Raw genomic sequence first — 56,254 nt, forward strand, 5'->3', positions numbered from 1 at the left:
CGCACGATGCCGATAATCTGCGCGTCGATACCGAAGGATTGCAGCGTGTCCAGCAGGCATTCGGAGTTCTCCTGCAGCTCCCGCTCGGCTCCGGCGGTCGAAACGCGTTTGCCCGCCGCGAGCAGGTCCATCGGCGGATAGTCGTACACCGGCACGGGGGCCTTTTGGTTTTCGTCTATCGCCGCGCTCAGCGCGGCCTGCTCGTCCTCGGATATCTTTTCGGGTTTTTTGGGCTTATCCGCGGCAAAGGGCGGTTCGTCCTCGTCGGCCGGAGGCTGCACCAAATCCATGATGCTGGTCTGCTCGCCGGTCAGTTCGCCCCCCTCCATCGCGCGCAGGTATTCGTCCGGCGCAATGGGCTTTTTCTTCATGAGCGTCTCGCGCGGCGCATCCTCCGCTTCGGAAAGCTTGTCCGGCGGCGGCGGGCCCTCGTCGAGCGGGATATCGATGCTGGCCTGCCGCTTCTGCGCGCGCTTTTCCGCGCGCTGGGCCACGGCCACATGTACGTTGGGCAGCTTTACCGGGGCTTCGTAGCGCTCGCGCTCCTCCTCGTCCTCGTAATCGTATTCGGGCGGGCGGAGCATTTCCATTAGCGCCTGCGGCGTCACGCGGAAGGCGAGCAGCACGGCGGCCAGCGTCAGCAGCACCAGAATCAGCAGCGCGCCGACCGAGGAAAGCCCCCATTCCAAAACAATGTACAGCCCGCCCGAAAGCAGGCCGCCGGACGAACCTTTCATGCCTGTCTCGATCAAGTCGGACAGCGTTTCCATGGAAAAGGTATATTCATTTGCGTGGGTGAACGAATGCGCGATGCCGCCCACCAGCACGGGCAGCGCGCCAATGGCGGCGCCCCGCAGGCGCACCGGGCCCTTTTGCCGCACAAACAGCAGCACCGCAAGGCCCAGCAGGGCAAACGGCAGCACATATACGCCCCCGCCGATCAGCGCCCCCACGCCCTGATGCAGCGCGTGCAGGATGAAACCGTCGATCGGCAAAAGGCTAAGCAGCCCTAGCAGGCCCAAAAGCCCCCAAACCGCGCCCCACGCCGTACGGGACAGCATGCCCTGCGGCGCGGCGGGTTCGGGCTTTCTGCGCGGCGCGGCGCCTGTGCGCTTTGCCGCCGGTTTTTTCGTGGTGGTCTTTCTTGCAGCCAAGTGATCTTATCCTCTTTTCTCAGAGCGTTTTAACAAGGGTCACGACGATGGTGATCACACCGATCAGCGCGCAGTACACGGCGAACGGCCGGAAGTGCCCGCTCTTCGATACCATGCGCACCATTTTGATCGCGGCCAGACCGGCGATCATCGCGACCAAAATACCGACAATGTAGATATACAGCGGCACCGCGCCCGCGGCTGCCGGCGCTTTGATCGCGTCCGCCAGCTCCAATATGTTTGCGCCCAGCACGACGGGCAGCGACATGATGAACGCGAAGCGCACGGCGAAATCGCGCGAAAAGCCACGGAACAGGCCCGCGCAGATCGTGGTGCCCGAGCGGGACAGGCCGGGCAGCACCGCGAAGCACTGCGCCACGCCGACGAGCAGCGCGTCCAGCCAAGTGGCGTTTTCCTCGGTCTTGTTCTTATGCGGCGCTTTTTCAGAAAGCAGCAAAATGCCGGCGGTTACCAGCAGCAGCAGGCCGACGACCAGCGGCGAGGAAAACGCGGCTTCCAGTTTGGATTTAATGGGCAGGACCGCGAACATCGGCACGATGGTGAGCAGCACCATGATGACGAAGCGGCGGTACGGGTGGCCGTTGATTTTAAAGCCGTCCTTCACCCAGCCGAAGAACTCGACGAACAGCTCCTTGATATCCTTCCAGAACGCGACAACGACGGAAAGCAGCGTGCCGAAGTGCAGCAAAACGTTGAACAGCATGTAATCCGCCTCGACGTCGCCGCCGAACAGCGTTTGCGCCAGCACCAGATGGCCGGACGAGGAAACGGGCAGAAACTCCGTCAGCCCCTGTACCAGTCCCAGCAGGATCGCGAACCATAAACTCATTGATGTTTCTCCTCTCGATCGGATCAGTATCCATACGATTTCATTATAACACAGCATTTCTGCCTTTACCACCGAAATTTGCCGCAATAGGGGCGGCGCGGCGCCCGCCGCGGGGATGATGCGGCGCCCGCCGCAGGGGCAAAGGGGAGAGGAACACCTTGCGGTTTTCCTCTCCCCCTTGACCTCCACGCTTTTCCCTTGTGCATGACCGAGGCGGCGCGTGCCGTCCATTTGTTTTGCAAATTTTTTCCCACATTATGGTACCGGGTGCCCAGAGATTCAGTGGACGGATGCCTCCGCTCGGCCGGACCGGCCTGTTTCGCGCACCCACATGGTCAGATGCTTCGGATTCGGGCGAAACAGCAGATCTGGACTGCTACGCCAATTTTGAATACGGCTTCCGCCTTGGGGCTTTGCTCATGGCCGCGGTGTTCATGGAAAGCGGCACGGCCAACGCGGCACCGCAAAGCATCTAAAAAAAGTCCGCGCCCGGCGTAACGATACGCCGGGCGCGGGTGTTTTATCTGTTCTTTTTCAGCAACGCACTTAATACGCCGAACACCTTTTGCAGATCAATGGGCTTGGCGATAAATTCGTCCATACCGGCTTGCAGCGCCGCTTTCCGGTCCTCTTCAAAGGCGTTCGCCGTCATGGCGACGATGGGCACCGTCTTTGCGTCCGGCCGGTCGAGCGCGCGAATCGCACGGGTGGCCGCCATGCCGTCCATCACCGGCATTTGTATGTCCATCAGGATCAGGTCGTAGGTGCCGGGCTTTGCGGCGGCAAAGCGTTCGAGCGCCTCGCGCCCATTCTCCGCCGGGTCTATCTCCGCGCCGCTGCCGCTGAGCAGCTCTGCCGCGATCTCGCGGTTTAATTCGTTATCCTCCACCAGCAGAATGCGGGCAAACGAATAGTCTGCCGCGGGTATCGCATCCAACTGCCTGAATCGGCGCGGTTCCTCCTTGAGCGCGTATTTGCGCAGCATGTATATCAGGTTGGAGGTCAGCAGCGGCTTTGTGATAAACCCGTCGATGCCGGCGGCGTGCGCCTCCGCTTCGCATTCCGACCAATCGTAAGCCGAGATCAGGATGATGGGCATATCCGGCCCCACGCTGGCGCGGATGCGCCGGGCGGTCTCTATGCCGTTCATGCCGGGCATACGCAGGTCGAGGATGGCCGCGAAATAATCCCGCTCCGCCTCATGGGCGGCGGTGACTTCGGCCACCGCTTCCGCGCCGCAGCCCACACAGCGACAGGTCATGCCGAGCTCGCCCAGCCGCATCGAAACGCACTCGCAGGTGATGGGGTCGTCGTCCGCAACCAATATGGGCAGCGCCGTCAGCTCGCGCACATCGGGCATATCCTGCTCGCGCAGTCTCAGCTGTATGGTCACGGTGAACCGGCTGCCCCGGCCAAACTCGCTTTCGGCTTTGATCGTTCCGTTCATCATACGCACGATGTTATCGCAGATCGCCATGCCAAGGCCGGTGCCCTGTATGGTGCGGATGTTCGGGTCCTCCGCGCGTTCAAAGGGCGCGAATACCTTGCTCAAAAACTCCGGCTTGATACCCACGCCGTTATCCTGAAAAACAAATTCATAAAGCCCGTAGCCGCTCGCCGGAGATACCTTCTCCGCGATATCCAGCACGATGTGCCCGTGTTCCGGCGTATACTTGACCGCGTTGGACAGGATATTTAAAAACACCTGCTGGATGCGCTGCATATCGCCGATCACCAATTCGTGCCGCAATTCATGCACATGCACGTCAAAGCGGTGGCCCTTGGCCGCGATCGCGGGACGGATGATGGTGCCCACGTTTTGCAGCAGGTCGCCTAGGCTGATCTCCTCCTCGGCCAACGTGATGCGGCCGCTTTCGATCTTCGCCATATCGAGCGTTTCATTGATCAGACTGAGCAGCAGCTTGGACGAGGCGCTAATCTTCTCCAAACAATCGAGCACACGCTCACGGGAATCGATATGCGCGCCGGCGATCGCGGTCATGCCGATGATGGCGTTCATCGGCGTGCGGATATCGTGGCTCATTCTGGATAAAAAGTCCGACTTCGCGCGATTCGCCACGTTGGCGGCGTGCAGCGCGTCCTCCAGCAGCTCGCGCTGCCGCTTGACCTCGCGCACCTCGCTCACATCCGTGCGGGTGAGCAGCAGCATGTTTCTCTCCCTATTATAATAGCTAAAGCGCATCTTTTTATCGCGCAGCTTGCCGTTTTCGGCCACCTTGCAATAAACGATATATTCGTCGTTCTCTTCCAGAATCGGCAGCACATTGGCCAGCATCAGGCTTTGGTTAAGCTCTTCGCGCTCGTCCGCCGGAACAAAGGCTTCGTGAAACGCGACCACTTCGCGCTCATAATCGTTACTGGCCAGCGGCGGCGTGGGCGTGCCGTTTTCTTGGTTGGCGCTATACATCACATAGCTGTTCCGGTCCGCGTCGATATAGACCACATAGTCGTATTCCGCGCTGACGGCGGCCTCCACGATATGCGCCCGTTTCTGGCTGTCGATATATTGGCTGGTCAGCAAAACGCGGCCCGCTCCGCTCTCGCCGTCGTCCAGCAGGTCAAGGAAGGCCTCGTGCCATTCAAATCCAAACGGCTGCCCGTTGAACCGCATTTCAAACGAAATATTCTTTCCCCCGCTTTTGGCAAAGGCGCGAAGCGCCGCAAGGGACAAGGTGCTATCCCATTTCTCCAAATCCGGCGGATACACGCTCGCCCGATACGACTGCTCGATCGTTTCGTAATCGATCTCGCTCCCGTTCAGTTGCTGCCGCGCGGAATCGTGCCATATCTTCACCTTCCCGGAAGCAAGGTCGATCTCCCAGATCGTTTGGACAAAATGACGCGCGCCGGCGACCATTTCGTGTATGCTCAAGCTCATCATGTCTTCCTCATTCTCTGTCCGTCTGTCTGCTGTGTCAGTGCGTTTCGCTGTCCAGTATCTCTTCTATCGCCTTAGCCACGCCGTCCATGGCGTTGGTCGCGGTGGTGCGGCGGCAGGCGGCCTTGACCGCGTCGGTCGCGTTGCCCATGGCGACCGGCAGCGCGACCGCGTGCAGCATTTCCATATCGTTTTCGCTGTCTCCAATGGCGGCGGCCCGGCTCAGGTTGGTGCCGAGCGTGCGGCACAGCATGCCAAGCGCCATGCCCTTATCCGCGATCGGCGAAATGATTTCGATGTTGTCCGACGCGGAGCTCATCACCCGCACGCCGGGGATGCTTTCAAGCTGGGCGCGCGCATAGCGCAGGTTTGCGTCGTCGCTCGAACGGACGAAGATCTTATCCACCGATAGGCGCTCGTTCGCGATATACTCGGCCACAGACGCTTCGACCTGCTTGGCGGCGAGATAGCCCTCGTTCGATTTATAACGGCCAAACTCGATCTCGTCATAAGGCGTGATGAGCAGGCGCTCGCCCGCGTAGACCATAGCGGTCATGCCGATGCGCTCCACCACGGCGGCTGCGCGCACCGCGGGTTCCCACGGCATCGAGATACGCACCGAGCACGTGCCGTATTCGACCGAGGACAGCGTCGCCCCGCCCGATGTGACCATGGTGTCGTCCGCGCCGATCTCGCGCGCGAACTCGCGCGCCTCCGCGCAGATGCGCCCGGTGGCAATCACCACGTGCACCCCCGCCTGCTTTGCCCGGCGCACCGCCTCCTTCGTTCGTTCGGATACCGTGTTGTCCGGCATGAGCGCCGTCCCATCCAGATCAAGCGCGATCAGATCAATTTCCCGCATAAAGCCGCTCCTTTTCATTTCCACTGAACTTTATTATATCATAATATACTCTTCTGCGCACAAAAAAGAGGGCCGCGAAAAGCGGTCCTCTTTTGTAGGTTCTTATAAATTGGTGGGCGTGATCGCCTCGTAATCCTCGAGCGTACCGCCGTTCATGAAGCAGTCGATGATCTGCTTGCCGAGGGGGTGAAGCTCAGGCGTATCGAACTTGGCGACTTCTTTCTTGAAGAAATCGGTCAAGATCTTGGCGCCCGCGTCATAGCCGTCCTCGCCGACGCGGTCCTGCGTGTCAACGCGCAGGTACTTGGAACGGATGCGCTGGCCGTCGATGGTCAGATCCTTCATCGCGTAGCCGAGCAGCGGGCAGCGCGCGGGCTGCAAGTGCTCGCGGCGGATCTTCGCGCCGCCGTGGCGGGCCAGATACTCGCGGCTGATCCATTCCGCCATGAAGCCGACCTTGTACACGCCGATGTGCTGGTTCGGGATGAGCACGTAGCGGGTGTTCGGGCAAGCGGTGATCTGGTCGAGCAGCAGGTTGGCCTGCTTGACGCGCTTGCCGGTCGCAAAGGGCCAATAGGAACCGACGCCCTCGCTCTTGAGCTCGTTGCCGGAAACGATGGACGGGTTGTTAAAGCCGCGCGGCGCGACGAGACGCCACAGCCAAGCGAGCGCGGGCGGAATGATATGCATCATGCCCATGATGCCGTAGTTCGGGTTCTCGCGCGTTGTGGGGGGCATACGGACGCCGAACGAGCGCACGTCGACCTCGACAGGCTCCTTGACGATATGCGGCACATCCCAGCGCGGCACGATGGCGCGCGGATTGGGGCAGCGCTTGCCGTTGGAATCGAGCGTGTGCTCCCAGATCAGCAGCGTCGAACCGGGGTGTCCTTCCATATTAAAGAAGATCAGCGGCTCGGCGGGCTCGGTGCAGATTCGCTCATAAACCGGGTCGGAGCCGTAGTGCGTGACGCCGTCCATGCGGAGGAACCAGCCGTCCTCGCCGTCGACGAGGCACAGCTTGCCGGATCGGTTCTGGATGGAGGGATAGCAGGTGGCCATATCATCGCACACCGGCTCGATCGAGCAGGTCGGGCCCATGTTGAGGAAGGTCTCCTCACCGGTCACCGTGTTGGTCGAAAGCAGCACGCGGTTATCCGGCTGGCGGGAGATATCCTGCAGCATTTCGCTCTTGCCGCCGCCCGAAGCGCCCTCGTGCATGATGACCATCTCGTTCTCGTACGGGGTGACGAGGCGGCCGCAAGAGGTGTGCGCGGTGACCCAGTTTTCCTGCTCGCCGATATCGAGCAGCACGGAGTAAACGCCCTTCTTCGCGGACGGGCCGGGATAAAGGTTGTAGGAGAATACCTCGTGGCAGTCGTCCAAACGGTTGTGCACGACGACCTGCTTGCCGTCAAAATGGGTGTGGCGGAACGGGGGCGCGACGTAAACGATCGCGCGCGGCTTATAGCCCTCCGATTCCTCGGCGTTTACAAAGCCCTGCAAATGAGCCAGCGCAAACGCAAAAAACGCGGCCTGCTTGGGGCAGACCAGCATAGAGCCGTAGCCGTAGATGTTGCCGCCGGAATTGAAGGGCATCAGGATCAGTTCCTGTTCCTTAAACCATTCCATGGTCTCGCGGCGCAGGTCGGCAAAGGGATAGCCGTAAACATCGGCAAACCGCTTTTTGTCCGTGGGCTTGTCGTCCGCGATGCGCATGCAGTCGGGATCGCGGCGGCGCATGTAGTCCTCCACGTAGTTGACCGAAGCGCCGTTCTTGCAGCGGGTTACGTCGCCTTCCTTGACGGGGCCGCGTCCCTTTACGTCGAAAACAACGTCGTACACGTCCGCCTTGTCCGGCCCGAACACCATTTCGTACAGCTCGGCCTTGCTTGTAGGAACTGAAACGCCCTTGCAGTTTTCGATAACGTCCGTCAGTTCATCCGTAAAAGTGAATTTGGTGAGCAGTGGGTTCATGATATCGTTTCCTCCTTTGGCATCGCGCGAACGGGGCAGCGTTACGCGGGCGATGCTGGCAATGGATCTTCGCCGACAATGTAGGGTGCCCGCGCAAGGTCCGATTTAGTTCATTTATAGCATACATCAAAACCCACCCCGCCGTCAACCGATTTTGCTATTTTTGCAAGTTATGCGACAAGTTCTTGCAGAATGTACAAAATCGAGCGGAAAATTATAGTCGTTCTCACCAGATGGACAAGTGTTTACCGCTAATTTATCCCAGTAAAGCGCACGTTCAGGCGAACGACCTCGCTTTTCGTGCCCACACGCATGTTCGGCCCCCATACGCCGACGCCCGAGGTGACGACCGAATGCATATCGCCCACCTTAATATGGCCGCAAGCGTTTTCCCACATCAGCTTTATCGTCAGGTTGCCGGGGAACATCTGCCCGTCGTGCGTGTGGCCGGACAGATCGAGATCGGCCCCGCTCGCGGCCAGCTCCGCGAGCTCCTTCGGTTGGTGGTCAATGACAAAAACCGGCTTTTCCTTGTCCGCGCCGGCCAGCAGTTCTTCGGGCGTTAGCCGTGACTGACCCACCTTTTTCGTCCGCGAGGGGTCTTTCCGTCCCGCGATGGTCACACCGTTTGCAAGTGTGACGCTTTCATCGTTCAGCAGCGTGATCCCGGCGTCCTCCAAAAATTTTTCCATGCGGGGGTCATTTTTTTCAGAATCCTTGGTATCCCATGTAAAGCCCGCCAAAATCGGCTCGCGCAGGTCGTGGTTGCCCCAGCAGGCGTACGCCCCGTACCGGCTTTGCATGGAGGCGAGCGCGGCGCCGATCCGCTCGGGTTCGGGCACGGCCTCGTACTCGTTATCGAAGATATCGCCCGCGTAAACGATCAGATCGGGCCGCATTTCATTAACCGCCGCCGCGACCTCCTCGATATAGGCGGGGTCCGTCGAGTACCCCATGTGTAGGTCGGCCAGCAGCGCCACGGTCATGTCCGCCCCCGCCTTGTCGATCGCGATATCATATTCTGTCACATACAGGCGCTCCGCATGCGCCACGCCGTAAAAGGTGAGCGCGCACACCAGCGCCAGCGCGATACCGCCCTGCACCTGCCGCACGCGCTGCACGCCCTCGAAATCCTTCTTTCGCCATTTGCGCGCGATAAAAAGAATCAGCTCGGTCAACAACACCGCCAAGATCAAATACAGCAGGCAGCCCAGCCAAAAATTATTCATTTGCTTGAGCAGCCGGTGCAGCCATACCGGCGACTTGATCACGAACGAACTGAGCGGCGTCACCGCAAGAAATGCATAAACCGCGCCAAACAGCACACGAAAGGTTTTCGTGCCGAAAACGCGGTGATAAGCCCCTGTCCAGCGCAGCACCCAGCGGGCCAAATAAAGGTTGACGAATATGTAAAATGGTGCGAAAATAAAAGCGAGCATATGCAAAAAACTCCATTCGATAGGATTTAGGGGGACACATCATGTGGGAAAGAAGAGAGCTTAAAGCGCGGGGCAAGCGGAGCTTCATGCGCAACTTTTGGGCGGCCGTGGCCGTCTGTTTTATCCTTGCGTTCACCGGCGCGGAATTTGGGGATTCCGTGTCCTTCATCCGCGATTTTGACGCGTCGCGCGCCCAGACCGAGGTAGAGGTCATACACGAGCAAACCACCGTTTCCAACTGGGACACCATTTTAAAATGGCTGGATATCGACCCCACGGACGGCACGCATCCGATGTGGGCCACCGCCACGCAAAGCGTAAAACCCTTTTTTGATACGCTGACCGGTCCGGCCTCGGCCCTATTCGCTTTTCTCGACCGGTCGGGCTCGTCCGGCTGGGGCGGCGTTACGCTCGCCGTTCTCGGCATGGCGGGCGGCGTGTGGTTCTCCATTTTCGTCGTAAGCGTGCTGGTGGTCGGCGCGCGGCGCTTCTTTTTAGAGGCCCGCGTGGAGGATCATATCAGCATCGCGGCCCTGTTCACGCCGTTTCATAAAGGCAACTGGCTGAACACCGCGCGGGCCATGCTGCTGCAATCGTTCTACCTCATCCTGTGGATGTTCACCATGGTCGGCGGCTTCATCAAAATGTACGCCTACCGCATGGTGCCTTACATACTCGCGGAAAACCCGCAGGCAGGCGCGCGCGAAGCAATCCGCTTGTCCCGGCAGATGATGCACGGCAACAAATGGCGCTGCTTTGTGATCGACCTGACCTTTATGATCCAGTGGACGCTGCTGCCCACGTTGGGCGCGAGCGTTTTGGGGCTAATCCTCGGTTTGTCCACCGGCCACCCGACGCTTTCCGGGTCGATCGCCGGGCTGCTCACCTGCCTGCTGTCCCTATTCTTCGTCAACGGCTATAAAGCGGCCACCTACGCCGAGCTGTACGTCGCGCTGCGCGCCGAACAGCTGGAAAAACAAGCGCCGCTCGCCTCCCTTTTCATCGTACCGGAATTTGGCCGCAAGCCGGTATCCGGCCCCAAGGAAAAGCTGGCGGCGGATGGCGTCACCCTCTATACCGGCCCGGTCGTGTTCCACCGGGCGCGCCACCATAAGTTCGATTACACCCGGAAGTACACGCTGAAAACGCTTATTTTGCTTTTCTTCGCGTTTGCCTTCGCCGGTTGGGTGTGGGAAGTCGCGCTGCACATCGTCACGCAGGGCATGTTCATCAACCGCGGCACGATGTTTGGCCCGTGGCTGCCGATTTACGGCGCGGGCGGCGCGCTGGTGCTGCTGCTTTTAAAACGCCTGTTCAAAAGCCCGGTCGCGACTTTTCTGGTCTCCATGGTGCTGTGCAGCGTGATCGAATACTTCACCAGTTGGTATCTGGAAGCGACCAAGGGCGTGCGCTGGTGGGATTACAGCGGCTATTTCATGAACCTGAACGGCCGCATCTGCTTGGAAGGCGCCGTGGTGTTCGGCCTTGGCTGCTGCGCGGTGGTCTACTTCGCCGGGCCGCTGCTCGGCGGGCTGATCGACCGGCTGTCCTCGCCCGTGCAGCTCGTGCTGTGCGCCGTGCTGGTCGCGCTGTTCACCACGGACGCGGTCTATTCCCACTTCCACCCGAACGCGGGTAAGGGCATCACGGATTATAACGACTGGGAAAACCAGCCCGCGTCGGGAGCCGAAGCGTACCTTACCGAGAAAATTTCTGTGCTATTCGCGTCACCGCAAGGCATGTTCCGTCTTCGCTGATCTCGAACACAGCGCCCGCGAGCGCCGTCTCGCCGGGCGCTGTTTTAAAGTATTCGGTCAAATCGCCGCGAAACAGCGCGATGGACTGCTCCGGACACACGCCGAGCACCGAAACCGTCGGCCCCGTCATGCCGATATCGGTGATATAGCCCGTGCCCTTTGGGTTGACGCGCTCGTCCGCGGTCTGCACGTGGGTGTGCGTGCCCCAAACGGCGGCGCAGCGGCCATCCAGATAATAGCCCATGGCTACCTTTTCGCTCGTCGCGCCCGCGTGGAAATCGCACAGGGCGATATCGTACCCGCCCGCGTTTTCCTTCAGCAACCGGTCGGCGCACAAAAACGGGTTGTCCGGGCCGAACTGCATCTCGCACCGGCCGATCAGATTCATCACCAGTATGCGCGCGCCGCGCGGCCCGTCAAAAATACCGCAGCCCCGTCCGGGCGCTTGCGGCGCGTAATTGGCCGGGCGGAGAATGCACGGCTCGTCGTCTAAATAAGGAACGATCTGCCGCTTGCCGAACGTGTGGTTGCCGAGCGTGATCACATCCGCGCCCGCGTCCAGCATGGCGTCGGCCTGTTTGGGGGTTAGCCCCACGCCCGCCGCGTTTTCCCCGTTAACCACGGTGAAGTCGATCCCATGCTCGCGCTGGATGCGGCGCAAAAGCGCCGATAGCGTGTCCAGCCCCGCCTCGCCGACGATATCGCCGACCGCTAAAACCTTCATAACATTCCCTTTCTATAGCAAAAGGCTGCTGCGATTCGCAGCAGCCTTTTTTGTACAAAACCATTGTTTCGCCGCGTGGACGCGGCGGGCGGCGGGGTGCGGTCACCCCGCCCTACACAAGGAGGTTTCCTCCCGTTGTTGTGTTTCCGTGTCGACGCTTTACGCGAGGTCACGCCGCCCTATACAGGGTGGCACCCGTTGCGCTGTAGGGCCGGGTGACCCCACCCGGCCGCTTCCGCCGCCGTCTTAATCAAACAGCGTGGAAACAGACACCTCTTCGTAAATTCTTGCGATTGCCTCGGTAAAAATGGGCGCGGTGGAAAGAACATTGATCTTATCGATCTTCTTCTCCTGCGGCAGCGGAATGGTATCGAGCAGCGCCATTTCCCGGATCGGGCTGTTCGAGATGCGCTCCACCGCCGGGCCGGAAAGCACGCCGTGGGTCGCGCAGGCGTATACCTCGGTCGCGCCGCCCTTTTCAACGAGCGCTTCCGCGGCGTGGCACAGCGTACCGGCGGTATCGATCAGGTCGTCTACCAAAATGCACTTCTTGCCCCTCACGTCGCCGATGATGTTCATGACCTCGCTGACATTGGCCTTGGGGCGGCGCTTGTCGATAATGGCGAGTTTGAGATCGAGCTTTTCCGTAAACTTGCGCGCACGGGCGACAGAGCCCAGATCGGGCGAAACGACGATCAGATCGTCCGCGCCCACGCCGAACTTGCCCGCGATATACGGGATGAGCACGGAAGCGCCCAGCATCATATCGACCGGAATGTTAAAGAAGCCTTGAATCTGCGCGGCGTGCAGATCCATGGTCAGCACGCGGTCCGCGCCGGCGGCGGTGATCAGATCGGCCACCAGCTTGGCGGAGATCGGGTCGCGCGCCTTGCTCTTGCGGTCCTGCCGGGCATAGCCGAAGTACGGGATGACCGCCGTGATGCGGCCCGCGGAAGCGCGCTTGCAGGAATCGATCATAATGAGCAGCTCCATCAGGTTGTTATTGACAGGGCCGCAGGTGGACTGCACCAGAAACACATCCGAACCGCGCACGGATTCCATAATGGAGACCGAGATCTCGCCATCCGCAAAGGTGGAGATCGACGACTTGCCGAGCGGCAGGCCGAGGGCCGAAGCGATCTGCATGGCAAGCGCCGGGTGAGAGTTGCCGGCGAAGATCTTGATGTTTTTTCCGTGAGATATCATAATGGGTTTTCCCCTCCGTATTTTTTTGAAAAATAGCTTTTCGCTCTTTTATTTTTTCTCTTTTTCATGCGCGGCGCGGCGGCGGTCGTTCCAGCCGTCCATTACGGTCTGTCGTGCGCGCGCAACGCACAAAGCGCCGTCCTGCACGTCCTTGGTCACGGTCGTGCCCGCCGCGGTGAACACGCGGTCGCCGAGCTTTACGGGGGAGACAAGGTTGGTGTTGCAGCCGATAAAGCAGTCGTCCCCAATGATGGTTTGGTTCTTATGGTAGCCGTCGTAGTTGACCACGACGGTGCCGCAGCCGAAGTTGACGCGCTCGCCCACGGTCGCGTCGCCGATGTAGGTCAGGTGCGATACCTTGGTGCCGTCGCCGATTGTGGACTTTTTCAGCTCCACAAAATCGCCGATGCGGCAGCCGTTGCCAACCACGCACTGCGGGCGGATATAAGCGAACGGGCCAACCGTGACGTTTTCGCCCACGGTCGATTCATACACCTGCGAGTTGTTCACCGTGGTGCCCGCGCCGATCTGCGCCTTTTCAAGGATGCTGTTCGGGCCGATGACGGCCTTCGCGCCGACCTTGCAGCCCGGGCGGATATGGCAGCCCGGCAAAATGACTGCGCCCGGTTCGATTTCCGCGTCGGGCGCGATGTAGGTGCTGGTGGGATCAAAAAGCTGTACGCCGTTTTGGATCAGGCCGAAATTGACGCGGTTCTGCACGGCAAGCTGCGCCACATAAGCGGAAGCGCCGTCGCGAATGGCGACGATCTCGTTGGTGACGGCAACGCCCTTTTGCGCGCCCGCCGCGACCGCGGCTTCCACCAAAGCGTCCAGCGTATCCGCGCCGCTCGCGAGCGCCGCGCCCAGCATTTTGCCGGTAAACACAGCGACCAGCACGGCCGGGTCGGCGGGGATGGGCTGGCCCTCGGCGTCAAAGCCCTGCTGCTCCGCCACCAAAACGCTCACGCCGTAGCCCGTAATGGTATGGCTTTCGATTAAATGCTCGAGCGCGTCGTCCTCCGCGAGGGCGAAGGGCTCGGCGATGACGATTACCTGCTCCGCGTCCGTCAGCGAAGAAAACGAGGCAAAGCGGTTTTCCGCGAGCGGGATGCTCTCGGCCCCGGCGATCGGGTTCTCGCGCTCGTCATGCGCAAAATAGCATGTTTGGGCTTCCTTCGGCAGCGCACCCAGCACCGCGTCCCCCGCCGTGCCAAACAGCACGGGGCGCGAAAAAGCGGAAACGCCGCCCTCATCGAACAGACCGCCTGCAATGGCGGCAATCACATTACTCATATAGATCCTTCCGTTCACGTTTTTAGGCAAAACAGCCCGTATAGAGACTAGCAAAGTTATTATACAACAGTTTTAGGTAAAATGCATTAGCATTTTTGATAAAATTCCCCGCGTCCTTGCATCTTTTCCCGGCGCAAGGTATAATAGCCGCAAAACGGCTATTATACACAGATTAAATCATTATACCACCAGCGGCGCTTAACGGGATGTTTAGTGCTTACTTTTCCTTGCCGCTGTGGTATAATAGCCGCAAAACGGCTATTATACACGGATTAAATCATTATACCACCAGCGGCGCTTAACGGGATGTTTAGTGCTTACTTTTCTTTGCCGCTGTGGTATAATAGCCGTAAAACGGCTATTATACCCGGATCAAATTCATTATACCATCAGCGGCGCTTAGGTGTGTTTTGACACTTCGAAATTGCTTGCCGCTGTGGTATAATAGCAGTTAGAATGTCATATGTATCGCTTTCATCCAAAGTCGCTTCCATTCAGAAAGGATTCTATCACCCATGTCACAAACCTCCGTTTCGCTGCCCGAGGGCGAGCTGCGCGTCGCCCGGTGCGACACGCTGGACAAGCTGATCGCCGTGGGCGACGGCGACGCCGCCCTTTTATATCTCTATATTCTGCGCCACGGCGCGGTGACGGACGATAAGACCGCCATGCGCGCGCTGCATCTGACGCAGGCCCGGTTCGAGCGCGCCGCCTTTACCCTGAACGGGCTGACCGCGCCGCCGGCCCCCGCGCCCGCGGAACCGGCAAAGCCGCAAACCCCCGCCTACGGCTCGGACGAGCTGCGCCGCGCCCGTGTGGACGACCATAAATTTTCCGCCGTATGCCAAATGGCGGAGGAAGCGCTCGGCCGCACGCTGACCGAGGGACAGCTCCGCACCCTGCTCACCGCGTACGACCACCTTGGCCTGTCGGCGGAGGCGATTATCGAAATGCTTTCCTATCTAAAAAAAGAAAAAGGCGCGGTGCGCCTTGCCGATATCCGCCGCGAGGCTTACGCGTGGGCCGATATGGGCATCATCTCCGCGCAGGACGCGCAAGCCTATCTTTCCCGCAGGGCCGGTGAAAAACCCCTGCTGGGCGCGATCTATCAAGCCCTTGGCGCGGATACCGCCGCGCCCGCCCCCAAGGAGCAGCGCCTTGCCGCGTTCGCCCTGTCGCGCGGCTTCCCGCCTGAATCGGTCGAACTCGCCGTGCGCCGCACCGAAAAGCAGCAGGGCCACAAAAGCCTTGATTACACGCTCGGCATCCTGCGCCAGTGGGACTCCAAGGGCGTACATACGATCAGCGAAATCACCGCGCTGGAACCCGAGACCCGCGCGGGCAAGGCCGCCGTCGGCGGGACGCAGGCCGCGCCGACGGACGCCGCCACGCTTACCGCGTGGGAAGAGGAATGGGCCGCCCGTGTCAAGAGCCACCGGCGGCAAACGGAGGAATAATCCATGCCATACGATAAAAAGATCCTATCCGAAGCAAAGCGCGAATTGGAGCGCGAGCGCCAGCAGCGCCAGCAGCAGCTGATCGACCGGCAAAGTGAAATATACGCGAAGCTGCCCCGTGTCCGCGCGATCGACCGCACGCTTTCAGCCACGGCGGCCAGCGTATTGCGGGTGGCGCTCGAATCGGGCGACGACCCGACCGCCGCTATCGAGCGGCTGCGCGATCAAAACCTTGCCTTACAAGAAGAGCGCGCCAGACTGCTCACCACGGCGGGTTATCCCGCCGATTATCTGGCGGACAAGCCCGTCTGCCCGCTCTGCGGGGATACCGGCTACGTCGGCAGCGTGCTGTGCGACTGTATCAAGGCGCGCTGCGCTCGCCTGCTGACCGAAGAGCTTTCCGCCGCGCTGCCCATACGCGACCAAAACTTCGCCGCCTTTCGGCTGGACTATTATTCGACCCGGCCAGACGGCCGCCTCGGCGTTTCTCCGCGCGAAAATATGGAGTACAATCTCGGCGAATGCCGTGCCTATGCAAAAAGCTTTGGCCCGCACTCGCCTAATTTGCTGCTGACCGGCTCCACCGGCTTGGGTAAGACCTTCCTTTCCACCTGCATCGCGCAGGCGGTATCGGAGCGCGGCTTTTCCGTAGCCTACGATACGGCGATCAACATTTTAGCCGCCTACGAAACGCTTAAATTCGGCTCCGGCGATGGAGCCGCCGCCGCCGACCGCACCGCCCGCTACGAGCGCGCCGACCTGCTCATCATCGACGATATGGGCACCGAAATGGGCACGGCGTTCACCGTGTCGGCGCTTTACAATCTGATCAATAACCGCCTGATGGCAAGCCGCCCGATGATCATCAACACCAACCTGCCAGCTGAGGTGCTAGCGGAGAAATATTCCCCCGCCGTCGCCTCCCGCCTGCTTGGCGAGTTCACGTCCCTGCGGTTCATTGGCGAAGACATCCGGCTGCTGAAAAAGCATGCCCGTTGAAAGCCACAATTCTTTCACAAGTTGTTCAAACACTGTTCACACATTAATTGGTATTTAGCGTTATACTGGTCTTGTCAGCGAGGGAAGCCGCAATCCCGAGCCGATAGAGACAGCCTACCGATCTTTTATTTCTCTTTTACCCCCCTTTATTTTGTGAAACGATGAGTAGCCCCGTATCCGTCCCCCCACGGATGCGGGGCTTCCTCGTGCCATTGGGAAAACCCGGCGATATTTCCGTTATTTAAAAAGGTTTCACAGCCTATTCAAATCTTGTTCACACTTTGGGGGCGAAATAGCGTTATACTGATCTTGTCAGCAAGGGAAGCCGCAATCCCGAACCGACAGAGACAGCCTACCGATCTTTTTACTTCTCTTTTACCCCCTTTTTATTTTGTGAATCGATGAGAAAACCCCGTTTCCGTCCCCCTACGGAAACGGGGTTTTCGCGTTTGTTTGGAGGCGCGCTATGCGCGCAATGTAATGCGCGGCAGTAGCCGCGAGAGACGGTGCGGCGCCCGCCGCCGGGGCATAGGGGAGAGGAACACCATGCGGTTTTCCTCTCCCCTATGTACTCCACACTTTTCCCTACTCCTGTCCAGAGGCGATGTGAGCCGACCTTTTGCTATATAAACAATTTGTGGCGGTGCCGGATCGGATGCCTAGGGATTCAGTGGACAGGTGCCTTCGCTCGGCCGGACCGGCCGAGTTTTGCGCGCCCACCTTTCCCGGCGCTTCATTTTATCGGAGGCGCGCTATGCGCGCAATTTAATGCGCGGCAGTAGCCGCGTACAGGACGAGTACCACGCTTTAATGGAGGCAATTTGCATTCTTATATCCGCTGCCATCGTTTACATATTATGAGTATGCTTATTTTCTTTGCAAAGCAATTCGTCATATGTGGTGTGTAAGGCATCACGGATTCCACACAGTTGAGACGCGCTGATATGCTGCACACCACGCTCAATTTTGACCAACGTTTCTCGTGTCATTTTAACACCTAACAAATCAAGTGCTCGTACTAGATCAGTTTGACCCAGCCCTTTACTCAATCGCACGCGGCGTATATTGGCTCCAATCTTAATTCTATCTTGTTTAATTTTTTGTTCTTCCATAAGACACCTCTAGCGAACCAGTTTTAGTCCATTTTTTCTTTATCTTATGGGAAAAACATGTTATAATGGGACCCATACTAGTCCACCCCGAAGAAAGGAGGGATAAAAATGATAAAACACATAAACTTTCAAGATCAAGTATCTTACGCTTTAGTCTGCTTTGGTTTTTCTCGTGCAAAAAGGGAATATACATTTCTCTATGATTCAATACCGCTAGTATTAAACATGGGCAAAAGACCTGATGAAGCATGGGAATTCGTCGCTGCAAAATATGAAATAATAAAATTTACAGTACGAGACACGATTCGTTTAGGAATTAATCATTCGTGGGAACTAGTTCCTCATATGTATGCGGAAATCAACCCTGTTTTCCGTAATCGCCCACCTTCTACATATGAATTTTATGTTTTTTTTAATCAGTGGATGACTCGATATGAGGTTGCGGCAGAGTTCACAAAAGGGAACCTGATGAAAATGGTAATTCTACAACGCAAGCCTAAAAGGGCAAAGAAAGAGTTAAAACAATAGATATTGCTTGGCTTTACTTTTCAGAATGCATATCGTCCTGATAAAGCAACTCATCATATGTGGTATTTAGTGCCTTGCAGATACCGCGAAATTGCGTAGCTGTAAGGTGTTGTTTGCCGCTCTCTATTTTCACAAGCGCTTCACGTGTGATTGGAATCCCCGCCAAATCAAGTTCCCGCACTAGATCTGTCTGTTTTAAACCGTTTTCGCATCGTATGCGACGTATATTGGCGCCAATTTTGATGCTATCCTGCTTAATCTTTTGTTCGTTCATTTAACGATACCCCTTGTGAACCAATTTCAGTCCTATTTTCTTTTATTTTATGGAACTACTCCATCGCAATGGGACCCATATTGGTTCACAAGACAATTAAAATAAGCGGAGAGAAACACGTTCAATGTTTCTCTCCGCTTATTTTGCGGCTACTGCCGCACATGAAATTGCGCGCCGCAGCGCGCTAACTACAAAACAAGGCGCCGTAAAATATTGCTGCGTTGATTCGAGTCAAGCGTAACGGCGGGGTGGGTCACCAATGTCATAAAGATAAGGGAAACGCATAGAAAAAAACAGGGGAATCACCGAGCTAGTAGGGCGCGAGAAGGTGAATTGGCCGAAGGCCAAGAGAAGCTGGTCTGGACCACGCCCTCGGCGCGCCATCTCGAAGGGACGCAACGCTTCCTGAGAAATCATATCCCTTCGCTCGGCCATACCGGCCTGTTTGATGCTCTCACTTATCCCGGTGCTTCGCTCTCGGCGCGCCGGGGGCGTCGCGCCCTACATTTTCTGTCTTTGCGTTACCTTATCTTAGGTCACCTCGCCCTACGTAGGCGGCCCGCTCCGTTGCAACGTAGGGCCACCCGGCCGCGCGCGGCTACCACCGCGTATTAAATTGCGCGCCGCAGCGCGCCTGCTATGAAAAAACAAAGCTCCGCGAAATACTGGCGCTCCGATCCGAGTCAAGCGATACGGCGGGGTGAGGTCACCCCGCCCTACCCAACAATGCACCCGTTTTTGTAGGGCCGGGTGCCCCCACCCGGCCGCCCGCGGCTACCGCCGCGCATAAAATTGCGCGCCGCAGCGCGCCTCCTATCCGTTCTTCAAAAAGCTTTCACAGCTTATTCAAACCTTGTTCACACTTTCCCCCTCTGTATGCAGTATACTGAACTTGTCAGTAAGGGAAAGCGAGATCCTACCTGACGGAACAGCAATTTGTCAGCATTTTTTCTTCATCCCCCTTTTTTCAAATCCCCCCTTTTTTCATTTTGTGTCATTCAGAAAAACCCCGAACCGTTCCCCCACGGTTCGGGGTTTTTCGTATGCTTTCAGTTTTTCATCATCCGGCGGTACGCGCGCGGCGAATAGCCCGTCACCGCGCGAAACTGCTTTGAAAAATAGCTGTGATCGGCAAAGCCGCAGCACGCGGCTACCTCTACCACCGGCGTGTCGCCGCTTTCCAGCAACGACATGGCCGCCGCCACGCGCCGCCGCAATAAATATGCCTTAGGCGACAAATGCAGCAGCTCCTTAAAAATGCGCTCGCACTCGCGCGCGGAGCAATGCACCGCCCCGGCCAGCGCAGCCAGCGCAAAGGGCTGGGCATAATTTTCATCAAACCACTGCACCATCCGCTTGAGCCGCTGCTCGCGCTGCGTCGCGGCGCGGGAAACGACCGGCGGCTCGCTGTGCTGTAAAAAGGCCAAGGCGATCTGCGATAGCGCGTGGCGCACCGTAAATTCATAGCCAAAGCCCTCGTTCTCACAGGCTGTGAACGCCTGCGCAAAGGCTTCAAAAAGCCCCGCCTGCCAGCCCTCCTCCTGATCAAGCAGCAAAAAGGCGGGCCCCCGTTCCAGCAGCGGGCGCATATACTTGATATCGAACGCGCTGCCCACCGCGCCGGAAATCAAGCCCGGGTCGAACACGATCGACCGGTACCGGCACGGCCCTTCGTCCGCGCAAATCATGCTGTGCAGCGTGTCCGCGCCCGCGAAATACCCCTGCCCGGCGCGGAGCAGCGCCCCCTCGCCCGCGAGCGTGGCCTTAATCGCGCCGCGTTCCACCAGCATCAGCTCCCACTCATGGTGCCAGTGCGGCGGCACCTGCGAGGCAACGTAGTCGTGCACATCCCCGCGATAGGCGCAGCAGGCCAGCGCGGAACCCGCAAGCGGCTGCCACTCCATGCGGTTTTCTCCTATTTTGAGCGGACAGGTCGCAATCAGCATGGCCGTTTCCTCCCCTTCATGGGTATTTTGTCGTTTTTCTTATAGTATAGGGCGCATCGTTACGAGATGCAACAGGTATTTTGCGATATAATGATACTGACAAAGCTGATGAAGGAGGATTTTTTCATGCTCGAACATGTTGCGATCTGGACTAAAAATCTGGAAGAAATGAAGGACTTCTATTGCGCCTATTTTAACGGCCGGACCGGTGAGCGATACCGGAGCGATACCGATTTCAGCGCGCATTTTGAATCGTACTTTGTGTCCTTCGGTGACAAAAGCAGGCTGGAGCTGATGGAGATGGCCACCATCCCCGCGACCGCCTACGCCCCCGGCGAGGAAGCGACCGGCCTGACCCACCTAGCCTTTGCCGTGGATACCACGGAGGCGGTGGACGAGCTGGCGCGCCGCGCCCACGCGGAGGGGCGCACCGTGCTGCTCGAACCCCATATGACGGGCGACGGTTACTACGAAGCCTGCCTGCTCGACCCGGACGGCAACCGCGTGGAAATCACGGTTTTGCCCGCGTAAAAGACTTGTCCCGCCCGGTCGTAAAATGCCAAAATTTGGCGAAACAATTCTTTCACAGGATGTTCAAAGAATATTCACACGTTTTACGCAAAAGTGCAGTATACTGTGATTGTCGGTAAGGGAAGCCGCAAGCCCGAACCGATAGACAGCCTACCGATCTTTTATTTCTCTTTTACCCCCCTTTTTATTGTGAAGGAAAAGCGCCGTTTCCGTCCCCCCACGGAAGCGGCGCTTTTCTGTTTGCAAGTCATGGCCGCAAGCTTTTATTTCCCGCGCCTATTTGATATACTAAGTACAACGATATTGTTACGGAGGCTTTTTATCATGTCGAAACGTTTGATCGACTGCACGGCCAGCGAGATGCTTTCGCTTGACCGCGACGCGCTTTTACAAAGCATTGCGGCAAGCGAGGGCCGCACCATCGTCTGTGAGACCATCGGCGCGATCCCGCCCATGCTGGGCGACACGACGAACGCCGAGTTCGCGGCTTCGCAAGGAGCCGATATCATTTTGCTGAATCTGTTCGATGTGCAAAATCCGCAAATACAGGGCCTGCCCGCGTGCGCGCCGGAGGATACAATCCGTGCGCTGAAAAAGCTAACGGGCCGCCCCGTCGGCATTAATTTAGAGCCGGTCGGCGGCGACGCGCCAGCAGCCGAGTCTATGTGGAACATGACCGAGGGCCGACGCGCCACCGCCGAAAACGCGGTTCGCGCCGCCGACATGGGCGCGGATTTGATCTTGCTCACCGGCAACCCCGGCATCGGCGTATCGAACGCCGCCATTCTCGAAACGCTGCGCGTGCTGCGTGAGCGCGTGGGGCACCGCATCGTGCTGGCCGCGGGCAAAATGCACGCCGCGGGCGTGCCGAGCGAGGGCGGCCCCCGCATCATGACCGAAGCGGACGCGGAAGCCTTTCTGGACGCGGGGGCCGATATTATCCTGCTGCCCGCGCCGGGCACCGTGCCCGGCTGGACTACCGAGTGCGCCCGCGCGCTGATCGGTGCGGTGCACGCCAAAAACGCACTCGCCATGACCGCGGTCGGCACCTCGCAGGAGGGCGCGGATACCGCCACCATCCGCCAGATCGCGCTGATGAGCAAAATGGCGGGCGCGGATATCCACCACCTTGGCGACGCGGGCTACGCCGGCATGGCGCTGCCGGAAAATATATTTGCTTACTCGGTCGCGGTGCGCGGCGTGCGGCACACCTACCGGCGCATGGCGCGCTCGGTCAACCGCTGACGCCGTCGCGGCGCGTGGGCGTGATAATGCCGCAGGCAAGCTTTGCGCCCGCGTCGCCCGAGGGCTGGGTTTTAAAATCATCCGGTTTCGAGTGCACGATGACCGCCTTGCCCAGCACGTCGCGCACGGTGAAGCGATCGGTCAGCACCGCCATCCAAGCGAAGCCGGTGCGGTCGGAGAACAGCGGCGGCAGATCGCCCGCGTGATACGGATGCGGGCAGCCGCCCGGGTTAAAATGCATGCCCGCGTTTGCAAACGGGTCGCTCGCGTTGCCCGTGCAGGCGGTCCCCTCGTGCACATGCAGCGCGAAGATCGGCTGCGCGCACGCCATGCGCGTGACCGGCAGGCCGCGCACCGCCGCCGTTACCAGTACGCCCTGCGGCGTTTGGTAAAAGGATACCGTGCCTTCAATTCTTCTGCCGTTCGGCGCGCCCTGTAAAACCGCCGCCGCGTCGGGCAGGCTGTTTCCCATGACATTTGCGAAATACTGCGTGTTGGTCATTGTCCTGAATCCTCCTCGTTTTCGTCTGTATACAGGCTATGCGGGGCGGCGCACACTTGATAATCGCTCCGGCCTGCGGTATACTATATGCAAGCGCAAAGCAAGATAAAGTAAGGAGTTGTTACAATATGGGCTGTTCGCACAACTGCGATAGCTGTTCCTCGAACTGCGGCGGGCCGCAGAGCCTGCAAGTGGCCGCTAACGCCAAGGCCACGGTGAAAAAGGTAATCGGCGTTGTTTCGGGTAAGGGCGGCGTAGGCAAAAGCCTGCTCACCTCGTCCCTCGCGGTCGGCATGACGCGCAGAGGCTACACCTGCGGCATTCTGGACGCCGACATCACCGGCCCTTCCATCCCCAAGACCTTCGGCGTGCACGAAAAGCTGGACGGCACGGAGGACGGCATCCTGCCCGCTCGCTCGGCAGGCGGCGTGCAGATGATTTCCATCAACCTCGTCCTTCCGAACGAGGACGACCCGGTCATTTACCGCGGGCCGATCATCGCGGAGACCGTCAAGCAGTTTTGGAGCGACGTGCTCTGGGATGAAGTGGATTTCCTTTTCGTCGATATGCCGCCCGGCACGGGCGACGTACCGCTTACCGTGTTCCAGTCCCTGCCGGTGGACGGCATCCTCGTCGTCACCTCGCCGCAGGATCTGGTCTCCATGATCGTGGGCAAGGCGGTTAAGATGGCCAAGATGATGAACATCCCGCTTATCGGCATCGTGGAAAATTATAGCTACCTCGCCTGCCCGGATTGCGGCAAGCATATTTCCGTTTTCGGCGAAAGCAAAATAGACGAAGTCGCCGCGCAGTACGAATTGCCGGTGCTGGCGCGTCTGCCGCTCGATCCCTCGCTCGCCGCCGCGGTCGACGCGGGCAAGCTGGAGGACGCAAAGCTGCCGGAAGAGCTGACGGGCGCCATGCGCGCCTTGGAGGGTATGCTATGAACATCGGCGTAGCCTACGCGGACGGTCAGGTGTGCGCGAACCTGAACGACTGCCGCGAATACCTGATCGTTTCGGCCGATGGGCAAACGCCCACGGGCAAGCGTCTGGTCACATGCGAAGCGGCCGGTTCGACCGCCATGCTCCGCTTGATGAGCACCGAAAAGGTCGATGTACTGATTTGCGGCACGCTCGGCCTTGCCGCGCGCAACGCGCTGGAGCTGATCGGCGTGCTGCTCATCCCCGGCTGCGAAGGCAGCGCGGAGGAAGCAGTCGCCAAGTTCCTCGTCGGAGAGGCGCAGGGCGACCCCACGATCTTGCAGATCGCCCGCGAGGACGACCCGGACGATCCCATGGCCTGCATGCATGACTGCGCCAAGTGCGCCGGCTGCGGCCCGATCGAGATTTTAAAGAATATCCCCGAGCAAAAATAAACCCACGTATAACAAAGCGGACGGCTTACGCCGTCCGCTTTGTTATACAGTGAAGCTTTACGATTCCGCCAATGAGCCGGAAGATTTACCAAGGAAGATCAGGTACAGTATCTTGCCGATCGCCTGACATACCAACATGCCGACCAGAAGCGAAATGGTGACCGGCGAGGTCGCCGTCAACTGCATGTAATGGCACACCGCATAGATGGCCGTGCAGATCAGATACAGGATGATGGTGATATTGCCAAGGCTCGCCGTACCCTCGTCCCCCGAGGCCTTCAGCAGATCGCCCGCGCCGCGGCATACCAAAATTACCATCGCGGCGTCCATCACGACCTGCGCCATACCGGCAGGCAGCTTGACGCCTTCAAAGCCCGGGATCTGGCCGATCACGCTAAAGATCAGGTTGCCGATCGTCATGTAAAACGCGGCCTTCAAAAGGTTATGCGCGGGCGAAGCCTTATATAAGCCCATAATGTTTAGAATAAACGCTACTACCATGCAAACGAGCACCGCAAGACCCAAGAGCAGGGTCATCCCCAGCCCGGCCCCCTTCATCGCCGCGATCACTTGCAGAACCACCGCGATCACGACCGCAAGGATCATCAAGATCTGGCTGGTAAAAACGCGCCGCAAGCCGGTCGCCGCTAATTGGTTGTTGTTCTCCATTTTACATCCCCCTTTTTTCTATAAAAGAGCGGCTACGCCTCTCTCTACAAAAAATTATATGCTTCTCACAAGGGATGTCAACAAAATCGCCTAAAATGCTCCTTTTTCACACAATATGCACGATTTACGCGCATATCGCGACCTATCGACGCGGACACACACTATTTTTTCGATATGGTGAACACCATTTCAAAAGCCGCCTGCGCGCCTTCCTCGGGCCATAGGTATACGCCGCCAACCACTTCATATCCGGTATGCGTTACCTGCTGGCTGATGTGCAGCGAACCGAGATCGGCCTCAAAACCGGTATAGAAATTTTCCATCTGCTCCGTTACCGGATCAAGCATAGTCTCCAGCGCGCCCCTGCGCTCGTGCGACACGGCAAACGCATAAAGCAGCATATCGCGCAGGTAGAGCGCGTCGCCGCTCAGCATATCCGCGCTGGAAAAGCGATACGTGACCGAGCGAACCATACCGGCTTCATCCGTCTGCGCTTCGGTCCGCTGCCTCGATTCCATGCCGATGAAAAACGTGCTATCATCGGGCGACCATGCGTCCCATTCTCCGTTTTTTACCCTGCCGGGCAGGTCGCGGTATTTTAAGTAATCGTTGCAGTTATCGGTATACGCCGCAAGGGTCAGCTCGCCCCGGCGGGGCGGCAGCTCCGCGCGGAGCACCACGCCGAGCGCCAACGCAAAGCTCAGCACATCCGCCAGCACAAAGCAGACCATGCGCGCCGGGTGGATACGGTCCCTCGGCGCAAGGATCACGGAATCGTTTTCCTCGTCCCAAGCAAGCTCGCGTTCCCTGCACGCGCTATAACAAACATACGCGCGGTACAGCTGATAGACCGGCACGCCATAGCCCATACCGGTGCGAAAAACGGAAAGCGTGCGCCCCATCGCGTCCGCCCAAGTGAGCTTCTGCCCATTTACTCCGCGCACCTTCATGCCGAATATCCATTTGCCCGGCGTCGTGCCCCAATAGCGCAGCAGGATCGGTTCAAACAGCAGCATCAGGCCGATCTTCGCGTAGCTGAACAAAAGCGAAGCCACAAGGCCCTCCGGCGTGTTCCAGCGCAGCAGCCATCGGGTAACGATCATCAGGAGCAGCGCATACAGCCCCAGATCGAATGCGCGGGCAAAATACCGCGCCCACGGATGGCCGGCAGGCTGTAACCGGTCGTTTTGCAGGGCTTGCCCGCCCCCTTGCTCCATGGCGGTAGAGAGATAGCGCGCCGGGTCCAGCCCACTGAATGAAACGCCGTCCGCCGTAATGGCCTGACAGATCGCGAGCGCCTGATCGGTTTCTTGCCGTTCCCGCTCAAGCGGCCCAACCTGCGCTTGCACCGCATCCGCCAGTGTGCGCTCGCCGCGCTGCACCTCGCGGATCACCGGCACGGCAATGCGCAGCCGCCGCAAAAGCTTCACCTTTTCCAGCGTGCGCACATCCTCATCGGAATAGTTCCGGTAGCCGTTTTCGCCCCGCGTGGGCGACAGCAGCCCTTCCTTTTCATAAAAGCGGATATTGGCCCGCGTCAGCCCTGTTTTCAGTTCCGCCTCTGCGATCGTCATATCACGCACCTGCCTTTGTACCTCCTATTATAGAGGGTAAAGTGGGTTCACAGTCAAGCGATTTCTCAAAAAAACGCCGGAATAAGCAAGGCGGCCGTGCGGGATGATCCCGCACGGCCGCCGACGCGTCATCCGCAGCGTTTTCCGTCGTACTTTGTGACTGCAAAGGGATAGGAACGCGTTTCCGTGTGCACACCGAGCGCGTCCAGCGACCGCGCAAGATCGCTGACCACCGTCAAGTCGTGATCGCGCTGGGCGATGGAAAGCTTCATCGTACCGTTGTACGAGCTGATGAGCAGCGCGAACGGCTGCGCCGCCGAGGGCAGCACCGCGCCGTAATCAAGCACATAGGGCAGGCAGCACGCGGGCAGCTTGAACTCGCCCACGTTGGTGATGAGGAAGCTATCCTCCAAAACAAAATCGCGGCACAGCTTTTGGCCCTGCACGCACTTTTCATCAAGCGGCATCGCTGCCTCGTGCAGCTCGCGGCAGGTATCGGACGCGCGCTTGGCGCGGTACATGAGCTGCTCCGGCTGCATCTGGTCCTTCAAAAACGCCTTGGTGCGGCGGAACACCTCGTCCACCGGCAGGTCGCGGTATTCGGGCAGATAGGGCAGATCGATAAAGCAGATGAAATACCGGGTCGTCACCGTGGGCAGCAGCGGCCGCAGATCGACCGGGATCTGCGCAATAACCGGCTTTTTCCTCCCCGCCGAACTTATGATCGAACGCGCGCATGAACAGCGGCGCGACCACGGAAAGCGGGCTTACCCCAATGCCCTTCGCATAGCTGTGTAACGCGGCGAACGGAAAGGTCACTTCGCTTACGATCTCCGGCCCGTCGCCAAGGTCGGTCAGATCCCACGCGTGCGCGGCTTCGGGCTTTTTCCAAATGCCCTCGGACGAAAACTCGCGGTCGGCGAGTTGGCGGTAGCCGTCCGCCGATTCCTCCGGCGAATAGCGCGTGTCCATCGCGCGGACCGAGCCGTCGTTTTCCACCGGCTTACCGGAAAGCTGTAAGTACTGGAGCAGCACGCAGCGGATAAATTCTTCAAACCCGCGCCCGTCCGAAATGGAATGCTGGTACTCCATCGTGATGGTATCGCCCTGATACCCGACGAGGAACAAATACCCGTTCGTATCGTCCGAGCCGATGGTATAGCGCCTGTCCGCCCCGTCGAACGGCAACACCACCGGCGGGCGCACGTTCTGCACATAGCGGAACGAGGTGGCCGTCGGCTGCACGGTGAGCATCATGTGCGGAAAGCGCAAAAGCGCCTTTTCTACCGCCTGCTGCAAGCAGCCGGGTCTCACCGGCTCGCTCATGCGGATGGTGTGGCGCGGCACGCAGGCCACGGTCTCGTGCGTGTTGTAAAGGAATATCTTGGCATAGCTATCCGTGCGGAGCAGAGGGTGCTCTTGCAGCAGTTGCATGTTGAGGGCCTCCTTCTAAAAAGCGGGACTGTCAATTTTTTCTTCACGCCCATTGTAGCACCGGCGATTTAATTTGTAAATCAAATTATGTGAAAAAAGTGACGAAAATGCAGCATAGCATACACGCTGTTCACTATCCGCCCTTTACGGCTTGAGCCATTTGTGGGCTTCCTCATCCGAGCAGGCTTCGCGCACCCACGGGTCTCCATCCAAGTGGCGAATGACCCAAAGGATGTAAATGCGGTAGCCGGGCGCGGCGGCCTGCGGATGCGGCAGGTTTTTGCCAATGGCGCAGAAGCTGCCGTCCGTTATTTTAAACACCTCGTCGCCCACAAAGGACGCGCCGAAGGCGGAGGGCTTTTCGGTGCGGAAATAATACACCTCGGGCTGGGGATGGTAATGCGGGATATAGCCCGACCAGCAGCCCTCGTACATGATGGTTTCGCCCAGCACCAAATTGGAATAGGGCGCGTCCGCGTATTCAAAGGCCGTGCGTACCAGCCGCTCGGCCTTGCCGCCCCAAAGACCCATGCAGCTTTCGTTCTCCCGCGTGTTTTCCGGCGTGTACAGCTTGGGGGCGAAGGCGCGCTCGTTGCCGGTGGCGACGAAGATCACCTCGCTGTCCGCGTGCGCTTCAATCGTAAACGTCGTGTCGCGGCATACATGCAGGCAGGTTAGCCCCTCGTCCATAAAGCTGTGGCGCTCGATCACGGCGGCCTGTCCGTCCCAGCCGAGCGTTACCTTGCCGTACAGCACCAGCGCCGCGACCTCATCGTTTTCGCGGCGTATTGTGCGCGTTTCACCGGCCTTCATCCGGTAGGCCCACATATCCATCTGCATTTCGCGATAGACGCCGTCCCGGTCCATGATCTTCCCCTCGCCGTCCGGCTGCCAGCGGGTATATCCAAAGCGTTCCTCTCTCATGCTGCATTCCTCCTTATCGGTTGCCTTTATTATACGAAAAAGTACCGCCCCGTGTCAAACACGGAGCGGTAAAAATAGGATGATTTATTGAGCAACCGGAATTTCGATCCCGCCGACGGTGATCGATGCGATCTCCTCCACCGGCATGATCTGGTCGAACACCTTACCCTTTTGGCATTCCGTCTTTCCGTTTTTGGGCGAGATGCTGCCGCCGGCATTTGTCAGATCCATCGTCGTGCCGTCCGTTTTGTGCAGCGTGATGGGAAGGCTTTCAAAATAGCGCTGGCTCTCGCGGCGGTTTTGCTCGGGCTCGCGGCCGCTCGGCGCGTCGTCGTCCCACTGTACCTCGCTGTCGACTGTGTAATCGACGCGCACCGCCAGCGGCGACAGCGTGATTCGATCGATCTTCGCGTTCATGCCGTTCAGGTCAAAGGTCTGGCCAGCGGGCAGGCTGACCGAGGTATCCTCAAAATCAAAGTCGAATTTGAACTTCCATTTGCCTTCGATCAAGGTGTAATCCTCGTTGCCGTCGTTAAATTTCAGGTTTTGGAAGCTCGCCTTGGCCTTGCCCGGCTTTAGTTCGCCGTCCACCGACATCATTTCGACAAATTGAATTACATTATCGCCCGGTGTCTCGTCGATAAAGAACGAGCCGCCGTGGCTGCCGCCCATGTAGGAGATATCCGTGGACGAATCTTCAAAATGCAGCGGCAAATAGCCGTACTCGTTACCCGTCAGATCAAACGGCGTGCCGTCGTCCCGCCTGATCTCATAGACCATGGCGTAGTTGTACTTATCGCCGATGATGGCCTCCGCCGTGATCGTCACGCCGTTATCGGTCGCGGATGCGCCGATCGGCTTGCCGATCTTATCCACAATCTCGGTATGCGCCGTGCCGAACACGCCCGCAAACGATTCGCTCGCCAGCTTGTTGTATACTACCGCCGCGCCCGCGCCGATCGAAAGCACCAGCGCCGCCGCGATACCTACCGCCGCGATTCTGGAAAGCGGACGGCGCGCGCGCCGCTGCGGCTTCTCCTGCGCCTCCATCAGGCCCTGCACCATGCGGGCCTTGGCTTCACCGGAAAAACGCAGACTGTCCAGCGCTTCATTATACTCTCTGTTATCGTTATACTCTTTGTTCACAATAATCGCCTCCCAAAAGTGTGCGCAGCTTGTCCCTGCCCCGGCTGAGCTGTGTGGTCACAGCCGCCTCGCTCCGTTCCAGCAGCGCCGCTGTTTCGCGCACCGAATAGCCTTCGTAATAATGCAAATAAACAGCTTCGCGGTATTTTTGCGGCAGCTCCATCACCGCTTCTAAAACGGCGTTATCCGGCGCTTCCGGCGCGGCGGACGATGCCGCCGCCTCGATACCGACCGCCTTACGGCGGTAGGCCCGCAGTTCATCCTTGCAGGCGTTCGCCGTCGCGCGGATGATCCACGCCTTTTCGTGGGCGGGGCTGTCGAACACCTGCCCGCTCGTCAATAGCTTGAGGAATACGTTTTGGCAGATATCCTCCGCGTCCTGCGTTGATTTCAAATAGGTGTAGGAAAGCCGCAGGATCAGGTCGGAGTAGGTCTCCACCAGCCGCTCGGCCTCCTGCATGCCAAATTGTTTCATGGTTTCATCTCCTTTGAAGGGGCCCTTCACCTACAATACGAACGGGCGCGGCAAAACCTTGCACAAAAAAATAAATAAGGGACGATTTTTTAAATCGTCCCTTATTATAACACATTTTGCGGTTTTACCGAACGCCGCGCGCCTGACGGGCTTTCCGCCCGATGCGCACCGGTTTTGCACCGCTCTCGATTTGTCCCGTGCGCCGCGTGGATAGCAGCAGGCCGAACAATAGCATGGTCTGGCACAAATACAGGCCGCCATAGGAAAACAGCGGCAGACCGTAGGCCGCGAAAAGAATAATGCCGAAATTCTGCAACACATAAGCCATGGTCTGGCACGCAAACGTCAGCATGATCGCCCAGCTCATCATTTTGGCGAGCACGCCGCCCTGCCGGTGCGCCAGCTGAAAGCCCCGCGCCAACAGTACCAACACTACGGTTAGTACCAGCGCGAACGCGATCCAGCCCCATTGCAGCTTAGCGGCGGCAAGAATAAATTGGGTAGCACCTTCCCCCTTTACAGTAGCAAGCCTTTCTGCACGGCTGTCAGGCGGAACCACCCCGCCAAACAGCGCTTCCCAAACTGCCGATCCCAGATAACCCTGATATTGATTATCCAGCGCCGGATTAAGTATTGCCGCAACACGTTCCCTTATATGGGGTATATTGCGAATAATCCATATTACTCCGGCCGCTATCAAAGCAACGGGCGACAGCGCAAGAGCAATCTGCCGTTTGCGCCCTCCGCCAAATGCACCGCGCCATACGGCGCAGCAAAGCAGCGCGGTGCAGACCAATACAAGCGTTAAAAGACCCGACGTACTTGGAATTGCTAAGGCCACAAACATCATAGATACCATGGCGGCTATGCAAGTGCATACGCCTGTCGTCCCTTTCCGCGCTGCGAATACAGCACCGTCGCAAACGCGACGGGAAACAACCAAAGCCCGTACTCTGGATAGTACCATTTACCGTTCATGATAGGAGAACGCCAAAATGCAGCCGCCATGATGCCTGCCCAAATGGCATAGGTAAGCCTCGGATGCCTGCCCAACCAAGTATAATCAAGAAAATAACCGGCAAACAAACACACGGCACCTGCCAAGTATTGCAAAATTTGAACCTTCGATTCGTTTGCCGCCACCGGGTACACCCCAACACCGGCAATTAGATACTGGACGATCTTTCCAATTATCGCCACGCCAAGCACCAGCCCCAGCATCACCCAGTCGGGCGCGGGCCGCCACGCGCGGTCCAACGCGGTGCCGGTCTCCACCGCGTCGCCCATTTCGCGTATGGTCGCTTCGGCGGCGTGCGCTTCATCCATCCCTTGGTCGCGGAACGCTTCGTACTGATCGGTCAGGTGGCCGGCCAGCTCGTCCGCCGCGTAGGGTCTGGCGCGCTTCCAGCGCATTTGTCCGGTCGCTTCGTTCAGCCACAGCGCCAGCCGCGCGGGCAGCGGATGCTTCTGAGACGGCGGGGATACTTCCGGCAACGCGGGCGACTGTTCGCCGCGCGCCGCCGCGTCGCGTTCCAGCAGGCGCGTTAGGCCGTTTCGCACAGGGTCAGGCAAACGCATGGCTTTCGCCCCCCTTCAGCACGTGGTTCACCGCGCCGGAAAAGCGGCGCCATTCCTCGGTCTTTTCGGCAAGGCGCGCCCGGCCCTGCTCCGTCAGGTGGTAATATTTGCGCGTCCGGTTATCCGCCGAAGCGCAAACATAGCTCTGCACCGCGCCCTGCGTTTCCAGCGTGTGCAGCAGCGGGTAAAGCGTGCCCGCCTTAAACGCAAAGGTATCGTCCGACCGCTCGCGCAAGCGGTCGATCATTTGGTAGCCGTACAAATCCTCTTCCTCCAACAGGCGCAGCACCAATAGTACGGTACTGCCCGCGAGCAAGCTTTTATCAATGCCCATGGTCTATCCTCCTTATATCGATGTCCGATATATGCATTATATATCGATCATCGATACAAGTCAACCCTTGACAAGTCCGTCCGTCGGGCGTATTGTAAAAGAAAAACGGAGGAAGTTCCCCATGTCCGCATTTACGATCGATCCCATCTTATATGAAGGCCGCCCGGCGGACTGCACCGGCCGCGACCCGCGCGAGATCGCCTGTTACGACCTGCTTGACCGGCTGGGCGTACCCTTTTTCCGTCTCGATCATGACGAAGCGCCCTCAATCGAGTGCTGCGCCGCCGTGGAAGCGCGGCTGGGTACCGACATCTGCAAAAACCTGTTTCTGTGCAACCGGCAGAAAACGCAGTTTTACCTGCTTTTAATGCCGGGCGACAAGGAGTTTCGCACCAAAGATCTTTCCGCGCAGCTTGGCATTTCGCGGCTGTCGTTCGCGGGCCCGGAGCCGATGGAAGAATACTTAGGCGTAACGCCCGGCTCGGTCTCCGTGCTTGGCCTGCTGAATGATCCGGATAACACGGTTCGTCTTGTGATCGACCGCGGCGTGGTGGAGGGTCGCCCTTTTATCGGCTGCCATCCGTGCCGGAACACCTCGTCCCTTCGTATTGCGACGAGCGATCTGCTGGAAAAGATCCTGCCCGCCCTGCGGCACGATCCCACCTACGTGTCCTTATAAGCATAAAAGAGCGTCTGGAAATGGGATTTACCATTTCCAGACGCTCTTTTATGCCGTTATAGACGGATGGATACAAACGTTCCGTCCGCGGCTTCCACGTGGACAATCTCCAGTTTTTTGTACTGCTTCAAAACGGACAAGCACTCCCGCACCAGTTCACGCAAGTAACGCTTGGTCAAAAACTCGTCATAGGGCGGCGGAACCGATCTCCGCATATCCGCAAAGAGGGTCTCCGGCAGGAGCGCGACCGCCGCGCTTGCCAGAGACAGCGGTACGGGCAGCCACAAATTCACCCCTTCGGAACGGACAATAATGCGCATGCGCCGATCCTCCCGGTCTTATCCGATGAATACGCGAACCGTGGTACCGTCCGCCGCGGAAACCTCCACGATGTTGCCCAGCGTTTCATTATCCAAGCATTCCAGTATGGCGGTGGTCAGCGCGTCCAGATCAATGCCTTGCAGCTCTTCGTTTTTGATCGGCAGCTTGCCGGTCACCTTGAGTACTTGACGGATGATCTTTACCGGCAGCTGTACATTGACCTTATCTCCCGTCGTGCTGTCCACAACGACGCGCAGCATTTTATTTTCATAAGGCGCCGCGTCCGATACGGCGGGCATTGTCGCGCCGAATTCCTCCGCCGCGGGCGCGGGTTCGCCCAGCGCGTCGATTAAATCAACGGCCTGCTCGGCGGAAAGCTTGCCTTCCTCCACCATTTTCAGGATCCTTATTTTTTCATCCATATTCATAACCTCGTTTCCACGCGCCTGCGTCCGCGAACGCAGGGCAAGCGTTACTTATTTTGCTTTAACTGCTCCAGTGCTTCCGCCGGGCTGATCTCTCCGTTTTCCAGCGCGCCCAGAATGTCCTTTTTGCGTGAAGCGGCGGGCGACGGCGCGACCGGCTTTCCATCCAGCTTGCGAATGATATCGTCCAGCCGGGAGCGGACGGTCGGGTAGGAAATTTTCAGTTCCTTTTCCACTTCCTTAATGTTGCCGCGGCATTTCAAAAAGGTTTCCGCAAAAAACAGGTCTTCCGCCGCGAGATAATCGAACTTGCTTAGGGCAAAATCATTTTCTATGGCCGTATCACAGTTTTCACATTGCAGCTTGACGACCTTCAGCCTTTTTCCGCACACCGGACAGTGGCTGATCACCTGATACATCGCGACCACCTTCCCTCTTCTTAGTGTCTATAATATAAACCCCGAAATCAATAATGTCAATATATAATTTGAAATAATTAATATATATATTAAAATTCTTAATATCCAAGTCTTATATTATTTAATATTTACATAAAAAGGGGGAAATAACTCATCCTATTCCCTTAGCGGTGTTTTACCGCCGCTTTGATCCTATCACACGGCGGCGCGCTGCCTATCCCGTGCACGGTAAGCGCTTGACAAACTAACACCATTAGTTTATGCTGGATATAGAAACTAACACTGTTAGTTTGGAGGAACCCCCATGCCTAAAAAAGGACTGAGCCGCGACCGGATCGTCGACGCGGCGGCCGCGCTCGTCGAACAAAAGGGGCTGGAAAATATCACGCTGCACGAACTGGCAGGCGCACTCGGCGTGAAAACAGCCTCGCTTTACAACCACTTGCAGGGTCTGCCTGAACTAAACGCGCGCCTGTCCGAGCGCGCGCTGGAGCGCCTGATGGGATCGCTCGAAAGCGCCATGGAGGGCAAGACGGGGACGGACGCGCTGCGCGCCCTTGCCGCCTGCTACCGCTGCTTTGCGCGCGAACAGCCGCAGCTGTACAAGGCCATGCTCGGCCTGCCGGGCTTTGCCGATAACCGGCTGGACGAACTGAAAAACAGCTATATGCAGCTATTTCGCCGCGTGCTGGCCCCTTATGGCCTGACCGAGCAAAAGCAGGTGCACTTTTCCCGCCTGATGCGCAGCGTGCTGCACGGCTTTGTCTCGCTGGAAGCGGCGGGCTTTTTCCGCCGCGCGGTGGAAGCCGAAGAAAGCTACGGCTTTGCCGTTGCGCAATTATGTACGCAGATCGAAAACGCAGCAAAGGAGGCCGCCGAACATGGCGCAAAATGAAGACGCGCAAGCGCGTAAATTCCGGCAAATGACCGAAGCGCCGGTGGAGCCGCTCATTTGCAAAATGGCGGTGCCCACCATTATCAGCATGCTGATCACCTCGTTTTACAATATGGCGGATACCTTTTTCGTCGGCAAGCTCAGCACCAGCGCGACCGGCGCGGTCGGCGTTATCTTTCCGCTGATGGCGCTCATTCAGGCGATCGGCTTTTTCTTCGGTCAAGGCTCGGGCAACTATATTTCGCGCCAACTGGGCGCGCAGCATGAAGAAGAAGCCGAACGCATGGCCTCCACTGGCTTTTTTTCCGCACTGATGGCGGGGGCGCTTATTCTGGCTCTTGGTCTTGTGTTTCAAAACCCGCTGTGTCATCTGCTCGGCGCGACGGATACGATCTTCCCGCACGCGATCTCCTATATGCGCTTTATCCTGCTCGGCGCGCCGTATATGACCGCCGCGCTCGTTTTGAACAACCAGTTGCGCTTGCAGGGCAACGCGACCTACGCCATGATCGGTCTGGTGTCGGGCGGTATTTTGAATATCGCGCTCGATCCGCTGTTTATCTTTGCCTTTCATATGGGCGTGGCGGGCGCGGCCATCGCCACGATCTTGAGCCAGCTGGTCAGCTTTCTGCTGCTATTGTGGGGCGTGGAGCATTCGGGCGGCATTCCGATCCGGCTGAAGCTGTTTTCGCCCAGTCCCGCGCGCTTTCTCGCCATCGCGGGCGGCGGCGTGCCCAGTCTGTGCAGGCAGGGTCTTGCCAGCATCGCCATCACCTGCCTGAACACCGCCGCCCGTCCCTTTGGCGACGCGGCGATCGCGGCGATGAGCGTGGTCACCCGCGTCACCCAGTTCGCGTCCTCGGCGCTGATCGGCTTCGGTCAGGGCTATCAGCCAGTATGCGGCTTTAATTACGGCGCCAAGCGGTATGACCGCGTCACGCGCGGCTTCTGGTTTTGTGTGCGCGTGTCCAGTGTTTTGCTCGTTGTACTGGCGGTGCTCGGCGCGGTGTTCGCCCCGCAGCTCATCGCCCTGTTCCGCGCGGACGACGCGGAGGTCATCCGCATCGGCGCGGCGACGCTGCGCTGGCAGTGCCTGTCGTTCCCGCTGCTGGGCTATGTCATTCTGTGCAACATGCTGCTGCAAAACATCGCGTTCACCGTGCGGGCCAGCGTGGTCGCCGCCGCGCGGCAGGGGCTGTTCTTCATTCCGCTGGTGCTGGTGCTGCCGCGCCTGTTGGGGCTTACGGGCGTAATCTACTGCCAGCCCATATCCGATGTGTGCGCCTTCATCCTCTCTCTCGTATTGACCGCGCCCGTGCTCGTTCATCTTGCCAAGCTGGGCGCGGTGGGGCAAGACGCTTGACAGCCGCGCGCACGCCGCCTATACTGGGCTTAACATTTTATAAAATAAAAGGAATGAAACCATGAATGATCTGACCATCCGTCCGGAACGCCCGGCAGACGAGCGCGCCGTGGACGCACTGACGCGCGACGCGTTTTGGGACGTTTTTCGCCCCGGCTGTGTGGAGCACTATATTCTGCACCAGCTGCGCAAGCACCCGGATTTTATCCCGGAACTCAGCCTTGTCGCCGAGCAAAACGGCGGGATCGTCGGCCACATTGCCTACAGCCGCGCCGCCATCGTGCAGGAGAACGGCACGGAGTTCCCTTTGATTCTCTTCGGCCCGCTGAGCGTGCGGCCCGATCGCCAGAAATCCGGCGTAGGCGCCGCGTTGATACGCCATTCACTGGCCCTCGCCGGGGAACTGGGCTACCCTGCCGTTGCCGTGTGCGGCTGGCCGGATTATTACCCGCGCTTCGGCTTTCAGCGGGCGCGCGTTTTCGGCATCACGGACGCGGAGGGCCAATCGCCCGATCCGTTGATGGCGCTCGAATTGCAGTCCGGCGCGCTCGCCGGCGTTTCCGGCGTTCTCCGTGAGAGTGAAGCCTATTTTGACACTCCGCCCGCCGCGATTGACGCGTTTGACGCTACCTTTCCGCCCCGCGACAAGCACGTACTGCCGGGACAGTTCCTCTAACAAACACTGAGGGGCTGTAAAATAAATTCCCACAAGTGAATAGAAAACTGTTGCAAAGCGAAGAATGCTACCGATTTTGTCATTCTGAGGAGCGAAGCGACGAGACCGTAGTCCGCTATCCTCAATCTGCCGCTTGGCGGCATTTTAAGGAGCGCGAATCTCGCGCAAACGCGCGGAATTTACACTGGAAACGCGCGTTCGCGCGGGATTCTTCACTTCGTTCAGAATGACATTCGGGGGCCTTCCTTTTTTGCAACAGTTTTTTTATTTTACGGAAATTGTGCTTTATCGCTGTTTCCACACCGCCTGACGGCCATAGACAAACTGCACAACAAAACAAACACGTTTTTTGCTAAAGTGACAGATTTGTAAAATCCCCAAAAAATGTCCCCCCTGATGCAAAAAATCGATGTTCCCGAAGTGTTTTCCGTTTGATAAAATAATAACAAAAAGAGGCGTGAGGAGGGATAAATGCATGGAGTATATACTGGAAATGAAAGATATCAGCAAAACATTTCCCGGCGTAAAAGCGCTTGATCATGTTCAGCTTCGGGTAAAACCCGGCGAAGTGCACGCACTGATGGGCGAAAACGGTGCGGGCAAATCGACGCTGATGAAAATTCTGATGGGCATGTACACCAAGGACGACGGCGGCGAAATCCTCTTTAACGGAAAGCCCTACAAGGCTTCAAGCCCGAAGGAGGCAATGGATCTTGGCGTTGCCATGATCCATCAGGAACTCAATCCGATCCTTGATATGTCCGTGTATGAAAACATTTTTGTCGGGCGTGAGATCCGCAAAAATGGACTGGTAGACAAAAAGGCGGAGATCGAACAGGCGCAAAAGCTGATCGAAGAGAGCGGCCTGCATGTTTCGCCCGAGGAAATGCTGCGGAAACTGACAGTCGCGCAGTGCCAGCTGATCGAGATCATCAAGGCGATCTCCGTCAATGCGAAGGTCATCATCATGGACGAGCCAACCGCGGCGATCAGCGAGCGCGAGGTCGAACTGCTGTTTGGCCACATCCGCAAGCTTGCCGAAATGGGCGTCGCGATCATTTACATCTCCCACCGCATGGACGAGATCTTTTCCATCTGCGACCGCGTCAGCGTATACCGCGACGGCCAGTATATCGGTTCCGGCGACACGAAGGATTTGAACGAAGCACAGCTCATTAAGATGATGGTCGGCCGCGAGATCACCGACGTGTTCCCCAAGCTGGAAGCGCAGATCGGCGAGGTCGTTTTAGAGGCTAAAAACATCGTCCGTGTGGATCGCAAGGTCAAGGGCGTCAGCTTTTCCGTCCGCAAGGGTGAGATTCTTGGCATTGGCGGTCTGGTCGGCGCGGGGCGCAGCGAGCTGGTCGAGGGACTGTTCGGCATTCACGCGCTGTCGGGCGGCGAAATCTATATAAAGGGCAAGCAGGTTCACGTACATTCGCCAAGCGATATCATCAAAGAGGGCGTCGCGCTCATCACCGAGGACCGCAAGGGCACCGGTCTGAACCTGAGCGGCACGGTGGGCGACAATATTGCCATGGTGGCCATCCGCAAGCTGCTCTGCCACGGCCTTTACAACAAGAACAAGGCGCGCAGCGCATCGCTGGACTACATCAAAAAACTCAATATCAAAACTCCTTCCGGCGACCAGATCGTCGGCAACCTGTCCGGCGGCAACCAGCAAAAAGTCGTTATCGCCAAATGGCTGCTGAATGATCCCGATATCATCATTCTGGACGAGCCGACCCGCGGCATCGACGTCGGCGCCAAGCGCGACATCTATCTGCTGCTCGGCAAACTCGTACAGCAAGGCAAGGCAGTCGTCATGATCTCGTCCGAAATACCGGAACTGATGGGCGTGTGCGACAGGATCATGGTCATGTGCGAGGGCAATCTGTCCGGCGAGGTCAAGCGGGGCGAGTTCTCGCAGGAGCGCATTATGGCGCTGGCCTCCGCCATCGAGGTATGAGATATAAGGAAGGGGAAACTATGAAACAGAAGAAAAATGCAAAGGCGCTGATCAGCGAATACTTCATCTTCGTGATTTTTATCGCGCTGATCATTGTATTGACCTGCCTCAAGCCGAGCTTTATCCAGCCGGGCAATCTGGTTAATATTCTAAAACAAGCGTCGATCAACGGCATTTTGGCGTTCGGTATGATGTTCGTCATCATCGCGGGCGGCTTTGATATGTCCGTCGGCTCTACGGTCGCGTTCACCGGCATTCTCGCCGCCATGCTCGGTCAGGGGCAATATCCGCTGATCGTGCCGCTGGTCGTGGCGATGTTGGCCGGTCTTGCGGTCGGTCTGGTAAACGGCGTGGGCGTCGCGATCGGTGATCTGCCGCCGTTCATCATGACGCTCGGCACCATGACCGCCGTGCGCGGCCTGGCGCTGCTGACCTCCAACGGCAAGCCGATCACCGGCATCAGCAAGCAATATCGCGAGGTCGCCGCAAGCTCGCTCTTCGGCGTGCCGATGCTGGCGGTCTTTCTGGTCGTCGTCATCCTAATCTGCTCGTTCGTTTTGGCCAAAACGGTATACGGCCGCCGGGTCTATGCCTGCGGCGGCAACCTGCAAGCCGCGCGCGTTTCGGGTATCAACACAACGATGATCCGCATTTCCACGTTCGCTATCGCCGGCCTGCTGGCCGGTCTGAGCGGCTTTTTGATGACATCCCGCGTGACGATCGGCCAGCCGACCGCGGCGGAAAGCTACGAGATGGACGCGATCACCGCGTGCGTCGTCGGCGGCGTTTCCATGGTGGGCGGCGTCGGCAAGCCGTGGGGCGTGGTAGTCGGCTGCCTGCTGATCACCATCATTGCCAACGGTCTCGATATCATGGGCGTATCCTCGCACTGGCAGAAGATCGTCAAGGGCGCGATCATCGTGCTGGCGGTCCTCATCGACGTAAAGGGCAAGGGAAAGAAAAACTGACGGATGTTAAGAGCAGGGGCGCGGGGCGCTCCGCTCTTACCATATATGCTTCTTAAGGAGGAAGAGAAAAATGAGCAAAAAAAGATTTCTGGCCATGCTGATGGCCGGCACGATGGTCCTGACCATGGCGGGCTGCGGTAACGACGCGTCCGGCGAGACGAAGGGCGACGCCGAACCAAGCGCGGATGCCGACAAGGGCGGCGACGCTTACAAAATCGCGCTGATCCAGCAGCACCAGACCAACGCCTTCCAGATCGAGCTGACCGAGGCCGCCGAGGCCAAGGCCAAGGAGCTGGGCGTCGACCTGACCATCCTCAGCGCGGATCAGGACGCCGCGACCCAGATCAGCCAGATCGAGCAGTGCGTGTCCGAGGGCTATAACGCGATCTTGTTTGAGCCTGTCGATCCCGACGGACTGGGCGACGCGTCGAAGAACGCCGCGGACGCGGGCGTTGTCGTCATCAACATCGTTTCGGCTTGCACCGATTGGGAAGCCAACGGCATCGCCGCTGTTTCCTACGGCAATAACGTCAAGGCCGGCGAGACCGAGATGCAGCACGTTGCCGACCTGCTCGGCGGCAAGGGCAACATCGCCATCCTGACCGGCCCGTCCGGCGACTCGGGCGGCTTGCAGCGCATGGAAGGCTACGAAAACGTGCTCAAGAACTACCCTGACATCGTGCAGGTCGTCGCCCCGGCAGACTGCCAGTGGGATACCGCGAGCGCGCAGTCCACGGTAGAGAGCTGGCTGACTGCCTATGATCTGGACGCGATCGTTTGCGAGAACGACGGCATGGCGGTTGGCGCGGGCAACGCGGCGGGCGCGAACAGCGGCATCATCATCACCGGCGTTGACGGCACCCCGGACGGCTTTGAGGCCATTCTGGACGGCCGCATCACCGGCACCGTTTCCCAGAACGGCGGCGCCATGGCGGCCAACGGCGTCGAGGCGGCGGTAACGCTGTTGAGCGGCGGCAAGCTGGACAACAACGTCATCATCACCGACAATACATGGATCGACGCATCCAACGTAGCGGACTTCTCCTAACCTGCATTCTATGTTGAAAAATCTTTAAACTAGTGTTAAGATAAGTATAGAAAAGGGCGCGTTGCAAAATAAAAGAATGTTTTATACCTTGTCATTCTGAGGAGCGAAGCGACGAAGAATCTCGCGCAAACGCGCGAAACCAACGTACGATCCGCGCGTTCGCGCGGGATTCTTCACTTCGTTCAGAATGACATACGGAAATTCTTTTATTTTGCAACGCGCCCTTTTCTCATCGTCATATAAAAATACCGGAGGAATGCATATGTTAAAGGTCGTTCTGGCGGACGATGAGAAAAAGATCATTTCGCTGATGCTGAAGCTGGTCGACTGGGCGGGGCTCGGCTACGAAGTCGTCGGCACGGCCAATGACGGCCTGCGCGCGCTTGATCTCGTGCAGCAAAAGCAGCCGCATCTGCTGATCACCGATATCCGTATGCCGGGTTGCAGCGGGCTTGATCTGATCCGTCGCGCCAAGGGATTGCAACCCGGCCTGCATTTCATCGTCATCAGCGGATACCGGCAATTTGAATATGCGCAAAACGCGCTGAAATACGGCGTGGAGGATTACCTGCTCAAACCGCTCAAGCAGGACGAGCTTTCCGATATACTGCTTCGCTTGAAGGATAAGCTGGGCGAAGAGACCGCGCTGGAATACCATCTGCAAAAGAACGGCGAGCGCCGGCAGGACCTTCTCATCGCAGCGCTCAAGAGCGCGGCAGAGCGGCAGCAGCCGTTTCTGACCGCGCAGCAGGCCGAAGCGGAATACGACCTGCGCTTTGGCGAGGGCTGCTATTTTGCCGCATTGATCAAGCCGGATATCTCCTATGCGGACCAATCGCTGGACGGATACCGCATCATGATGCAGCACACGCTGGAGATCGTGCGGCGGGAGATACAGCCGCTCGCGGACGAATGCGCGGCAGCCGTTCTGTGGGAAGGCGTAGCCGTTCTTACGTATCTGCGCGATTATCGCGCGGTCGAGGTCAAGCAGTGCTTTACCAAAATCCGAAAAGAGGTAGAAAAACAGCGCGATCTGTTTTGGGGAATCCGGTGCACCGTCTGCTTGGGCAGCCGCAAGACCTGCCCGGAGCAACTAGCAGCCTCCATGCGGGAGGCGCTTTGGCTCTGCCGCGACCGCCTGTGTCGCGTACAGCCGTGGCGGGATGCGGAAAGCGAGGAACCCGCGCTTGACGAGCGGTACCAGATGGACACGCCGCATAAAAAGCGATTTCAAGAAGCGGCGGAATATCTAGACGAAACACGCTTTACGCAGGAGCTGGAGGACAGCTACCGCTTGATCGTGCCGCGAAAGCCGCTGAATGGACAGATGCTGGAGGATTGGTTTACGCAGGTGCTGGAGACAAGCCTGTACGGTATGCAGCAAAACGCCAAGGTGGAACCGCGGTTCTCGGAAACCATGCGCGAAAACTTCTGGCGCTGCGCCGCGCCGCAAGACATCCTGCTTCTGCTGCGGGAGGGCGTCTGCGAACAGCTCCGCCGTCTGAGCGAGGAAAAATCGCTGCGCGAGACCCGCCCGATTACCGAGGCCAAGCGCTATATCCAACAGCACTATCAGCAGGCGCTGCGGCTGGAGGACGTGAGCAGCGCGGTCGGCTTCAACGCCACTTATTTTTCAGTATTATTTAAAAAAGAGACCGGACAGAATTTTATGGATTATCTGACCGAGCTGCGCATCAACAAATCCAAGGAGCTGCTGTGCAGCGATACGCTGTCCGTGCAGGACGTGGCCGAACAGGTCGGCTACCGCGATTTAAAGTATTTTTCACGGCTGTTCAAAAAAACGACCGGCGTCAGCCCGTCGGATTACAAGAAGCTGTATAAGTAGGTGGTACCATGCGGTTTCGTACAGGATGGAAGCTGTTAAGCGCGCTTAGGCGTTATCGGAACGACAAAAATTTGGAAGCTGTGCTGCGGAGGGACTGGAGCCGGGACCCTGATCTCAGCGCGTTCTTTTCGGATATCGAAACGCGGCTGCACGGCGAGGAGATCGCCAAGCTACAGCAAAAGCAGGCGGAGTATCTGGCGCTGCAAAACCAGATAAACCCGCATTTTCTATACAACGCGCTCGAAGCGATCCGGTCGGACGCGTTGCTCGCGGACTGCGAGGAGATCGCCGAGACGACCGAGGCGCTTGCCACCTTTTTCCGCTACACGATCTCCAACTTGCAGGAATATGTGACCTTCTCCGACGAGCTGGACAACGCCGAAAACTATTTCACCGTGCAGCGCTGCCGCTTTGGCGACAAGGTTTCGATGGAGCTGGAGCTCGGCGACGAAGCCTTGCTGGAAGCGCGTATGCCCAAGCTGATCCTACAGCCGCTGGTGGAAAACGCGGTCTCGCATGGCTTGGAGGGAAAGATCGAGCATGGCACGGTCCGCATCCTTGTGGAAAACAGCGAAAACACGCTGTTCCTCCGCGTGCGGGACGACGGCGTGGGCATGCCCGAGGATCAGGTGGCCCGGCTCAACGAAGCGTTTGCCGGGGACGTCGGACCGATCGGCGTGCAGCTGCGGGACGGCATCGCGCTGCGCAATGTCAACAGCCGCATCCGCCTGATGTTCGGCGAGGATTATGGACTTCGCATTTTCAGCGCGGCTGGCGTGGGCACGGAATGCTGCGTGACGCTGCCGCTGCTCTCGCAGGAGGAATGAACGCCGATGAAAGAAGAACTGATCCGTGTGGAAAACGGCCGTTTTCGGAGCGATGGAGACGACTACCAGTTCGATATCGCCATCTCCCGCGGGGAATGCGTCGGCGTCTACGTAGACGACCACCTGACCTCGGGCACGGCCTATTTGGACATTTTCAAGGGCTATTCGCACCTTGTCGGCGGAAAGGTCTTTGCCCTTGGCGGGCGGTCCGGTTCGATCGAGCTGGAACGCTATATTGCACAGCATTGCATGATCATAGACCGGCACCGCTTTGACTCCGAGGAGCTGACGGTGCGGGATTTTGTGCTGGCGCTGGATAAAAGCTTTCGCTGGCGGCAAAAGAAAAGCGCGGCCCAGCGGTTGCTGTCGCCGCAGTCGGAGGACATGCGGCGGCAGATGTCGTGCGGTTTTCCGTGGGAGCAAAAGCTGGTCGAGCTTTCGCTGCTCGATTATTACCGGCTCGCCGTTTTTCGGGCGTGGTTCTGGAAAAACGAGCTGATCGCACTTGACCGTTTGACCGAAATCCTGCGCCAGAAGGATTTGGAAAAGCTGATGCACTGCGTCCGGCTGCTGCTGCAACAAGGGGCGGCGGTGATCCTTTTTGATATGGACGAGGAATTCTTATACCGGCACGCCATCCGAATCGACGTGGTTAAGGACCGGAAGACCTGTTACCGGCTCTATCCGGAGGAATACGACGGCCGCCTGTATGAGATTCTAGGCTGGAAGCGACGCGGCGGCCGCGTGGATGAGCCTGAACCGCAGCCCGGCGAACAGGTCGTGCTTGCCGTATCCGGACTCACCTTTCCCGCCATGCCGCCCCTCCGCTTTGAGATTCGCGGCGGAGAGATCGCCTTTCTGCGAGATGAAAATTACAACACGGTATCCCAGATCCGCGACTGTTTTTTGGGGGAAAAAAGCTGGTTGAGCGGCGTGTTTTGTCTGGACGGCAAGGTATATGAGCACGCGGAGCTGACCCGCGTGATCGGCACGCGAATCGGGATACAGATCGAGCGGCCCGACCGCCCCAGCGGCGTGCTGTTTGACAATTTGACCGCGCTGGATAACCTGTGCACCTGTCTGCTCCCCAAGGCGGGGCGGCATATCATGCACCGCAATCTGGTGGAAAACATCTTACAGGAAGCGTCCCGCTGGTTCAGCAGGGACGCGTTGCTGCGCCCGCTTCGCGAATGGCCGCTGCCCGAGCGGCTGCGGTTTTCTTACTTTAAGTGGTACTTTTTGAGCCCGCGGCTATTGATCTGCTTTTTCCCGTTTGCAGGTCAGGAATCGGCGCACCATGAGATGATCATCGATATGCTGGTTACCTGCGCGCAAAAAGGAATGGCAGTTTGGGTCGTGTCCTCGGGTATCGACGCGATCTGTGAGAAAACCGAAAACAAAGAATTCCTCAAACGTCTGCATTATCTGAACGAATAGCTTTGTGCGCCGCATTTTTCTTCTATTTTCCAAACCGGAACCAAAACCGCGGGCCGTCCGCGCCGTTTTCCGCGCCAAAGGGATAGCCGTGCAGCTCAAAAACCGCTCTTGCAATCGCAAGACCAAGCCCGGTGCCTTCGTCCGTCCGGGCGGGGTCTCCCTGATAATACGCATCCCAAAGCCGGGGCAGGATATCTTCGCCGATCGGCTCGCCCGTGTTTTCCACCGCGCACACGCCGTTTTCGATGCGCACGGTAATGCGACCGCCAACCGGCGTAAAGCGAACCGCGTTGCCCAGCAGGCTGTCGAGCGCGCGGGTCAATAGCGCGCGGTCGGCCAACGCTTCGTCCGCCCCGTCAGAAACGACCCGCGTTTCCATGCCCTCGGTCAGCGGCGCGGCGGCGTACAGCATATCCTCGGCCAGCGCGGCCAGCGAAAGGGGTTCGCGGCGCAACTGCTCCGCCCCCGCTTCCAGCCGCGACAGGTCGAGCATTTTTTTTTACGCTTCCATCCATCCGCGCGGCCTGTTCTTGGATGACGGATAGATAATGCGTCCGCTTATCCGCGGCCAAGTCGCTTTGCAGCAGTTCGGCGCTGGCCGATAGCACGGCGAGCGGCGTTTTCAGCTCGTGCGCGAGCGCGTTTGTCGTGTCGCGCCGCACCTGTTCCAGCTTCTCTTGCTTTTTCCACACCCGGTTCAGCCGCCACGCGAGCAGCGCGGAGAGCACCAGCACCATCACAAAGCACAGCCCATAAACCGGCGCCAGCTGTTTCACTGCCGTTTTTAGGGGATAGGATACCGCGCCGTATACGACGGTGTAGGGATCATCCCGTTCTCTACCTCTTAAGGAACGCTCACTGGTTCTGTCTGAAACCTCATGTTTAAAGATCAGTTGCAGCTTCCATAGTCCATTCATCGTTCCTGTTTGCAATGTTGGTTGATACATTGCTTCAATCTCAGGTCCCGCCGCATACAGGCTTTCACGGAGCGCGACACGATCGGGATCGTTCTGGTACGCGATGAATTCCTGATAACTGATCTCCGGCGAGCCACTTCCCCGATTGCTTAAACCGTTGAGTAAGCTGCTTGTGCCAAGCATCTCCGTTTTATAAGGTAATCCGTCCGTTTTCACACCCTCGGGCTGGAATGTGAAAAGAACGGGCCTGTCGTTCAAATGTTCCGCACTCCATCCATTTTCGCTCACGTGTGTGATGCGCATGTTATCCTTATAAATTTTATGCGGTATGATCATTTGACCGTCTAGCCAGCCATCAACCATGAAATTATAAACAACGTCACCAATTTCATACGTTCCCCACATGTCCATATTCCAGTCGTCGATCATCATTTGACAAATCGTTTGCTGTTCCTCCTTGGTCAGCCACCGATCTATGTCAATAAAATAATCTGCGGGACTTGGCACATGGCCCTCTGAAATGTTCCAATAGTTTTCCGTTGCCGCTAATAATGGTTTATCCTCCTCACCGTACAGCGCAAGTTCCACTTTTAGGTTAGGGTAGGCATAGTATTTTTCAGAAAACATGGTATTGATCAGATTACCCATTCGCTCTTCATCCGTGTATTTTTGGGTCTGCCGGATCTGTGCCATCTTCTGCGCGACACTGGTCGCGCGGTTTGACATCGTCCATACGTCGGCCTCCCGTTTTTGCGCTGCAGCCAAATACGTAAATCCCGCCATCGCGGCGACGCAAAAGGCCAGATAACCCGCAAACACGCGCCAAAAGAAGCCCCAAAACGTCTTATGTTTTCCCTTCATCCTCATCCACCTCCAACCGGTAGCCCGCCTTGACGACGGTTTTGATATATCCCGCACACGGGCCGAGCGCCCTTCTCAGCTTTTTGATATGGCTGTCGATCACGCGGTCGGTGCCGTCAAAATCCCAGCCCCAAACGCGGACGAGCAGCGCTTCGCGCGACAGAAGCTGGCTCCGCTGCTCCATCAGCAGCCGCAGCAGCGCGAACTCCTTGGGCGGCAGGTCGAGCCGCGCGCCGTTCGCGAAAACCGTGCCGCTGTCCGGGTCGAGCGTCAGCGCGCCCACGGTCAGCCTGCCTTCCCGGGTCAGCCCCTTGGCGCGGCGCAGCAGCGCCTGCACCTTGGCATACAGCACGGCGAGCGAAAACGGCTTTACCACATAATCGTCCGCGCCCAGCCCGTAGCCATGCAGCTTATCCGCCTCGTCCTCGCGCGCGGTGACAAACAGGATGGGCGCGTCGCCCTTTTCGCGCGCCGCGCGGCAAAGCGTAAACCCATCCGCTCCTGGCAGCATGATGTCGAGCAGCAACAGATCAAACGTCGTTTCCTCGATTTGCCGCAGCGCCTCGCCGCCGTCCGCCGCCGGAACGATCCGCAGCGCGCCGCCGCTTTTCTCGGTAAAATAATCGGTTATAACCTCGCGCATCGCGGTCTCGTCCTCGGCAAGCAAAATCGTATACGCCATTCGGCAGGCCCCCTTTCTTTATTCCTGCCCCCAGTATAGCACGGCCATCTGTCCTTTTGATGACTCTTTGCAAAAAACTTCTATCTTACGGGAACCAATCGCGTGCCGTGCGCATCTTACGGTTATCAGGGAATGAAGAAACGAGGTGACACCATGGCACAAAATAGCATGGCCGTTCACGCCGAGCACCAAGCGCGGTTTGCCGCGTTGATCGAGCAAAACCGCCGTTCCATGTTCCGCGTCGCCCGCGCTATTTTGTCCTGCAACGCGGACGCGGAGGACGCGGTCAGCCAAGCGACGCTGAACGCATGGCAAGCGTTCGGCCGCTTGCGGGACGACCGCGCCGCCACCTCGTGGCTGCTCAAAATCACGGTAAACTGCGCGCGCGATCAGTTCCGCAAGGGTGCGCGCGTCACCTATGTGGAGGACCTCGCGCCCTATGCGGGCGAAGCGGAAGCGCCGCTGATATCCGATTTGTGGGAGGCGGTATGTCGTCTGCCGGAGGATAGCCGCGCGCTTGTCACGCTCTATTATTATAACGGCCTTTCCATTAACGAAGTCGCGCATGTGCTGGGCATCCGCACGGGCACGGCCAAGTCCCGTCTCGCCCGCGCGCGCGGCAAACTCAAAAACATGTTAGAGGAGGATGCGCCATGAACGATTTTGATGAGTGCCTGCGCGCCCGCGCCGCGTATGAAGACTGCCCGCTGCCGCCCGGCTTTGCCGCGCGCTCCGATTCTTTGTTGGCGATCCTGCCGCAGCGCCGCCGGTTTCGTCCGCATGTGGCCGCTCTGCTGGCCGCCGCCCTTCTTTTGCTGACCGCTTGCGCCGTATTGAGCGCCTTCGACTATCTAAGCGCCCGCGACCCGTTTCGCCAAATGGAGATGAGCGCCCTGTATGAACAATACGCGCAAGACGTAAACCTGACCGGCAAAGCAAACGGCTACACCCTAACGATTGAAAAGATCGCGCTGGACGATAACACCTGCACCCTGTTTTACACGGTTCAAAGCCGCAAGGCGCTGCCGACTGTTCAGGAAATAGTTGCTGACGATAAAAACGCGCCCGACACTTGGCAGGCGCAAGCCGTCGGCATGTCCTTTCGCCTGACTGCAAATGGTGAAAACATCGGCACTTCCCTGCTCGACTGTATTTCCTATCTTGACGGCAGTCACAAAATGATTGCCCTCGAGCGGCTGAGCCTTGACACCCCCATCCCCTCCGGCACGAAACTGCAAATACATACGGAACTGACAGACCTGTCCGATCCCGCCCGCAATGGCGCGCGCTGGTTGTTCGATATCGCCGCCCAGACCGTACCGAGCGAGCATTACACCCCCGGCACTGTATTTGAGTGGAACGACGGTTTCTACTCGCACACCATTACAGTGGAAGCGGTCGACCGCTCACCGCTTGGCTGCTTTCTCACGATGCACGATTCGCTGGGCGGAACAGGCCATCTGGATCCGGAATTTTCTCTGCGCGACCAGAACGGAAACGGCATCCCATACCGCCGCGCGTCGAATGTGGTCTCCGACCGATTTACCTATGAGCTGCTCGGCGATCTCACCTCGCTCACCGAATTGACCATCGTGCCGCTGCGCCCTGAGAAGAACGGCGACTTCCACCGCATGCTGATCCCGGTCGACCGCGTTCCCAAAGAGTTGCATGCTTACGGCTACGCGCTTACAACGCTTACGCTGGACAGCCGCCGCCTTTCGATGACCTTCCGGCCCGACGGCATGACCATTCCCCCCGCTCTTTATCCTGTTGCCGCGGATCAAACCGGAGAGGAGCTTTTTGATTCGTATGTGGATGCTGCGGTGAGCCATCAGGACGGCTCGGTCCACATCACCCTATCCTTCCGTGTACCGCTCACACCGGACCAGCTGCGGCGGCTCACGCATGTGCGCCTGCAAACCCGCGTTTTCTCGCTTTCGGAAGACGCCGCCGTATCGATCGCCCTATGAAAACCAGCCGCCGCCGCTTGACAAGCGGCCGCCGTTCGTTTACAGTGAAGATACACGCAATAAGGAAGGAGCTTTTCATGGAAAGAACGTATATCATGCTCAAGCCGGACGCTTTGCAGCGCGGACTGAGCGGCGAAATTCTGGCCCGCATCGAGCGCAAGGGCTACCGCATCACGCACATGAAGACCATGCAGCTTGACGAGGCGATCCTGCGCGAGCATTACGCCCACATCGCCGGAAACGGTTACGTATATGGTTAGCGGCCCCGTGCTCGCCATGGTCGTAGAGGGGGAAAACGCGGTGCGCGGCCTGCGCATGCTGATGGGCCCGACCAAGTTCGAGGACGCGCAGCCCGGCACGATCCGCGGCGACTTCGCGCATTCGACCACCTACAACATCATCCACGGTTCGGACAGCCCCGAAAACGCCGAGATAGAGATCCGCCGCTTTTTCGGCGACCTCTAAGCGCCGATACGGCTCCGCAAAAACAAAAAGCCGCCGCAAGCGAACTTGCGGCGGCTTATATTTTGCTTTACTTGATCTTTTCTTCTTCCTTGACATCCTTCATGGACAGGTTGACGCGGCCCTTGTCGTCGATCTCCATGACCTTGACCCAGACCATATCGCCTTCCTTAACAGCGTCCTCCACCTTTTCAATGCGGTGGTCGGCCATCTTGGAAATGTGAACCATGCCGTCCTTGCCGGGCAGCAGGTTGACAAACGCGCCGAACGCCATCAGGCGGACGACCTTGCCGTAGTAAATCTCGCCGGCTTCCGGCTCCTTAACAATGGCTTCGATCATCTTCTTGGCCTTCTCCGCATCGGTCGCCTTGATGGCGGCGATGGTGATGGTGCCGTCGTCCTCGATGTCGACCTTTGCGCCGGATTCGGCAACGATATTCTGGATCACGCTGCCGCCCTTGCCGATAACCTCGCGGATCTTATCCGGGTGAATATGCATGGTGGTCATCTTGGGCGCCCAATCGGAAACATCGGCGCGCGGCGCGTCGATCGCCTTCAGCATAACTTCGTCGAGGATGCCATAGCGGGCAACGCGGCACTTTTCAAACGCCTGCTTGATGATGTTCGGGGTCAGACCGTCGACCTTGATATCGACCTGAATCGCGGTGATACCCTTCTTGGTACCGGCCACCTTAAAGTCCATATCGCCGTAGAAGTCCTCAACGCCCTGAATATCGGTAAAGGTGGTCTCCTGACCGCCATCCGTGATCAGACCGCAGGAGATACCGGCTACCGGCGCCTTGATCGGCACGCCGGCGTCCATCAGAGCCAGCGTGGAACCGCAGACCGAGCCCTGCGAGGTGGAACCGTTGGAGGAAACGACCTCGGAAACCAGACGCAGCGCGTACGGGAATTCGCTCACCGGCGGGATCACGGGCAGCAGCGCGCGCTCAGCAAGCGCGCCGTGGCCGATCTCGCGGCGGCCGGGGCCGCGCGACGGACGGGTTTCACCGACCGAGTAGGACGGGAAGTTGTAGTGGTGCATATAGCGCTTTTCTTTTTCTTCAAAGATGGTGTCCAGCTCCTGCGCGTCGCCCAGCGTGCCGAGCGTGCAAAGGGTGAGCACCTGCGTCTGGCCGCGGGTGAATAGGCCGGTGCCGTGTACGCGGGGCAGCACGCCGACTTCGGCGGCCAGCGGACGGACTTCCTCCATGCCGCGGCCGTCCACGCGCTTGCCGGAGGCCAGCCAGCGGCGAACGATCTTCTTTTCGAGCTTGTCCACGCACTCGTCAAGGAACGCGCCGTGCTCGGCGAGGTATTCCTCGGAAAGGGTGGCCTTGAACGCATCGACGACTTCGCGGATGCCCGCGTCGCGCACAGTCTTGTCGTCCGTATCCATGACGCGCTCAAACTCGGAAACACAGTCGGCTTCCAGCTTGTCGAACAGCTCATGGTCGATGTCGTGGTGTTCGTAATCGAACTTGGGCTTGCCGATCTGATCCTTGATATCGGAAATGAAGGCGCACATCTTCTTGATTTCCTCGTGCGCTTCCATCAGCGCGTCAAACATCGTATCCTCCGGCACTTCGTTCGCGCCGGCTTCGATCATGACGATCTTGTCCTTCGTGGCGCACAGGGTCACTTCCATATCGGAGACCTTGCGCTGCTCGGAGGTGGGGTTCATAACCATCTTGCCGTCGATCAGGCCGACGGAAGCGCCCGCCACGACATAGTCGAACGGGATATCGGAAATAGAGACCGCGATGGACGCGCCCAGCAGGGACACGACCTCGGGCGAATTGTCAAAATCGTTCTCCAGCACGGTGCAGACGATGGAAACGTCGTTTCTCAGGTCCTTGGGGAACAGGGGGCGCATCGGGCGGTCGATCTGGCGGGAAGCCAGAATGGCCTTTTCGCTCGGGCGGCCTTCGCGGCGCATGAACGAGCCGGGGATGCGGCCAACGGAGTAGAGACGCTCCTCAAAATCGACCGAAAGCGGGAAAAAGTCGATGCCGTCGCGCGGCTTGGCGGAAGCGGTGGCGGTGACGAGCACGGCGGTGTCGCCGTAGCGCACCAGACACGAGCCGTTGGCGAGCTGTGCCAGCTTGCCGGTCTCGACCGTCAGCTTGCGGCCGGCGTAGGTGGTTTCAAAAACGCGGTGATCCTTGAAATCAAAGTGGTTGATGTTTGACATAGTTTGTCCTCCTTATTTTTGATCCCGGAGGGCGGCGAGCGGCTTTTAGCACTTGAAGCAGGGGCAACGTTTTGCCGGTTCACGGGTGTGCTGTGAACGGCAAATTTGCGGTTTGTCTCTCCTTCAACTGCTAAAAAACGGGCGGGCCGCCTTCCATTGAAATACAGAAACAGGGGAGCAGACTGCTCCCCTATTTTTCTCTTACTTACGGATGCCGAGCTTGGCGATCAGTGCGCGGTAACGGTTGATGTCCTTCTTCTGCAGGTAAGCCAGCAGCGAACGGCGCTGACCGACCATCTTGAGCAGGCCGCGGCGGGAATGGTTATCCTTCTTGTGGATCTTCAGGTGCTCGGTGAGCTCCTGAATGCGCGCGGTCAGGATGGCGATCTGGACTTCCGGCGAGCCGGTGTCGGTCGCATGGGTGCGGTTTGCTTCAATTACAGCGGTTTTGTCTTCCTTACGGATCATGGTATCTTTCACCTCATTATAATATTACCCACTGCGCCGGGCCGCGGAGGAGGGAAACTTGACACGGTAGGAACGTGCCCTGTATATCCGGCGGCTAAGCACGGGGCCAAAGTTATAATTATGATAACACAGTGCCGGGATTTTGTAAAGCTTTTTCTTGATTTTGCACATGCAAGGGCTTTTTGCATGGATTTTCCGCCGCTTTTTGTCGAATTGCACAGATGTAAACAAATTGTAAAGAAGCGATTTGTAAAATATGAATCTTGCCTAGAAAAGACAATAAGTGATATAATTCTTTTATTCGGTGGACAACCAGAGACATCCACCCTCTTTATTTTTCGGAAGAAACGCGGCGGGGCTGTGCAATCGTGCGGCCTGATGTCGCGTTCTTTTTTTAATCATTCGATCACAACCGCCGGTTGGATCATTTCATATATTTTATGCGATTCCGGACAAGCTTTGTCCGGAATTTTTGTTATAATAGAGAAAACAGCTGAAAGGGGTGTTCCCGCCATGGAGACCGTTCCGGCCAAAACCATAGTAACGAACGCCAAGGCGCCCAGCGCATGGTTTGGGGCGCGTTATATGATGAACATCTACCGCGGCTGCTGTCACGGCTGCATTTACTGCGACAGCCGCTCCGAATGCTACCGGGTGGAGGATTTCGACACCGTGCACGCAAAGGAAAACGCGCTTGCCATCATCCGAAGCGATCTGAACCGCAAAACGCGTTCCGGCGTGGTGGCGACCGGCGCGATGAGCGACCCCTATAACCCGTTTGAGCGCGAGACCGAACTGACGCGCCACGCGCTTGAACTTATTTCCGCCTATGGTTTCGGCGCGGCCATCGCCACCAAGAGCGATCTGATCTGCCGCGATATCGACGTGCTGCGCGAAATACACGCAAACGCCCCCGTACTATGCAAAATGACCGTGACCACCACGGACGACGCGCTCGCGAAAAAGATAGAGCCGCGCGCCCCCTCGCCCACCCAGCGCTTTGACGCGCTCGCGCGGCTGGCGGCGGCCGGTCTGCCCACCTGCATCTTATTGATGCCCGTTTTGCCGTGGCTGACCGACAGCGGGGAAAATATACGCGCCATTGTAAGAAGCGCCAAGGAAGCGGGCGTGATGGGCATATACCCCGCCTTCGGCGTGACCATGCGCGACCGCCAGCGCGCCCACCTGTACGAAGCGCTGGACCGGGAGTTCCCCGGATTGCGCGAAAAATACGCGGCGCGTTACGGCACGCGCTATTCCTGCGGCGTGCCGCGCGCGAAAGCGCTGTGGCACCTATTCTCCACCGCGTGCGATCAGGCGGGCCTGTTCTACCGCATGCGCGATATCATCCGCCGCTACCAGCGCGGCTACGGGGATGGGCAGCTATCGCTTTTTCTATAACGCTTACGCCTTTTGCTGATACATTTTCCGGTCCGCCGCTTGGATCAGCTCGTCCGGCCCGGCAGCGGCGTCCGAACGCACCGCGCCAAAGCATAGCGATAGCGAAAACGGGTAGGCCGAGGTGTTGCTGCACGCGCGCAGCATGCGGTCGGCTTCGCGCAGCTTGCGCCCGGCCTCTTCTTCAGTGTAGTCGGAGAAAAGCGCGATAAACTCATCCCCGCCGTAGCGGAACAGATGATCCGCCCCCGGCCGGAGCACGCGCCCGATCTCCTGCGCGGCCGCCAGCAAGTACGCGTCGCCCGCCGAGTGCCCGATCCGGTCGTTGACGTGCTTGAGCCCGTTCAGATCGATAAAGCACAGGCAAAACGGCTCGCGCCGGTCAACCATTCCTTCAATGCGCTGCTGCGCGCACTGCCGGTTAAACAGGCCGGTCAGCGCATCGCGAAACGCCAGCGAGCGCAGGCTTTCGGTTTCCCTGCGCTGTAAGCGCACCTCGGCGCGCATTTTTTCATTTTGCTTCCGGTATAGGGACAGACGGCACATGCGGATGGTATACCACAGACCGTATTGATAGCCCACAGCCGTAAACACCGCCGATTTGATGCCCCACAGCTTGAGCACCAGCAGATTTTCCCCGGTGCTGTACAAAAGCAGGCCCAACGACAGATAACCGTAAAGAATCGCCGCCATCCATAAAAACACGCGCAAATGCTCCCTGCTGCGCATGACCAAGCGGAGCGCCCGGATACGGCCGGGCTTCAAATACAACTGAAACACCAGCGCGGCCAAAAGGAAACCGGCCATGACCGGATACAGCTTGATATTGTCCGCCTGACTGGTATTGTTATTCACCGCGTTCAGCGGCACATCGAGCACGAGCGTGACAATGCAGCGGCTGAGCATATTGAAGGTGAGCCCAATCAGCGCGCCTTGCAGCGCAAGCAAGCCGGAAGGCAGCAGGCCGCCGCGAAACAGCGGCAGCGTTTCGGCAAACAAAAGCGCGAACAGCAGCGTCCAGTTCACGATCAGGTGGAACTGCATCACGCTGCACAGGAAAAACACCGTGTAATTGACAAGGAACAGGCCCAGCGTGTACCGCACTGGGGCGGCGGGGCGCGCCAGCGCTTTGGCGGCGTAAGTAAAATACCGGTCGCAGTAGCAATAGGCGGCGGCAGCGGCTAAAAGCAGTCTCAGCACGTCACGCACCTCCCTGCACGGACCGACGGCCCCGTTGCTTATCCTGATACATGGCGGCGTCGGCCTGATCGATCAGCGCCTGCGCCTCGGGCGGCGTACCGCCCGCGTAGCAGGCCACGCCAAAGCTAAACGGGCACTTATCCTGACCACCGGCGAGCCGGTCGCGGACCGCGCGCATGCGTTTTCCGGCTTGCTCCTCATCGGCGGACGGCAGCAATACAAGGAACTCGTCCCCTCCGTAGCGCGCAAAAATATCCTGCGGCTGCTGCAAGCGGCTGAACCGCCCGGCAAAATCGCGCAGGTGGTCATCCCCCGCCTTGTGGCCATGCCGGTCGTTGACCTGCTTGAGCCGGTCCAGATCGATAAATACGGCGGCAAAGGGCTCGCCTTGCTCCAGCATGGTCTGCATGCGCGCCACGGCATAGCTGCGGGAATAAGCGCCGGTGAGCGCGTCGGACGAGGCGCTGCGGCGCAGCATGGCGGCGGTGCGCGCGTTGGTTTCGATCTCCTCGCGCAGCTCCGCGTTTTCCCCCTCCTCGCCGATGTTTTCCACAATGGCGCTGATATCGCGCAAGAAACAGGCGATAAGAAACAGCAGTAGCGCGTTGCTGCCGATCAAAAACAGCGGCGTGTGCAGGGTAAGCGTATCAAACCGGCCCAGCATCCCATCCACCAAAATGGAAAGCACGCACCACCACAGGCAACGGTTGAAGGGCCGAAAATCGCCCCGGCCCTCGTCCCGCGCGAACAAGGCGATCACCCGGCTATGCCGCAGCATGATCATGCCGCACGCCAGATCGGCCGTCATCGCCAGAATCAGGGTGAACAGCCGCCGCATCGGGTCGTTCATGGCGTCGGCCAAACTGAGCCGTCCCGCGAGCGCGACCGCGCCGATCGCCATCAGGTGCAGCGCCGCAAAGGTGACAAACCGTGTATGGAGCAGGGCCTGCCTCGTCAGCCAC

At 58.4% G+C, this 56,254-nt stretch carries 55 protein-coding genes and 1 pseudogene (2 of these 56 cut by a window edge); 23 read left to right on the plus strand and 33 right to left on the minus strand.

The annotated features are described in order from the left end of the window. Positions 1-1,154: the beginning of a DNA translocase FtsK gene (locus RWV98_RS16425; protein WP_317862126.1), read on the minus strand. 1,354 nt of this gene lie to the left of the window's left edge; 1,154 of the gene's 2,508 nt are visible here — the first part of the coding sequence; it begins with the start codon at positions 1,152-1,154; its stop codon lies beyond the left edge, outside the window. A gap of 19 nt (positions 1,155-1,173) precedes the next feature. After that, entirely contained in the window at positions 1,174-2,004 is an 831-nt protein-coding gene (locus RWV98_RS16430) for an undecaprenyl-diphosphate phosphatase (protein WP_280963346.1), read from the minus strand. A 290-nt stretch (positions 2,005-2,294) separates the two neighbouring features. Here RWV98_RS16430 and RWV98_RS16435 point away from each other — a divergent pair, with 290 nt between their 5' ends. Continuing rightward, complete coding sequence (locus tag RWV98_RS16435; RefSeq protein WP_317862127.1) at positions 2,295-2,480, plus strand: hypothetical protein; 186 nt, start codon at positions 2,295-2,297, stop codon at positions 2,478-2,480. A gap of 44 nt (positions 2,481-2,524) precedes the next feature. Here RWV98_RS16435 and RWV98_RS16440 read toward each other — a convergent pair whose 3' ends face one another. The 4 genes from RWV98_RS16440 to RWV98_RS16455 form a co-directional block, all read right to left on the minus strand. Beyond that, complete coding sequence (locus RWV98_RS16440; RefSeq protein WP_317862129.1) at positions 2,525-4,903, minus strand: response regulator; 2,379 nt, start codon at positions 4,901-4,903, stop codon at positions 2,525-2,527. 37 nt (positions 4,904-4,940) lie between these two features. Further along, on the minus strand, positions 4,941-5,765 hold the full coding sequence (locus RWV98_RS16445; RefSeq protein WP_280963342.1) for a Cof-type HAD-IIB family hydrolase: 825 nt from the start codon (positions 5,763-5,765) through the stop codon (positions 4,941-4,943). Between the two features lie 102 nt (positions 5,766-5,867). Further along, positions 5,868-7,742 (minus strand): DUF4914 family protein, encoded by a 1,875-nt coding sequence (locus RWV98_RS16450; RefSeq protein ID WP_280963341.1) that lies wholly within the window; start codon positions 7,740-7,742, stop codon positions 5,868-5,870. A 251-nt stretch (positions 7,743-7,993) separates the two neighbouring features. Continuing rightward, entirely contained in the window at positions 7,994-9,181 is a 1,188-nt protein-coding gene (locus RWV98_RS16455) for a metallophosphoesterase (RefSeq protein ID WP_317862131.1), read from the minus strand. Between the two features lie 41 nt (positions 9,182-9,222). On the opposite strand from RWV98_RS16455, the gene RWV98_RS16460 reads away from it, so the two are divergent. Further along, positions 9,223-10,938, plus strand: coding sequence for a DUF975 family protein (locus RWV98_RS16460; protein WP_317862132.1), 1,716 nt, complete (start codon positions 9,223-9,225; stop codon positions 10,936-10,938). Here the strand turns inward: RWV98_RS16460 and RWV98_RS16465 are convergent. The 3 genes from RWV98_RS16465 to RWV98_RS16475 all read right to left on the minus strand — a co-directional run bounded on the left by RWV98_RS16465 (position 10,880) and on the right by RWV98_RS16475 (position 14,161). Then, complete coding sequence (locus RWV98_RS16465; protein WP_317862133.1) at positions 10,880-11,662, minus strand: TIGR00282 family metallophosphoesterase; 783 nt, start codon at positions 11,660-11,662, stop codon at positions 10,880-10,882. The two genes, RWV98_RS16460 and RWV98_RS16465, sit on opposite strands and share 59 nt — an antisense overlap. A 246-nt stretch (positions 11,663-11,908) precedes the next feature. Then, positions 11,909-12,868, minus strand: coding sequence for a ribose-phosphate diphosphokinase (locus tag RWV98_RS16470; RefSeq protein WP_280963337.1), 960 nt, complete (start codon positions 12,866-12,868; stop codon positions 11,909-11,911). Between the two features lie 48 nt (positions 12,869-12,916). Further along, complete coding sequence (locus RWV98_RS16475) at positions 12,917-14,161, minus strand: DapH/DapD/GlmU-related protein (protein ID WP_317862135.1); 1,245 nt, start codon at positions 14,159-14,161, stop codon at positions 12,917-12,919. A gap of 515 nt (positions 14,162-14,676) precedes the next feature. Here RWV98_RS16475 and RWV98_RS16480 point away from each other — a divergent pair. Beyond that, entirely contained in the window at positions 14,677-15,618 is a 942-nt protein-coding gene (locus tag RWV98_RS16480) for a DnaD domain-containing protein (RefSeq protein ID WP_317862137.1), read from the plus strand. A gap of 3 nt (positions 15,619-15,621) precedes the next feature. Then, a complete protein-coding gene (locus RWV98_RS16485) occupies positions 15,622-16,617 on the plus strand; it encodes an ATP-binding protein (protein WP_280963334.1) in 996 nt (331 codons plus the stop codon). A gap of 848 nt (positions 16,618-17,465) precedes the next feature. On the opposite strand, the gene RWV98_RS16490 is transcribed toward RWV98_RS16485, so the two are convergent. After that, the gene (locus RWV98_RS16490; RefSeq protein WP_280963333.1) at positions 17,466-17,729 is read right to left on the minus strand and encodes a helix-turn-helix domain-containing protein; all 264 of its coding nucleotides are present in this window, start codon (positions 17,727-17,729) and stop codon (positions 17,466-17,468) included. A 108-nt stretch (positions 17,730-17,837) separates the two neighbouring features. Between RWV98_RS16490 and RWV98_RS16495 the strand changes: the two genes are divergently transcribed. Further along, positions 17,838-18,257 carry a hypothetical protein gene (locus RWV98_RS16495; protein ID WP_317862139.1) on the plus strand — a complete coding sequence of 140 codons (420 nt, stop codon included), beginning with the start codon at positions 17,838-17,840 and terminating at the stop codon, positions 18,255-18,257. A gap of 13 nt (positions 18,258-18,270) precedes the next feature. On the opposite strand, the gene RWV98_RS16500 is transcribed toward RWV98_RS16495, so the two are convergent. Beyond that, positions 18,271-18,531 (minus strand): helix-turn-helix domain-containing protein, encoded by a 261-nt coding sequence (locus RWV98_RS16500; protein ID WP_317862141.1) that lies wholly within the window; start codon positions 18,529-18,531, stop codon positions 18,271-18,273. Positions 18,532-19,580: 1,049 nt separating this feature from the next. Next, on the minus strand, positions 19,581-20,477 hold the full coding sequence (locus RWV98_RS16505) for an AraC family transcriptional regulator (protein ID WP_317862142.1): 897 nt from the start codon (positions 20,475-20,477) through the stop codon (positions 19,581-19,583). Positions 20,478-20,603: 126 nt separating this feature from the next. Here RWV98_RS16505 and RWV98_RS16510 point away from each other — a divergent pair, with 126 nt between their 5' ends. Together RWV98_RS16510 and RWV98_RS16515 are read left to right on the plus strand one after the other, a co-directional pair. After that, positions 20,604-21,008 carry a VOC family protein gene (locus tag RWV98_RS16510; RefSeq protein WP_317862143.1) on the plus strand — a complete coding sequence of 135 codons (405 nt, stop codon included), beginning with the start codon at positions 20,604-20,606 and terminating at the stop codon, positions 21,006-21,008. A 324-nt stretch (positions 21,009-21,332) separates the two neighbouring features. Further along, positions 21,333-22,253 (plus strand): DUF7916 family protein, encoded by a 921-nt coding sequence (locus RWV98_RS16515; RefSeq protein WP_317862144.1) that lies wholly within the window; start codon positions 21,333-21,335, stop codon positions 22,251-22,253. Here RWV98_RS16515 and RWV98_RS16520 read toward each other — a convergent pair. Beyond that, entirely contained in the window at positions 22,243-22,755 is a 513-nt protein-coding gene (locus tag RWV98_RS16520; RefSeq protein WP_317862145.1) for a superoxide dismutase family protein, read from the minus strand. The two genes, RWV98_RS16515 and RWV98_RS16520, sit on opposite strands and share 11 nt — an antisense overlap. Before the next feature lie 128 nt (positions 22,756-22,883). On the opposite strand from RWV98_RS16520, the gene RWV98_RS16525 reads away from it, so the two are divergent. Both RWV98_RS16525 and RWV98_RS16530 read left to right on the plus strand, forming a co-directional pair. Continuing rightward, on the plus strand, positions 22,884-23,702 hold the full coding sequence (locus RWV98_RS16525; protein ID WP_317862147.1) for an Mrp/NBP35 family ATP-binding protein: 819 nt from the start codon (positions 22,884-22,886) through the stop codon (positions 23,700-23,702). Next, positions 23,699-24,133 carry a NifB/NifX family molybdenum-iron cluster-binding protein gene (locus tag RWV98_RS16530; RefSeq protein WP_317862148.1) on the plus strand — a complete coding sequence of 145 codons (435 nt, stop codon included), beginning with the start codon at positions 23,699-23,701 and terminating at the stop codon, positions 24,131-24,133. Before RWV98_RS16525 ends, RWV98_RS16530 begins: the two co-directional genes overlap by 4 nt. A gap of 57 nt (positions 24,134-24,190) precedes the next feature. Here the strand turns inward: RWV98_RS16530 and RWV98_RS16535 are convergent, their stop codons facing one another. The 10 genes from RWV98_RS16535 to RWV98_RS16580 all read right to left on the minus strand — a co-directional run bounded on the left by RWV98_RS16535 (position 24,191) and on the right by RWV98_RS16580 (position 32,267). Next, a complete protein-coding gene (locus RWV98_RS16535) occupies positions 24,191-24,802 on the minus strand; it encodes a hypothetical protein (RefSeq protein ID WP_317862150.1) in 612 nt (203 codons plus the stop codon). A gap of 161 nt (positions 24,803-24,963) precedes the next feature. Further along, positions 24,964-26,376: a MerR family transcriptional regulator gene (locus RWV98_RS16540; protein ID WP_317862152.1), complete on the minus strand. Its 1,413-nt coding sequence runs from the start codon at positions 26,374-26,376 to the stop codon at positions 24,964-24,966. A 128-nt stretch (positions 26,377-26,504) separates the two neighbouring features. Then, positions 26,505-26,843: a hypothetical protein gene (locus tag RWV98_RS16545; protein WP_317862154.1), complete on the minus strand. Its 339-nt coding sequence runs from the start codon at positions 26,841-26,843 to the stop codon at positions 26,505-26,507. Further along, positions 26,833-27,810: a hypothetical protein gene (locus tag RWV98_RS16550; RefSeq protein WP_317862155.1), complete on the minus strand. Its 978-nt coding sequence runs from the start codon at positions 27,808-27,810 to the stop codon at positions 26,833-26,835. The genes RWV98_RS16545 and RWV98_RS16550 overlap by 11 nt, the downstream gene beginning before the upstream one ends. A 144-nt stretch (positions 27,811-27,954) precedes the next feature. Beyond that, positions 27,955-28,734: a 5-deoxy-glucuronate isomerase gene (locus tag RWV98_RS16555; protein ID WP_317862156.1), complete on the minus strand. Its 780-nt coding sequence runs from the start codon at positions 28,732-28,734 to the stop codon at positions 27,955-27,957. An 84-nt stretch (positions 28,735-28,818) separates the two neighbouring features. Beyond that, a complete protein-coding gene (locus tag RWV98_RS16560; protein WP_317862157.1) occupies positions 28,819-29,880 on the minus strand; it encodes a DUF4179 domain-containing protein in 1,062 nt (353 codons plus the stop codon). Further along, positions 29,864-30,355 (minus strand): RNA polymerase sigma factor, encoded by a 492-nt coding sequence (locus RWV98_RS16565; RefSeq protein ID WP_317862158.1) that lies wholly within the window; start codon positions 30,353-30,355, stop codon positions 29,864-29,866. Before RWV98_RS16565 ends, RWV98_RS16560 begins: the two co-directional genes overlap by 17 nt. Positions 30,356-30,479: 124 nt before the next feature. Continuing rightward, a complete protein-coding gene (locus RWV98_RS16570; protein ID WP_317862160.1) occupies positions 30,480-31,322 on the minus strand; it encodes an FtsW/RodA/SpoVE family cell cycle protein in 843 nt (280 codons plus the stop codon). Further along, positions 31,220-31,933, minus strand: coding sequence for a permease prefix domain 1-containing protein (locus tag RWV98_RS16575; RefSeq protein WP_317862162.1), 714 nt, complete (start codon positions 31,931-31,933; stop codon positions 31,220-31,222). The genes RWV98_RS16570 and RWV98_RS16575 overlap by 103 nt, the downstream gene beginning before the upstream one ends. Further along, positions 31,920-32,267: a PadR family transcriptional regulator gene (locus RWV98_RS16580; RefSeq protein ID WP_280962315.1), complete on the minus strand. Its 348-nt coding sequence runs from the start codon at positions 32,265-32,267 to the stop codon at positions 31,920-31,922. The genes RWV98_RS16575 and RWV98_RS16580 overlap by 14 nt, the downstream gene beginning before the upstream one ends. A 121-nt stretch (positions 32,268-32,388) precedes the next feature. On the opposite strand from RWV98_RS16580, the gene RWV98_RS16585 reads away from it, so the two are divergent. After that, the gene (locus RWV98_RS16585) at positions 32,389-32,946 is read left to right on the plus strand and encodes a prolyl-tRNA synthetase associated domain-containing protein (RefSeq protein ID WP_317862164.1); all 558 of its coding nucleotides are present in this window, start codon (positions 32,389-32,391) and stop codon (positions 32,944-32,946) included. Positions 32,947-33,002: 56 nt separating this feature from the next. Here the strand turns inward: RWV98_RS16585 and RWV98_RS16590 are convergent, their stop codons facing one another. From RWV98_RS16590 to RWV98_RS16600, 3 genes are read right to left on the minus strand one after another with little or no spacing between them, the layout of a single operon-like run. Continuing rightward, positions 33,003-33,266: a hypothetical protein gene (locus RWV98_RS16590; protein ID WP_317862165.1), complete on the minus strand. Its 264-nt coding sequence runs from the start codon at positions 33,264-33,266 to the stop codon at positions 33,003-33,005. A gap of 18 nt (positions 33,267-33,284) precedes the next feature. Beyond that, a complete protein-coding gene (locus tag RWV98_RS16595) occupies positions 33,285-33,689 on the minus strand; it encodes an SHOCT-like domain-containing protein (protein WP_317862166.1) in 405 nt (134 codons plus the stop codon). Between the two features lie 50 nt (positions 33,690-33,739). Further along, positions 33,740-34,111, minus strand: a complete 372-nt coding sequence (locus RWV98_RS16600; protein WP_317862167.1) for a DUF2089 domain-containing protein — start codon at positions 34,109-34,111, stop codon at positions 33,740-33,742. Between the two features lie 304 nt (positions 34,112-34,415). Between RWV98_RS16600 and RWV98_RS16605 the strand changes: the two genes are divergently transcribed. The 9 genes from RWV98_RS16605 (at position 34,416) to RWV98_RS16645 (ending at position 45,140) form a co-directional block, all read left to right on the plus strand. Then, positions 34,416-35,006 carry a TetR/AcrR family transcriptional regulator gene (locus RWV98_RS16605; RefSeq protein WP_317862168.1) on the plus strand — a complete coding sequence of 197 codons (591 nt, stop codon included), beginning with the start codon at positions 34,416-34,418 and terminating at the stop codon, positions 35,004-35,006. Beyond that, entirely contained in the window at positions 34,993-36,369 is a 1,377-nt protein-coding gene (locus RWV98_RS16610; protein ID WP_317862170.1) for an MATE family efflux transporter, read from the plus strand. The genes RWV98_RS16605 and RWV98_RS16610 overlap by 14 nt, the downstream gene beginning before the upstream one ends. Before the next feature lie 61 nt (positions 36,370-36,430). Further along, positions 36,431-37,045: a GNAT family N-acetyltransferase gene (locus RWV98_RS16615; protein ID WP_317862172.1), complete on the plus strand. Its 615-nt coding sequence runs from the start codon at positions 36,431-36,433 to the stop codon at positions 37,043-37,045. 475 nt (positions 37,046-37,520) lie between these two features. Continuing rightward, the gene (locus RWV98_RS16620) at positions 37,521-39,014 is read left to right on the plus strand and encodes a sugar ABC transporter ATP-binding protein (protein ID WP_317862173.1); all 1,494 of its coding nucleotides are present in this window, start codon (positions 37,521-37,523) and stop codon (positions 39,012-39,014) included. A 20-nt stretch (positions 39,015-39,034) separates the two neighbouring features. Further along, positions 39,035-39,982 carry an ABC transporter permease gene (locus RWV98_RS16625; protein WP_280962305.1) on the plus strand — a complete coding sequence of 316 codons (948 nt, stop codon included), beginning with the start codon at positions 39,035-39,037 and terminating at the stop codon, positions 39,980-39,982. Between the two features lie 70 nt (positions 39,983-40,052). Then, a complete protein-coding gene (locus RWV98_RS16630) occupies positions 40,053-41,030 on the plus strand; it encodes a sugar ABC transporter substrate-binding protein (protein WP_280962304.1) in 978 nt (325 codons plus the stop codon). A 262-nt stretch (positions 41,031-41,292) separates the two neighbouring features. Next, entirely contained in the window at positions 41,293-42,876 is a 1,584-nt protein-coding gene (locus RWV98_RS16635; RefSeq protein WP_317862175.1) for a response regulator transcription factor, read from the plus strand. Between the two features lie 80 nt (positions 42,877-42,956). Continuing rightward, a complete protein-coding gene (locus RWV98_RS16640) occupies positions 42,957-43,703 on the plus strand; it encodes a sensor histidine kinase (RefSeq protein WP_280962319.1) in 747 nt (248 codons plus the stop codon). Positions 43,704-43,709: 6 nt separating this feature from the next. Next, positions 43,710-45,140, plus strand: a complete 1,431-nt coding sequence (locus RWV98_RS16645; protein ID WP_317862177.1) for a hypothetical protein — start codon at positions 43,710-43,712, stop codon at positions 45,138-45,140. A 22-nt stretch (positions 45,141-45,162) separates the two neighbouring features. Here the strand turns inward: RWV98_RS16645 and RWV98_RS16650 are convergent, their stop codons facing one another. Genes RWV98_RS16650 through RWV98_RS16660 form a run of 3 tightly spaced genes read right to left on the minus strand, consistent with a single transcriptional unit; the run spans position 45,163 to position 47,600 of the window. Next, a complete protein-coding gene (locus RWV98_RS16650; protein ID WP_317862179.1) occupies positions 45,163-45,594 on the minus strand; it encodes a sensor histidine kinase in 432 nt (143 codons plus the stop codon). Continuing rightward, positions 45,497-46,918, minus strand: coding sequence for a histidine kinase dimerization/phospho-acceptor domain-containing protein (locus RWV98_RS16655; protein WP_317862180.1), 1,422 nt, complete (start codon positions 46,916-46,918; stop codon positions 45,497-45,499). Before RWV98_RS16655 ends, RWV98_RS16650 begins: the two co-directional genes overlap by 98 nt. Next, a complete protein-coding gene (locus RWV98_RS16660; RefSeq protein WP_317862182.1) occupies positions 46,902-47,600 on the minus strand; it encodes a response regulator transcription factor in 699 nt (232 codons plus the stop codon). Before RWV98_RS16660 ends, RWV98_RS16655 begins: the two co-directional genes overlap by 17 nt. A gap of 153 nt (positions 47,601-47,753) precedes the next feature. Here RWV98_RS16660 and RWV98_RS16665 point away from each other — a divergent pair, with 153 nt between their 5' ends. The 3 genes and pseudogenes from RWV98_RS16665 to ndk all read left to right on the plus strand — a co-directional run bounded on the left by RWV98_RS16665 (position 47,754) and on the right by ndk (position 50,035). Beyond that, the gene (locus RWV98_RS16665; RefSeq protein WP_317862183.1) at positions 47,754-48,257 is read left to right on the plus strand and encodes an RNA polymerase sigma factor; all 504 of its coding nucleotides are present in this window, start codon (positions 47,754-47,756) and stop codon (positions 48,255-48,257) included. Continuing rightward, positions 48,254-49,570: a DUF4179 domain-containing protein gene (locus RWV98_RS16670; RefSeq protein ID WP_317862185.1), complete on the plus strand. Its 1,317-nt coding sequence runs from the start codon at positions 48,254-48,256 to the stop codon at positions 49,568-49,570. The genes RWV98_RS16665 and RWV98_RS16670 overlap by 4 nt, the downstream gene beginning before the upstream one ends. Before the next feature lie 77 nt (positions 49,571-49,647). Then, positions 49,648-50,035: pseudogene (gene ndk / locus RWV98_RS16675) on the plus strand (nucleoside-diphosphate kinase). 67 nt (positions 50,036-50,102) lie between these two features. Here ndk and RWV98_RS16680 read toward each other — a convergent pair. Both RWV98_RS16680 and rpsO read right to left on the minus strand, forming a co-directional pair. Further along, positions 50,103-52,226 (minus strand): polyribonucleotide nucleotidyltransferase, encoded by a 2,124-nt coding sequence (locus RWV98_RS16680; protein WP_280962296.1) that lies wholly within the window; start codon positions 52,224-52,226, stop codon positions 50,103-50,105. 201 nt (positions 52,227-52,427) lie between these two features. Then, entirely contained in the window at positions 52,428-52,694 is a 267-nt protein-coding gene (gene rpsO, locus RWV98_RS16685) for a 30S ribosomal protein S15 (protein ID WP_280962295.1), read from the minus strand. A 513-nt stretch (positions 52,695-53,207) separates the two neighbouring features. On the opposite strand from rpsO, the gene RWV98_RS16690 reads away from it, so the two are divergent. Continuing rightward, positions 53,208-54,095, plus strand: coding sequence for an SPL family radical SAM protein (locus tag RWV98_RS16690; RefSeq protein WP_317862187.1), 888 nt, complete (start codon positions 53,208-53,210; stop codon positions 54,093-54,095). 3 nt (positions 54,096-54,098) lie between these two features. On the opposite strand, the gene RWV98_RS16695 is transcribed toward RWV98_RS16690, so the two are convergent. Both RWV98_RS16695 and RWV98_RS16700 read right to left on the minus strand, forming a co-directional pair. After that, positions 54,099-55,292 (minus strand): GGDEF domain-containing protein, encoded by a 1,194-nt coding sequence (locus tag RWV98_RS16695; protein ID WP_317862189.1) that lies wholly within the window; start codon positions 55,290-55,292, stop codon positions 54,099-54,101. A gap of 1 nt (position 55,293) precedes the next feature. Beyond that, positions 55,294-56,254, minus strand: the 3' portion of a protein-coding gene (locus RWV98_RS16700) for a GGDEF domain-containing protein (protein ID WP_317862191.1). 236 nt of this gene lie beyond the right edge of the window; only the last 961 of its 1,197 coding nucleotides appear in the window; the start codon falls outside the window, past its right edge; the stop codon is at positions 55,294-55,296.

Source organism: Agathobaculum sp. NTUH-O15-33 (assembly GCF_033193315.1).
GTDB lineage: Bacteria > Bacillota > Clostridia > Oscillospirales > Butyricicoccaceae > Agathobaculum > Agathobaculum faecihominis_A.

Bases quoted from the DNA above. Each gene is read 5' to 3' on its own strand.
- RWV98_RS16430 (WP_280963346.1), bottom strand. From the start codon at position 2,004: ATGAGTTTATGGTTCGCGATCCTGCTGGGACTGGTACAGGGGCTGACG.
- RWV98_RS16435 (WP_317862127.1), top strand. From the start codon at position 2,295: ATGCCTCCGCTCGGCCGGACCGGCCTGTTTCGCGCACCCACATGGTCA.
- RWV98_RS16440 (WP_317862129.1), bottom strand. From the start codon at position 4,903: ATGAGCTTGAGCATACACGAAATGGTCGCCGGCGCGCGTCATTTTGTC.
- RWV98_RS16445 (WP_280963342.1), bottom strand. From the start codon at position 5,765: ATGCGGGAAATTGATCTGATCGCGCTTGATCTGGATGGGACGGCGCTC.
- RWV98_RS16450 (WP_280963341.1), bottom strand. From the start codon at position 7,742: ATGAACCCACTGCTCACCAAATTCACTTTTACGGATGAACTGACGGAC.
- RWV98_RS16455 (WP_317862131.1), bottom strand. From the start codon at position 9,181: ATGCTCGCTTTTATTTTCGCACCATTTTACATATTCGTCAACCTTTAT.
- RWV98_RS16460 (WP_317862132.1), top strand. From the start codon at position 9,223: ATGTGGGAAAGAAGAGAGCTTAAAGCGCGGGGCAAGCGGAGCTTCATG.
- RWV98_RS16465 (WP_317862133.1), bottom strand. From the start codon at position 11,662: ATGAAGGTTTTAGCGGTCGGCGATATCGTCGGCGAGGCGGGGCTGGAC.
- RWV98_RS16470 (WP_280963337.1), bottom strand. From the start codon at position 12,868: ATGATATCTCACGGAAAAAACATCAAGATCTTCGCCGGCAACTCTCAC.
- RWV98_RS16475 (WP_317862135.1), bottom strand. From the start codon at position 14,161: ATGAGTAATGTGATTGCCGCCATTGCAGGCGGTCTGTTCGATGAGGGC.
- RWV98_RS16480 (WP_317862137.1), top strand. From the start codon at position 14,677: ATGTCACAAACCTCCGTTTCGCTGCCCGAGGGCGAGCTGCGCGTCGCC.
- RWV98_RS16485 (WP_280963334.1), top strand. From the start codon at position 15,622: ATGCCATACGATAAAAAGATCCTATCCGAAGCAAAGCGCGAATTGGAG.
- RWV98_RS16490 (WP_280963333.1), bottom strand. From the start codon at position 17,729: ATGGAAGAACAAAAAATTAAACAAGATAGAATTAAGATTGGAGCCAAT.
- RWV98_RS16495 (WP_317862139.1), top strand. From the start codon at position 17,838: ATGATAAAACACATAAACTTTCAAGATCAAGTATCTTACGCTTTAGTC.
- RWV98_RS16500 (WP_317862141.1), bottom strand. From the start codon at position 18,531: ATGAACGAACAAAAGATTAAGCAGGATAGCATCAAAATTGGCGCCAAT.
- RWV98_RS16505 (WP_317862142.1), bottom strand. From the start codon at position 20,477: ATGCTGATTGCGACCTGTCCGCTCAAAATAGGAGAAAACCGCATGGAG.
- RWV98_RS16510 (WP_317862143.1), top strand. From the start codon at position 20,604: ATGCTCGAACATGTTGCGATCTGGACTAAAAATCTGGAAGAAATGAAG.
- RWV98_RS16515 (WP_317862144.1), top strand. From the start codon at position 21,333: ATGTCGAAACGTTTGATCGACTGCACGGCCAGCGAGATGCTTTCGCTT.
- RWV98_RS16520 (WP_317862145.1), bottom strand. From the start codon at position 22,755: ATGACCAACACGCAGTATTTCGCAAATGTCATGGGAAACAGCCTGCCC.
- RWV98_RS16525 (WP_317862147.1), top strand. From the start codon at position 22,884: ATGGGCTGTTCGCACAACTGCGATAGCTGTTCCTCGAACTGCGGCGGG.
- RWV98_RS16530 (WP_317862148.1), top strand. From the start codon at position 23,699: ATGAACATCGGCGTAGCCTACGCGGACGGTCAGGTGTGCGCGAACCTG.
- RWV98_RS16535 (WP_317862150.1), bottom strand. From the start codon at position 24,802: ATGGAGAACAACAACCAATTAGCGGCGACCGGCTTGCGGCGCGTTTTT.
- RWV98_RS16540 (WP_317862152.1), bottom strand. From the start codon at position 26,376: ATGACGATCGCAGAGGCGGAACTGAAAACAGGGCTGACGCGGGCCAAT.
- RWV98_RS16545 (WP_317862154.1), bottom strand. From the start codon at position 26,843: ATGCCGCTTGATGAAAAGTGCGTGCAGGGCCAAAAGCTGTGCCGCGAT.
- RWV98_RS16550 (WP_317862155.1), bottom strand. From the start codon at position 27,810: ATGCAACTGCTGCAAGAGCACCCTCTGCTCCGCACGGATAGCTATGCC.
- RWV98_RS16555 (WP_317862156.1), bottom strand. From the start codon at position 28,734: ATGAGAGAGGAACGCTTTGGATATACCCGCTGGCAGCCGGACGGCGAG.
- RWV98_RS16565 (WP_317862158.1), bottom strand. From the start codon at position 30,355: ATGAAACAATTTGGCATGCAGGAGGCCGAGCGGCTGGTGGAGACCTAC.
- RWV98_RS16570 (WP_317862160.1), bottom strand. From the start codon at position 31,322: ATGGTACTATCCAGAGTACGGGCTTTGGTTGTTTCCCGTCGCGTTTGC.
- RWV98_RS16575 (WP_317862162.1), bottom strand. From the start codon at position 31,933: ATGCGTTTGCCTGACCCTGTGCGAAACGGCCTAACGCGCCTGCTGGAA.
- RWV98_RS16580 (WP_280962315.1), bottom strand. From the start codon at position 32,267: ATGGGCATTGATAAAAGCTTGCTCGCGGGCAGTACCGTACTATTGGTG.
- RWV98_RS16585 (WP_317862164.1), top strand. From the start codon at position 32,389: ATGTCCGCATTTACGATCGATCCCATCTTATATGAAGGCCGCCCGGCG.
- RWV98_RS16590 (WP_317862165.1), bottom strand. From the start codon at position 33,266: ATGCGCATTATTGTCCGTTCCGAAGGGGTGAATTTGTGGCTGCCCGTA.
- RWV98_RS16595 (WP_317862166.1), bottom strand. From the start codon at position 33,689: ATGGATGAAAAAATAAGGATCCTGAAAATGGTGGAGGAAGGCAAGCTT.
- RWV98_RS16600 (WP_317862167.1), bottom strand. From the start codon at position 34,111: ATGTATCAGGTGATCAGCCACTGTCCGGTGTGCGGAAAAAGGCTGAAG.
- RWV98_RS16605 (WP_317862168.1), top strand. From the start codon at position 34,416: ATGCCTAAAAAAGGACTGAGCCGCGACCGGATCGTCGACGCGGCGGCC.
- RWV98_RS16610 (WP_317862170.1), top strand. From the start codon at position 34,993: ATGGCGCAAAATGAAGACGCGCAAGCGCGTAAATTCCGGCAAATGACC.
- RWV98_RS16615 (WP_317862172.1), top strand. From the start codon at position 36,431: ATGAATGATCTGACCATCCGTCCGGAACGCCCGGCAGACGAGCGCGCC.
- RWV98_RS16620 (WP_317862173.1), top strand. From the start codon at position 37,521: ATGGAGTATATACTGGAAATGAAAGATATCAGCAAAACATTTCCCGGC.
- RWV98_RS16625 (WP_280962305.1), top strand. From the start codon at position 39,035: ATGAAACAGAAGAAAAATGCAAAGGCGCTGATCAGCGAATACTTCATC.
- RWV98_RS16630 (WP_280962304.1), top strand. From the start codon at position 40,053: ATGAGCAAAAAAAGATTTCTGGCCATGCTGATGGCCGGCACGATGGTC.
- RWV98_RS16635 (WP_317862175.1), top strand. From the start codon at position 41,293: ATGTTAAAGGTCGTTCTGGCGGACGATGAGAAAAAGATCATTTCGCTG.
- RWV98_RS16645 (WP_317862177.1), top strand. From the start codon at position 43,710: ATGAAAGAAGAACTGATCCGTGTGGAAAACGGCCGTTTTCGGAGCGAT.
- RWV98_RS16655 (WP_317862180.1), bottom strand. From the start codon at position 46,918: ATGAAGGGAAAACATAAGACGTTTTGGGGCTTCTTTTGGCGCGTGTTT.
- RWV98_RS16660 (WP_317862182.1), bottom strand. From the start codon at position 47,600: ATGGCGTATACGATTTTGCTTGCCGAGGACGAGACCGCGATGCGCGAG.
- RWV98_RS16665 (WP_317862183.1), top strand. From the start codon at position 47,754: ATGGCACAAAATAGCATGGCCGTTCACGCCGAGCACCAAGCGCGGTTT.
- RWV98_RS16670 (WP_317862185.1), top strand. From the start codon at position 48,254: ATGAACGATTTTGATGAGTGCCTGCGCGCCCGCGCCGCGTATGAAGAC.
- RWV98_RS16680 (WP_280962296.1), bottom strand. From the start codon at position 52,226: ATGTCAAACATCAACCACTTTGATTTCAAGGATCACCGCGTTTTTGAA.
- rpsO (WP_280962295.1), bottom strand. From the start codon at position 52,694: ATGATCCGTAAGGAAGACAAAACCGCTGTAATTGAAGCAAACCGCACC.
- RWV98_RS16690 (WP_317862187.1), top strand. From the start codon at position 53,208: ATGGAGACCGTTCCGGCCAAAACCATAGTAACGAACGCCAAGGCGCCC.